Below are 55,386 nucleotides of genomic sequence, written 5' to 3'. Positions count from 1 at the left end.
CCGCCGCCGGGCAGGCTCTTGTAGCCGATGAGGCCGGGGTAGCGCAGGCTGCGCACGTCGAGGCCGTGGTGGCGGTGATACCACTCGCACCACTGCTCGCCGGCCAGCTTGCTGATGCCGTACACCGTGTTGGGGTTCATGATGGTGAGCTGCGGCGTGTGCTCGCGCGGGGTGTCGGGCCCAAACACGGCGATGGAGCTGGGCCAGTACACTTGCGGCACCTGGTACTGCACGGCCACGTTCAGCACGTTGAGCAGGCCGTCCATGTTCAGCTGCCAGCCAAACTGCGGGTTTTTCTCGGCCGTGGCCGAGAGCAGCGCCGCGAGGTGGTATATCTGCACCGGGCGGTACTGCGCCACCAGCGCCTCCAGACGGTTTTTGTCCAGCACATCGAGCAGCTCGAAGGGGCCGCCGGCCAGCGCCTCGGGGTCTTGGGGGGCGCGCACGTCGGCCGCTATCACGGCTTCGGGGGCGTAGCGCTGGCGCAGGGCGGCCGTGAGCTCCAGCCCAAGCTGGCCGCACGCGCCAATGACGAGGACGGTGCCGGGGGTTCGGGGAGTGCTGGGTTCGCTGGGCGAGGGTTGCATAAAAGGCAAAGTGAGAGGGTAGGAGGGGTGGGATAGCGCGTACTGCAAAGATACGGCCGACCTCGGGGGCGTGGTTTGGGCCGGCACGTAGCGCGGACTTTCAGTCCGCAAGTGGCGCGCCTTCACTCGCGGACTGAAAGTCCGCGCTACTGATATCTTTAAGGCCCATGCGCCTACTCTTCCTACTCACGCTCTTGACTTTGCTAAACAATCCCCAGCCCGCCAGCGCCCAAACCTCGCCCTACCGCAACCTCATCATGAAGGGCGGCGGCATCCGGGGCATTGCCTACGGCGGGGCCTTGCAGGAATTAGAAAGCCGGGGCGTGCTGGCGCACATCACGCGGGTGGGCGGCACCTCGGCGGGGGCCATTCAGGCGGCGCTGCTGGCGGTGGGCTACTCACCCGACGCCATTATCGATATCATCAACCGCACGCCCGTGCAGCGGCTGAATGACGGGCAATTTATCTTTATCGGGGGTGGTAGCCGGCTGCTGCGCCAGTACGGCTGGTACCGCGGCGACCAGCTTACCAAGTATATCTGCGAGCTCGTGGGCCGCCAGACCCAGCGCCCTAACCTCACGCTGGCCGAACTGCACCAGCTGGCCCTGGCGCAGCCCGGCCACTACCGTGACCTCTACACCACCGGCACCAACCTTACGCTGCAACGCACCCAGGTCTTCGGCTACGAAACTCACCCCACCATGCGCGTGGCCGATGCCGTGCGCATCAGCATGAGCATTCCGCTCTATTTCCGGGCCGTGCTGCTCGATGCGGATAATAAGGTCATTCAGGGCAAGCCCAAAGCCGGCCAGCCCACGCAGGTGCTCGTCGATGGCGGCCTGCTAGCCAACTACCCGCTGCACATCTTCGACCAGTCCCAGTTTCTGCCTGCCGGCCTGCCGCCCGGCACCACCGCCAACCCCGAAACCCTGGGTTTGCGCCTCGACCGCGCCGAGCAAATCGCCCTCGACACGCTGCCCACCGGCCGCCAGGCCCTGGCCCCGTATGACATCCACGATTTTTCGTCCTACATCGGCGCGCTCTACACCATCAGCCTCGAAAACCTCAACCCCGCCCTGCCCGGCGACTGGCCCCGCACCATCAGCATCAACACGATGGGCTTCCGACCGAAGGTCAAGCGTATTTCGGATGAGCAAAAGGCGCAGCTAATAGCCAGCGGCCGGGCGGGCGTGCAGGCGTTTTTTGAGAAGAATTAAAAGGGAAAATCGCCTGTCATTGCGAGCGCAGCGAAGCAATCGCACCAAAACGAGCTACTGTAATAGAATCGGCGTACTAGCTTCGTCTACTCATTCTTGTGCTGGTGCGATTGCTTCGCTGCGCTCGCAATGACAGCCGTTTCATTATCAATACTCTACCACCCATGTACGGAACCCTCCAAGCCGACCTTCAGCAGACGCTGCAAGAAATAAAAGACGCCGGCCTCTACAAAAAGGAGCGCGTCATTACCACGCCCCAGGGCGCGGAAATCCAGACCAACGAAGCGGGCGAGGTGCTCAACTTCTGCGCCAACAACTACCTGGGTCTCAGCTCGCACCCCGAGGTGCTGAAGGCCGCCAAGGAAACCCTCGACTCGCACGGCTACGGCATGAGCTCGGTGCGCTTCATCTGCGGCACCCAGGATATTCACAAGCAGCTCGAAGCCAAGCTGGCCGAGTTTCTGGGCACTGAGGACACCATTCTCTACGCGGCGGCCTTCGACGCCAACGGCGGCGTCTTCGAGCCGTTGTTTGATGAGCGCGACGCTATTATCTCGGATGCGCTCAACCACGCCAGCATCATCGACGGGGTGCGCCTGTGCAAGGCCAAGCGCTACCGCTACACCCACAACGACATGGCCGACCTGGAAAAGCAGCTCCAGGACGCCGTGAACGCGGGCATGCGCCACCGCATCATCGTCACCGACGGCTCGTTTTCGATGGACGGCACCATCGCGCAGCTCGACAAAATCTGCGACCTCGCCGACCAGTACGACGCCCTGGTGATGATAGACGAGTGCCACTCGATGGGCTTTTTGGGCAAAACCGGCCGCGGCACCCACGAGTACCGCGACGTAATGGGCCGCGTGGACATCATCACCGGCACGCTGGGCAAAGCCCTGGGCGGCGCGATGGGCGGCTTCACCAGCGGCCGCAAGGAGATTATCGAAATTCTGCGCCAGCGCTCGCGCCCCTACCTGTTTTCCAATACGTTAGCCCCGGCCATCGTGGGCGCATCGCTGCGCGTGCTGGAGCTGCTCACCGAAAGCACCGCCCTACGTGACCAGCTCGAAGAAAACACCAAGTACTTCCGCGAGCACATGACGGCCGCCGGCTTCGACATCACGCCCGGCGAGCACCCCATCGTGCCCGTTATGCTCTACGATGCCAAGCTGGCCCAGGAATTCGCGGCCAAAATGCTCGATGAGGGCATCTACGTGGTGGGCTTCTACTACCCCGTGGTGCCGCAGGGCAAGGCCCGCATCCGAGTGCAGCTCAGCGCCGCCCACACCCGCGCGCACCTCGACAAAGCCATTGCCGCCTTCAAAAAAGTAGGCCGCGAGCTGGGCACGCTCAAAGACGAAGCCGCCGAGGCCGAAGCGCCCAGCGGCCCGCAAGTGGTCGAGAATACGCCGTAGTTTCAGTGCTTGGTTGTTGGTGCCTAGTGCTTAGCTGATGGTAGGCTAAGCACTAGGCACCAACAACCAAGCACTGAAACTACGCCGCTTTAAAGCCCGTGGCCTGGCGGATGCTACGCTCGTTGCCGCTGGCAGGGTCGGCGTAGTGGTGGTCGCCTACCTCTACCGAGAGGCGCTTGCCTACCAGCTGCTTGGTGTCAAGGTCTTTGCCTTCTTCGGGCTTGATGCCCACAGCCGAGTAAAGCGACAAAATAATGGGATGGCCGGCCGGCGAATTGTAAAAACGCTGGGTTACGAAGCCGTCTTCATTTTCCATGTGGGCGGCAAAAAACGGCACTTGCTGGTGCTCGCTCACGCCTTCTTCGATGCTGGTGATGGTGACGAGGTGGCGGCCATCGGGTAGGAAGCCTTTGTCCTGGCCTTTGTCAACGGAAATTTTCATGGCGGGGAAATGCGGTGGAAAAGTTGGATTGGCTAATTGTGTTGGTGCTAACGCAGTTGGCCGCTCAAGGTTGCCGCTGCTGGCAAGATGGCTAAGCTGAAGCGGTAGCACTCCGGGCAAAACAGGGCTAGACAGAGGGGCTAAACCTGCGGCTATAGCGCGCGGCATTTGCTGGCAATGGGGGCAGTAGCGCGCGGCTGCACCGGGCGGCTCGGCCCCGCCCCGGTAGGCGCCGGTGGCCGGCTGCCCAGCCAGTGATAGCTACCTTGCGGGGGTAGCGTTGCCGGCCCCGGCTGGCGCAGCGGTGGCCGCCCGGCCCTGGCAAGGCGCAGGAAACCAACTAGTAATAGCACAGCATTATGGCCCGTATCTTTCTGGCAGGCGACGATGGTGACCCGCTGGGGCGCGATAGCGTAGGGGGGCGGCTGGCCCTCGAGCCCGGCCTGCTGCTGGTAGGCGCGGCACGCACCGGGCCCGCCCTGCTCGACCAGCTGCTGGCCACCCAGGCCGAGGTAGTGGTGCTGGCCCTGGCCGGGCCCCTGCCCGAGGGCTTGGCGGCGGTGCAGGGCCTGCGGGCCGCGCTTCCGGAAATGAAAATACTGGTGCTGGCCGCCAGCACCAGCGAGCGCGACATCAGCCAGCTTTTTGCGGCCGGAGTTCACGGCTACGTGCTGCAAGATGGGCTGGGCGAAGAACTGGTGGTGGCCATCCGGACGGTGGCGGCCGGCCGGCAGTTTTTGTGCAGCGGCCTGGGGCTGCTGCTGCTGCACAAGCTGCTGGCCAAAGCCACCGGCACCAGCCTTTCCGATGCCGCCGCGCCGGGGCCGCCCCAGCTCACGCGCCGCGAGGCAGAAATCCTGCGCCTGCTGTCCGAGGGCCTCACTACCGGCGAGATAGCCGACCAGCTCTTTACCAGCAAGCGCACCGTGGAAACGCACCGCCAAAACATCCTGGAAAAAACCCAGACCAAGAACACGGCCGCCCTCATCCGGCTGGCCATGACCCAGGGCCTGCTCGACTAGCTGCTGCGCCACCCGGGGTAGCGGCCTGGCTATGCTGCCGGGTGCGCAACTACGCACGGCGCAGCCGTGGCGCTACCAACAAACACGTAACCAGGCCTGGTAAAGTACTGAATTTGCCGCATTCAGGCCACCTATTTTCAAAAAAAGAGTATTAGCACCTGATAATATTAAGCGGCGGGTAATTACCTTTGCATGGAATCCTTACCGCTCTCTAAATCAGTAGCTATGACTGATTCTTTCCTGCTGTTGGTGTTTCCGATGCGTTCGCTCACCATTCACCTGGGAGGGCACCGCGACAGCATGGGCCTGAGCCTGCGCGGCGGCTGCACCACCGCCGCCGACGCCACCCACCTGGAGCAGGCCATGGAGCAGCTGCTGGCCAAGGGCGTGGCCCAGGCCTGGATAGACTGCCGGGGGCTGCACTCGCTAAACTACGTGGGCGAGCGGGCTCTGCTGCACGCCACCAGCAGCGCCAAAGCCACCAACACGGAGCTGTATTGGTGCGGGCTGCCCCAGGGCCTGGCAAGCCAGCTCACCGAAAACGGCCTCGACGCGGTGCTGCACCTGTGCCCGGCCGCCGAGTTTCAAGGGCCCCGGTTTTTGCTGTCGGGGGTATAGGCGGCCGCGTAGTGCCGGCGGGCCCGGCCGCGCTACCTTCGCGGCCCCATTGCCCGCTTGCTTATGCCGCGCCTCGTTCGCACCCCCGAAACTCAGCATCGCATTCACTTCCAGGACTGCGATATGCTGGGGCACCTCAACAATGCCCGCTACCTCGACTACTTCCTCAACGCCCGCGAGGACCACACCACCGCGCACTACGCCCTGAACCTGGGCGAGCTGGCCCGCGCCCAGCGCGCGGCCTGGGTTATTACCAAGCACCACCTCAGCTACCTGCGGCCCGCCCGGCACGGGGCGCTGGTGCTCATTCGCACCCAACTCATTCACTTCGACAACCAGAACCTGGTGGTGGAGATGCAGATGCGCTCGGAAGATGGCGGCCGGCTGCTGGCCTTGCTATGGTCGGAGATGGCCTTCGTGCAGCTGCCTGCCGGCACCCGCCTCGACCACGACGATGCCCTGATGGAAATGCTGGAGGAACTCGACGTGCCCGGCATCGACTACGACCCCGATGGCTTCGACGAGCGCGTGAAAGCCGTGCGCCAGGAGCTGAAAAAGCTGCGCCGCGAGTAGGGGGATGAGTGGATGAGTGGGTTTTGGATGAGTGGATGAGTGTGTGTTAAACTTTGTCCACTCATCCACTCATCCGCTCATCCCCTACTCACCACCCAGGCCATAATGGCGTCGAACACCAGTAGGAAGCTGCCCTGCACCCACACCGAGCGGCCGTAGCCCAGCAGCCGGGCGGGGCCAAAAGGATTGGGGCTGGGGCGGGCGGCCCGCGCTACCAGCCACCAGCCCACCAGCAGGTAGCCGATATCGAGCGCGGCATTGAGCTGGAAAATAAAGACCAGCACCTGCTGGTCGTGCAGGGCCTCGGCGGCGCTGAAGCCCACGGGCGGCGCGCCGGGGTGCGTGCGCAGGATGCCCACCGCCGCCAGCACGGCATTGACAAAGCCCCAGCAGCAGTTCATGAAGTGGAAGTGGTGCGCTACCTCGCGGCGGTCGGTGCGGGGCAGCCAGTAGCCGCTGCCCACCAGGTTGAGCAGGGCCCAGGCCCCGAGCAGCCCCAGGCCCCGGCCCAGCAGCAGCTCGCGGGCGCGGTAGGCGGCCAGCCACGCCGGCGCGGTTAGCAATATCGAATGCAGCATACCCGCAAGGTACGGGGCCGGGCCGCCTGCGGCCACCCCACCGGGCCGCCGCGCAAAATTTGTTCGCCCAAACCCCGCCGGGCTGCGTACTTTTGTGCCCGCTGCCCGGTAGCAAGTACCGATTGGGGAGTTAGCTCAGCTGGTTAGAGCGCTACCTTGACATGGTAGAGGTCATCGGTTCGATTCCGATACTGCCCACATAAACCCCTTTAGCGTCTTGCTGAAGGGGTTTTTTGGTTATGTACCCCGGGGTTCGCTTTGTGTGGTCGCAAGTAGGAGCACATTGCCACGGGGTTGCTCACTACTTCACTTCACCCCGCCGGCCCGGCCTGCGCCCGGTAGCTGCCCACGGCGGGCTTTCCCAACAAGCTCCTGATGCCGCAAAAAGTGGCGGAATTACGGAAACATTATTTCGCTCAACGATTCTCGTAATCGATTCATTCACAATCTGTGCGTTGCTTGCGCTCTTGCCCCCGCAGCGCCCTGGTTTACCACCTCAGCTCCTTTCGCAGCAGGAACTACCTGGCGCTATATTCCGCTTCTTCACCGCGGTTTACGCCTTGTAGCTACCCACCCTGATACCCGCTACCGACCTTACCCCGGCGCTTGCCGAGCAATTGCGAGCCCTCGAAACGGTGCCCGATTCCTACATCGTGGTTTCCCCCGAGCTGCTTATTCTTACCGCCAGCAACGCTTATCTGGCCGATACCCTCAAGCGGCGCGACGAGTTGGTCGGCCGCTACCTTTTCGACGCTTTTCCCGACAACCCAGCCGCCCCGGAGGCGAACGCCGTGCGCAACTGGCGCGCTTCTCTGGAGCTCGTCATAGCCACGGGCCAACCTCACCAGATGGCTCTGCAACACTACGACGTGCTCGACCCCGAGCGGCCGGGGCACTTCGTGGAGCGCCACTGGCTGCCGCGCAACACGCCCGTATTCGATGCGCAGGGCAAGCTGCACTATATCATCCACAGCTCCGTCAATGTTACCGAAGAGGTGCTGGCCCGCCAAGCCATGGCGCAAGCCCAGGACCGGGAGCGGCGGGCCCTGGTCCAGGTCGAGCAGGAGCGCCAGCGGCTTAGCCAGCTCGTATTGCAGGCCCCGGCGGCCATCTGCCTGCTCAAGGGGCCTGAGTTGGTGTATGAGCTTGTAAATCCGGGCTACCAGCGGCTGTTTGCGGGCCGCCAGCTGCTGGGCCGGCCGCTGCTGGCGGCGGTGCCCGAGTTTAAGGGCACCGCCGTGTGGGAGCACCTGGAGCAGGTGTACCGCACCGGCCAGACTTACCGCGACCAGGAAGTGCCCGTGTCCTGGGAGCGCACGGCCGGAAGCGACTCCGAGGAAAGCTACTTCAACCACACGTTTCAGGCGCGCTACAACGCGCACGGGCAGGTCGATGGGGTGTACGTGTTTGCTTTCGACGTGAGCGAGCAGGTGCGGGCGCGCCGGCAGGTACTAGCCCTCAACCAGCAGCTCACGCGCGTGAATGCCGACCTGGACACCTTCATTTACACGGCCTCGCATGACCTGCGCGCCCCGATTGCCAATATTGAGGGCTTGGTAAACGTGCTGCGCCAGGATTTGCCGCCCGAGTGGCTGCGCCAGTCCACTATTGCCACTGTCTTCACGCTGATTGACAACGCTATCGCGCGCTTTCAGCAAACTATCGGGCACCTGACCAACGTCATGCAGCTTCAGGCCAAAAGCGCGGAGCCCACCCCGGCGATAGAGCTGGCCACGCTGCTGGAAGATGTGCGCCTCGACCTGGCCCCCAGCCTCGCAGCGGCGTGCGCGGAGCTACGCATCGACCTGGCGGCGTGCGCGACCGTGCGCTTTCCGCCCAAAGACCTGCGCTCCATTCTGTTCAACCTACTCAGCAACGCCCTCAAGTACCGCGACCTCGTGCGCCCGCCCGTTATCGAGGTGCGCGCCCGATGCACCGCCGAGCAGGCCGTGCTCACGGTGCAGGATAACGGGCTGGGGCTGGCACCAAAGCAGCAAACGCGCCTGTTTGGGTTGTTTCAGCGCCTGCACACCCACATCGAAGGGTCGGGCGTGGGCCTGTACTCCATCAAACGCCTCATTGAGAACGCGGGCGGTACCATCACGGTGCAAAGTGAACTAGGAATAGGCTCCACTTTTACCGTGGCGCTGCCTCTCTAAAGGTGACTGCCCACCAAAAAGGCCCGTTCGGCGTAGCCCGCCGCCACGTTGAACGTGATGCCGCCCGCGCCCATGCCCACGCCCTGCGCGTTGAGGGCGGCAATGGCGGCGGCCAGCGTGGGGTAGCTGCCCGGCACGGTCTTGGTGCCCGTGAGCTGCGCCCAGGCGCTGGCCGGCAGCAGCAGGCCAAGTAGGGCCAGGGCGTGCCGCAGGCGCGCCGGGCCGGGCCGGGTTAGCACGTAGCGCTTAGTGACATACAGGTAGTAAAAGGGGGTAGGGAAGGAGGGCAGCGCGCCGCCCGGCTGAGAGAATTGCCCGCCGGTGGCAAACCTGCGCAGCTAGGCCTATACAAATAGGGCGGCGGGCAGACTTTAGGCAGTGCTATTTTTTTCTTGCCACTTAACGCGGGCATGGCGCTCCGGGCGGGTTGGGTGCCAGCGGCTTGTTGGCCGCGCCCGCGCCGCATGAGGAACGGATGAAGAAAAGGCAGCTAAAAGCCCCGCGTTGCCGTATGAGGCAGGTAGTTTTTAGCTCACCAGCCCGCTCACCGCTTATGAATCGCCACGTTTGCTTTCTAGTAGGTTGCTCGCTTGCGCTCGGGGCCTGCTCCCAAAACCAGGACGAGGAGGCCGCGCCCGACGCCACCCCCACGGCCCCCGTCGAAACCAGCGCCCCCAACACCGCCTACCCCCCGGCCTTCGCGGGCCAAACCCGCGCCAGCGGCTTCAGCACCCCGGCCAGCAGCTACCGGGCGGCGGCCGTCACGTCGGGCCTCACCAGCCCTTGGGGCATCGCCGCCCTGCCCGATGGCCGCCTACTCATCACCGAGAAAGCCGGCCAGCTGCGCCTCGTGACGGCGGCCGGGGCCGTGAGCGCCCCCATCACGGGCCTGCCGGCCGTGAACCCCGCCGGGCAGGGCGGGCTGCTGGGGCTGTGCCTCGACCCCGATTTTGCCAGCAACCGCCTGGTATACTGGTCGTTTTCGGAAGCGCGCCCCGGCGGCAACCTCACGGCCATCGGCAAGGGCCGGCTGGCCAATGACGAGCGCACCATCGAAAACGCGGCCGTTATCTACCGGGCCGAGCCCGCCTACGCGGGCACGCTGCACTACGGCGGCCGGGTGGTGTTCGACCGCACGGGCCACCTGCTCATCAGCACCGGCGAGCGCTCCGACCTGGCTACCCGCCCGCAGGCGCAGGCAGCCACCTCGGCGCTGGGCAAGGTCATTCGCCTCACCAAAGCCGGCCAGCCCGCCCCCGGCAACCCCACGTTTGCGGCGGCCGGGGCGTTGCCCGAGCTCTACTCCATCGGGCACCGCAACCCGCAGGGGCTGGCCGTGCACCCCACCACGGGCGAGGTGTGGCAAAGCGAGCACGGCCCGCGCGGGGGCGACGAGCTCAACCGCCTGCAAGCGGGGGCCAACTACGGCTGGCCCACCATCACCTACGGCATCGAATACAGCGGCCAGCCCATTGGGGGCAGCATTCAGCAGGCCGCCGGCCTCGAGCAGCCGGTGTATTACTGGGACCCCGTTATCTCGCCCAGTGGCATGACCTTCTACACCTCCGGCCGCATCGCGGGCTGGCAAAACAACCTGTTTCTGGCCTCGCTCAGCGGGCAGCACATCGCGCGCTTGGTGCTCAGCAACAACCGGGTAGTGGGCGAGGAGCGCCTGCTGGCCAGCGAAGGGCAGCGCTTCCGCGACATCACGCAGGGCGCCGACGGGGCCCTGTATGCCATCACCGACCAGGGTCGCCTCTACCGGATAGACAAGCCCTGAGCAACCCGCGCTTAAACCCAAAAAAGGCGCTTCTACCGAGCAGAAGCGCCTTTTTTGGGTTGGGCCGGTAGCGGCACAGCTGGCTACATTTTGGCTTTCGTATGGCCTTTGTGGTCCGACATCGAGCCCTTGGGCTTCATGCCTTTGTCGCGCTTCGACGCCTTCATCTTATCGCCGTCGGGCGAGCCGGTAGTGAACACTTCGCCGGCCGATACCGCGCCCCGGGGGTTGGCGGCGGGGGCGGGAATGCCGCTGGGCACGGCGCTCGGCGCGGCCGAGCCGGTGCCGCGCGGGGCGGTTTGGGTGGGGGTAGTCTGGGCCGAGGCGGCGGTAGTGGCGCACACGGCGGCGGCCAGCACGAATTGCGTGAATTTCATGGGGAAAGGAAAAAGAGTTGCGAAGCCATTTTACCCCGAAAGCCCCCGCAAGGTTGTGCAAGTGCCCGATAGGTGGCCTGCGGCGGCGGCGGCCGTAACTTGGCCGCGCCGGAGCGGCGGGTGCGGCGGGCCGCTCACAACCCCCCGCCGCGCCAGCCGTTTCCTTTAAGACCCCATTTTTCCATTGCCCATGAATCCCTTAGTTGACATCCGCCGCCTCGACCAAAGCCTGTGGCTCGACTTCATCAGCCGGAAAGTATTGCAAAACGGCGAGCTCAAGCGCCGCGTCGATGAAGACGCGCTGCGCGGCGTCACCTCCAACCCCGCCATTTTTGAGAAAGCCATCGGCGGCTCGTCCGACTACGACCAAACCATCAAGGAGCAGGCCCAGCAGGGCAAGAGCGCCGAAGACATCTACGAAGGCCTGGCCGTGGCCGACGTGCAGGCCGCCTGCGACCTCTTCAAAGGTCTTTACGACAGCCACGACAACAGCTCGGACGGCTACGTGAGCCTCGAAGTATCGCCCAAGCTCGCCAACGACACCGACGGCACCATCGCCGAGGCCCGCAAGCTGTGGAAAGCAGTAGACCGGCCCAACGTGATGATTAAGATTCCGGCCACCAAAGAGGGGCTGCCCGCCATTCGCACGGCTATTTCGGAAGGCATCAACGTCAACGTAACCCTCATTTTCGGCCTCGACCGCTACAAAGCCGTGGCCGAAGCCTTCATTGCCGGCCTTGAGGACCGCCTCAAAACCGGCCAGTCGCTGGAGCGCATCGACTCGGTAGCCAGCTTCTTTTTGAGCCGCATCGACGTACTGCTCGACCCGCAGCTGGAAAAGCTCGCGGCCGAAGGCGGCGAGAAAGGCCAGCTAGCCGAGTCGCTGGTGGGCGAAGTAGCCCTGAGCAGCGCTAAGCAGGCGTACCAACTCTACAAGGAAATCTTCGCTGGCCCGCGCTGGCAGGCCCTGGCCGACAAAGGCGCCAACACCCAGCGCCTGCTGTGGGCCAGTACCGGCAATAAAAACCCGAAATACGACGACCTGAAGTACGTCGAAAACCTCATCGGCCCAAAAACGGTGAACACCATTCCGGTCGAAACGATGGACATCTTCAAGGAGAAAGGCCAGCCCGCCGACCGCTTGGAGCAGGGCCTCGACAAAGCCCGCCAAGTGCTGGCCGACCTGCCCAAGCTCGGCATCGACCTCAACGCCGCTACCCAGCAGCTCGAAGACGAAGGCGTGCAGAAATTTATCGAGCCCTTCGGCAAGCTGATTGACTCGGTGGAGAAAAAACGCAAGCAAGCCGCCGAAGGTGCCGAGGAGCTGAAGTAGTCAGCTGCGTTGACGGTAAAAAACGTCCGTCATGCTGAGCTTGCCGAAGCATCTCTACCGCACCATTATGATAGTTCAACGGTGCGGTAGAGATGCTTCGGCAGGCTCAGCATGACGGATTTGCTTTTTGCGTACTTGCTTCTTACTCACCCATCCACTCATCCACTCATCCACAAACCCCACCCGCTTCCAGCACTGCCTCCAACACCTCGCGCGAGTTGCTGAGCCTTGGCACCTTGCGCTGGCCGCCCAGTGGGCCGCGCTGGCGCAGCCATGCCTCGAAGGTGCCGGCGGGCACGAAGTGCACGCGCGGCGCGGCCAGGGCCAGGTCGCGGTGGCGCTTGGCGTCGTAGTCCGAGTTGAGCTGGCGCAAAGTCTGGTCGAGCACCTGGGCGAAAAGCGCGGCCTGGGCGGGCGGCGGGCCGGCGCATTCCACGGCCCACTCGTGGCCGCCGCGCGAGGCAGCCTCGGCCGCAAAATAGACCGGCGCGGCCGTGAAATCGCGCACCAGCACGCCGGTGGCCTGGGCGGCGGCGGCCACGGCGGCTTCGGCGTTTTCGATTACCACCTCTTCGCCAAAGGCGTTGAGAAAGTGCTTGGTACGCCCTGTGATGCGAATGCGGTAGGGCCGCAGCGACGTAAAGCGCACCGTGTCGCCGACCAGGTAGCGCCACAGCCCCGCGCTGGTGCTGATGACCAGCGCGTAGCTCGGGCCGATTTCCACGGCTTCCAGCGGCACGGGGCGCGGGTCGGGGCTGTCGAACTGCGCGGCGGGCAAAAACTCGTAGTAAATGCCGTGGTCGAGCAGCAGCAGCAGGTCGGCGCTGTCGGGCTGGTCTTGCAGGGCAAAGTAGCCTTCCGAGGCGTTGTAAATCTCGAGGTAGCGCATGTGCGGGCCCGGCGCGAGCTGCCCAAACAGCTCCCGATAGGGCCCGAACGCCACCGCGCCGTGCAGAAACAAGCCCAGCTGCGGCCACACCTCCGTAATGGTAGCGGCCCCGGCCAAGGCCAGCACGCGGCGCAGCAGCACCAGCATCCAGGTGGGCACGCCGGCCAGCACGCGCACATCCTGCGTGAGCACGTGGCGGGCGATGCGCTCAATTTTTTCCTCCCACTCGTCCAGCAAGGCCAGCTCCAGGGGCGGGGTGCGCAGGTACTCGGCCCAGCCCGGCAGGCTTTGCATGATGAGGGCCGACACATCGCCGGCCCGCGCCGCGCCCCCGAAGGGGCTGGCCGCGTGGGTGCCTCCCAAACTCAACGTTTTGCCCTGCAAAAGGCGGTGCTGCGGGTAGAGGTGGGTGCTGAGCGCCAGCATGTCGCGCCCGGCGCGGTAGTGGTTGCCGCGTAGCGCCTCGCTAGTAAGCGGGATGTACTTGCTGCGGGCGTTGGTGGTGCCGCTGCTCTTGGCCTGCCAGGCCGGGGCGGGGCCGGGCCACAGCACGTCGGACTGGCCGCGCAGCACTTTTTCGAGCTCGGGATACAGCTGCTCGTAAGCGCTCACGGGCACGCGGGCCGCAAACTCGGCGGCGCTCAGGCCGGCCGCGTAGCCGTAGCGGCGGCCCCAGGCCGTGGGCTGCGCCCGGCCCAGCAGGTAGCGCAGTACGGCTGCTTGCAACTCGTGCGGCTGCTCGCGCACCCGCGCCAGCCGGGGCAGGCTCGTGAGCTGGGTAGCAGCGGCAATGGCAAGGTCGAGCACTTCGTTTAGTTAAGAGTTTTGGATTAGGAGTTTTGAGTTTGAGACGTTGGAAAACAACTGTCCTTGCGAGCGCAGCCAAGTACTCGCACCTGTTGTGCGTCGCCGTTCGGGTTCCGCGCGGGTGCGAGTGCCTCGCTGCGCTCGCAAGGACAACCGTGCCTGGCAACTCAGCACTCAAAACTAAAAACTCAGAACTCAATTAAACACCTTGCGCTTGAACTCGAAGTTCTTGCCCAGGTACACGCGGCGCACGGTTTCGTCGGCGGCCAGCTCTTCGGCGGTGCCGGCTTTCAGCAGCTTGCCTTCGAAGAGCAAGTAGGCGCGGTCCACGATTTCGAGGGTCGAGTTCACGTCGTGGTCGGTGATGAGCACGCCGATGTTCTGGTTTTTGAGCTTGGCCACGATGCCCTGAATTTCCTCGGTAGCGATGGGGTCTACGCCGGCAAAAGGCTCGTCGAGCAGCACGAATTTGGGGTTCACGGCCAGGGCGCGGGCTATTTCGGTGCGGCGGCGCTCGCCGCCGCTCAGCACGCGGCCCAGGTTTTTGCGCACGTGGCCCAGGCTGAACTCTTCGAGCAGTTCCTCTACCTTGTCGCGCTGGGCCTTCTTGGGCAGGTCCGTCATTTCGAGCACCGCCAGGATGTTTTCCTCCACGCTCAGGTCGCGAAACACGCTGGCTTCCTGGGCCAGGTAGCCCATGCCGCGCCGCGCCCGCTGGTAGATGGGCAGCCGGGTAATGTTTTCATCGTCAATGAAGATATTGCCCGAGTTGGCTTTCACCATGCCCACCATCATGTAGAAGCAGGTGGTTTTGCCGGCCCCGTTGGGCCCCAGCAGCCCCACGATTTCGCCCTGCGCCACGGACAAGGACATGTCGTTGACGACGGTGCGGGCTTTGTATTGCTTGATGAGGTGCTCGGCGCGAAGTATCATAGGCTATGGGCAAAGGTAAAACGTAGGTACGCAGCCATCCTCTTTCCGGACTTAACGCTGAGTTGCGCTAATAATATGTCCCGTCGCCCTTCTTGGTCGCTTTATGTGCTGGCCGCGCTCTTCGTGGGGGCAGGCCTGCTGCATTTTCTCAAACCCGCGCCCTACCTGCGCATCATGCCGCCCTGGCTGCCCGCACCCCGGCTGCTGGTAGCGCTGAGCGGCGCGGCCGAGGTGGCGGGCGGCCTGGGCTTGCTGCTGCCCGCCACCCGGCGCGCGGCCGCCTGGGGCCTGCTGGCGCTATTGCTGGCCGTGTTTCCGGCCAACATCTACATGCTTCAAATTCACGAGCAGCTGCACCTGCCGGCCTGGGCGCTGTGGGCGCGGCTACCCATGCAGCCGCTGCTGCTGTGGTGGGTGTGGCGGATAGGGGGCGTTAGATGTTGAGCGTTAGGTACTATGCTAGGACTTGCGCATTTCTTGTGATTCTTTATTTCACGCAGTGTTTCGCAGTGTCATTTGGAAAAATCCATGCGAAACACTGCGTTTTGACACTGCGAAACACTGCGCGATAAATCAGCCAAGAGGTTTGCGTAAGTCCTAATTGAGTACCCAACACCAAGCACGGGGAAACTTAACGGCGCTGCTGGCACTGGGCCGGCCGCCGTGTGCAATCGGAGGGCGTTCGGCATCGGCAGGATACGTCTTTCACCTAACCCCGCTGCCCCATGAGAAACCTGCTTCCCGCGCTGCTCCTGCCGCTGGCGCTGCTGGCCGATGCCCCGGCCGCCCTGGCCCAACAGGCCCCGCCCGCCAGCCGCCCCACCGCCGCCACCCGCACCGTGCGCGGGCGCGTCACCGACGCCGGGGGCCAGCCGCTGCCCGGCGTCACGGTGCTACTCAAGGGCACCGCTCTGGGCGTCAGTACCGACGCGGCCGGCCGCTACGCCCTGGCGGGCGTGCCCGCCCAACATGCTACGCTGGTGTTCAGCTTCATCGGCTACGTGGGGCGTGAGCTGCCCGCCCCGGCCCCCGGCGCGGCCCTGGATGTGGTGCTGCAAGCCGACCAGAAGTCGCTGAATGAGGTGGTGATAACCGGCTACGGCATCCAAAAACGCCAAAGCGTAACTGGCTCGGTAGCAACCAGCGCCGCCCCCGCCGCCAAGCAAACGCTGCAAGGCCGGGTAGCCGGCGTGCAGGTGAGCCGGGCCGGGCGCAAAGCGCGCCGCGCCAGCGGCCAGCTGGATGATAGGACCAGCCCCGATGGCGCGTACGACACGCAGGTGCAAATGGCTCCGCCCGTGGCCCCCGGCCTGCTGCCGTACCCCGCCCGGCCCGAGGCCGGCGCGGGCGATACCTACGCCGCTATCCAGGAAAACGCCTTCCGGGCCGTGGCCAAGGAGCCGCTCAGTACCTTCTCACTCGATGTCGATAACGCCAGCTACAGCAACGTGCGGCGCTTTCTCAACGAAGGCCAGCTGCCCCCGCGCGATGCCGTGCGCGTGGAGGAAATGCTAAACTACTTCCACTACCAGCTACCCGCGCCGCCCGCCGCCAGCCCCGACCCGGTGCGCATCAGCGCCGAGCTCAGCGAGTGCCCCTGGGCGCCCGGCCACCAGCTGGCCCGCATCGGCATTCAGGCCAAGAAAATTGAAACCGCCAAGCTGCCGCCCGCCAACCTCGTTTTCTTGGTCGATGTCTCCGGCTCGATGATGGGGGAGGACCGCCTGCCGCTGGTGCAGGCCGGCCTGCGGCTGCTCGTGAAGCAGCTGCGCCCCCAAGACCACGTGGCGCTGGTGGCCTACGCCGGCGCGGCCGGCCTGGTGCTGCCGCCCACGCCCGGCTCGCAGCCGCAAACCATCCTCGATGCCATCGACCGGCTCACGGCGGGCGGCTCCACGGCGGGCGGTGCGGGCCTGCGGCTGGCCTACGCGGTGGCGGGGCAGTTTTTCCAGAAAGAAGGCAATAACCGCGTGATTCTGGCCACCGACGGCGATTTTAACGTGGGCGAAAGCTCGGACGCGGCCATGGAGCAGCTCATTGTGCAGCAGCGCGAAACGGGCGTGTTCCTCACCGTGCTGGGCTGCGGCCGGGGCAACCTGCGCGACAGCCGCATGGAACTACTGGCCGACAAAGGCAACGGCAACTACGCCTACCTCGACAACCTCGACGAGGCCCGCCGCACGCTGGTGGCGCAGTTTGGCGGCACGCTCTTCACGGTGGCCAAGGATGTGAAATTGCAAATCGAGTTCAACCCCGCCCGCGTGGCCGACTACCGCCTCATTGGCTACGAAAACCGCCTGCTCGCCAATGAAGACTTCAACAACGACCGCAAAGACGCCGGCGAACTCGGCGCGGGCCACACCGTGATGGCCCTCTACGAGCTGGTGCCCGCCGGGGCCGACAAGCCGCTCATCGACCCGCTCAAATACCAATTGCCGAAGGCTAAAGCCGGCAGCCCCGCCGCCGAAGTGCTCACCGTGAAGCTGCGCTACAAAGAGCCGCAGGGCAGCACCAGCAAGCTGCTGGCGCAGCCGCTGGCCGGCGCGGCCGTAGCTATAACTCAGACGTCGGCCGACCAGCAGTTTGCCGCCGCCGTGGCCGAGTTTGGCCTGCTGCTGCGCCAGAGTGAGCAGCGCGGCACCGCCACCTACGCCACCGCCGCCCAGCTCGCCCAGGCCGGCCGCGGCCCCGATGCCGATGGCTACCGCGCCGAGCTGGTGCGCCTGGTGCAGCTGGCCGAAGGCCTGACGCCAGCCGCCAAAACCGTGGGCGTGCGCTAGGGGTTAGCAGGATGTTAGACATGAGACGTTAGACATGAGACATGAGAACTGCTCTACTTCGCTGAGTTCTCATGTCTCATGTCTCATGTCTAACGTCTGATGTCTAACATCCTGCTAATCCAACCCTATGTCCCAACCTTCTCTACAGCGCCGCCTGGGCCTGGTGCAAGCCACCGCCCTCAACATGATTGACATGGTGGGCATCGGGCCCTTCGTGACCCTGCCGCTCGTCATGGGCTTTATGGGGCCTAACTTTCTGCTGGCCTGGCTGGTGGGTGCTGGCCTGGCCCTGGTCGATGGCCTCATCTGGAGCGAGCTGGGCGCGGCCTACCCCGAGGCGGGCGGCTCGTACCGCTTCCTCAAGCTGGCCTACGGCGAGCAGACCTGGGGGCGCTTCATGTCGTTTCTCTACGTCTGGCAAACGCTCATTCAGTCGCCGCTGGTGCTGGCTTCCGGGGCCATTGGCTTTGCCCAATACTTTGGCTACCTCGTGCCGATGACTGAATGGTGGCAGCCCAAAATAGTGGCCGGCTCGGTAGTTTTATTGCTTATCGTGCTACTCTACCGCCGCATCGAGGACATTGGCAAGCTCGGCGTGGCGCTGTGGGTAGGTGTGCTGGGCCTCATGGCCTGGCTGATTTTCGGCGGCCTCACCCACGCCAACCACCCGGTAGCCGTGTTGCCGGTGGGCGGCGTGGGTGCGCTGCCGGGCCTGCTCCTTTCGGCCGCGATGGGGCAGGCGGCCGTCAAAACCATCTACTCCTACCTTGGCTACTACAACGTGTGCCACCTGGGCGCCGAAATCGTGAAGCCTGAGCGCGTCATTCCGCGCAGCATTTTCCTGAGCATTCTGGGCATCGCGGCGCTGTATTTGCTGCTCAATTGGAGCGTGGGCACTGTCATTCCGTGGCAGGAGGTGCAGGCCTGGCAGGCCGGCGCGGGCGACAAGTCGCAATTTATCGTGAGCGTGTTTATGGAGCGGCTCTACGGGCCGGCGGCGGCGCAGGCGGCCACGGGGCTGGTGCTGCTGGTGGCGTTCGCGTCGCTGTTTGCGGTGCTGCTGGGCTACTCGCGCATTCCCTACGCGGCGGCGGCCGACGGCGAGTTTTTGTCCGTGTTCGGTAAGCTGCACCCTACCAAGCAGTTCCCTTACGTGTCGTTGCTGCTGCTGGGCGGCGTGGGCTTCGTGTTCAGCCTACTTTTCCGGCTGGGCGAGGTTATTTCGGCCATCCTGGCCATGCGGATACTGGTGCAGTTTGTGGGCCAGGCGGTGGGGCTGGTGCTGCTGCGCCGCCGGCGCGGCACGGCGAGTTTGCCCTTCAAAATGCCGCTCTACCCGCTGCCCGTGGTGCTGGCGGTGGCCGTGTGGCTGGCCGTGTTCTGGGGCATCGCCCCGGCCGAGGTCAGCTGGGGCGGGTGGCACTTCAAGCTGTATTTTCAGCTGGCCGCCCTGGGCATGATGGCGCTGGGCACGGGCGCGTTTCTGCTCTGGAGCCGGCGGCTGGGCCGCTGGCCATTTGCGGGGCGCAATTAGCTTTCTAAAAAGCTTAAATCGGGGCTGTTGCGGCTACTGTGATGGAAGAAGACAAAGCTCACTTCGGCCTCACTCACTTCGTAAATAATGATGTAGTGCTTGCGAAAGACGGCCCGCCGCAGCTGACGGCCGGGTGCGGCAGGGTAAGGATAGGCCGGATAAGCAAACGGCAGGGGCGCTAGAATTTCGAGCGTAAAGTCCATGACCTCGCTCACAAACTGGCGGCCCCGACGGGGCGTATCACGGCCAACGTATTTCTCCGCAGCTTCTAATTCCCGCACAAACTCCTCGCCCAGCGTCACCGTGCGCCCGTTGCGAATCATAATCCCAGCCGCTTCCTAGCGTCTTCAACGGATAGGCGAGGGGCCGCTAGTGCCTGGCCCAGCTTGTCGGCAAAAGCTTCTGCCGTGAGTGGTGGCCCCGGCCAGCTCATCGGTAGTTCGGTATCCATCTTAATCAGTTTTTTATCGAGTAGCTCTGCCAAGGTCGCCATGACCGTGGCCTCGTCGGCCTCGTCGGGCACGTGTAAGACTATCGTTTTCATAGGTCTAATATACGACTCAAGCAGCGCGGCTATCCCAGCCGCTTTTCGTAGCAAAAGAACCGCAGCCCCGGCCGGAAGGCCAGCGTTATCTCGCCCGCAAAGCGGTAGCCGAGCTTCGGGAAAAGCCGCTGGGTAGCCGCGTTTTCTGAGTTGGTATCCACGCGCAGGGTGCGCAGGCCCAGCGCCCGCGCCTCGTGCTCGGCCTGCGCCAGCAGGGCTTGCGCGACGCCGCGGCCCTGGGCGCTGGGGGCCACGGCCAGCCGGTGCGTCACGAGGGCGGGCTCGGCGGCGTCCCAGTCGGCGTCGGCATATTCGGCATCCTGGTCCTGGGTGAGGGCGGCGATGCCGGCTAGCTCGCCGCCTAATTCGGCTACCCAGAGGTGGTTTTGGGCGATGTCCTTTTCAAAAACCGACTGGTTAGGGTACTCGCTGGTCCACTGGTAGTTGCCGGCGGCGTTCATCAGCGGCACTACCGCTTGCACCAGCGCCACGATGGCCGGTAAGTCGGCCACCGTGGCGCGGTAGATGGTAAGTTCAGCAGCCATTATCCACGCCGCAGCACCTCGGCCGCGTCCTTAGCGAAGTAGGTCAAAATGGCATCGGCCCCGGCGCGCTTGATGCTCATAAGCACTTCCATCATGGTTTTTTCGCCATCGACCCAGCCGTTGAGGGCGGCGGCGCGCACCATGGCGTACTCGCCCGATACGTTGTAGGCAGTAACGGGTAGGTGGGTGTGGTTTTTCACTTCCCGGATGATGTCGAGGTAGCTCAGGGCGGGCTTAATCATCACCATATCCGCGCCTTCGGTTTCGTCGAGGGCCAACTCGCGCAGGGCTTCGAGGCGGTTGGCGGGGTTCATCTGGTAGCTCTTTTTGTCGCCCTTTTTGGGGGCCGAGTCGAGCGCGTCGCGGAAGGGGCCGTAGAACGCCGAAGCGTACTTGGCAGTGTAGCTCATGATGCTGACGTGGCTGAAGCCGTTGCTATCCAGCACGTCGCGTATCCAGGCCACGCGGCCGTCCATCATGTCGCTGGGGCCGATGATGTCGGCCCCGGCGCGGGCCTGGGCCAGGGCCATCTGGCCGAGCACTTCGAGCGAGGCATCGTTGAGAATTTCGCCCGAATCCACGTCTACCACGCCGTCGTGGCCGTCGCTGCTGTAAGGGTCCATCGCCACATCGGTCATGATGGCCACCTCCGGGAACTGCCGCTTGATGTCGGCCACGGCCTTCAGGTACAAGCCGTTGAGGTTAGTTGACTCGCGGGCCAGCCGGTCTTTCAGGCCGTCGTTGATGCTGGGGAAGGGCGCGAAGGCGTTGATGCCAAGCTCCACGGCCGCGCCTACTTCGTCGATAACGCGGTCGGCCGAGTAGCGGTAGATGCCGGGCATCGACTTCACTTCCAGCTGCTGGTTCTGGCCTTCGATGATGAAGAGTGGGTAAATGAAATCGTGGGTCGTGAGGCGCGTTTCCTGCACCATGTCGCGGATAACCTGCGACTTGCGATTGCGGCGGGGGCGGTGCGTGGGGATGAGGGACATAGGGCGTAAGTAGGGTAGCGTAAGCCGCTGGATAACTACCAGATGACCTTTTGCATTTAAAAACTTGGAATCCTTATTAACCACCAACTACAGCGGCAAGTTATTTTTTGGGCCTGTCAGCCCGAGCTACGCGCCCTTTTTCGTACAGCCCTAGCAAGTAGGAAAAGAAACCTAGTAACAAAAACGTTACGCCTAGCGCTAATGCAAAGCCAATCACAATAGCACCGCCGAAAGTCGTAATCGAAGGAATGATAAGAATAGCGGTTAGTACTATAATCCCTCCTATTCCGGCCAGGAGAAGGCTTTTGCCAGGGCTAATAGCAGGTTCGCTGGCTGCAACGCCAGAAAGACTGGTAGCAATAGGTTGCCTGTTTTTTGCTGGCTTGGATAGGTAAGCATAGCGAACCAAAGGCAAAGCTTTAGCCTGCTTCGGCTGCCGGGTTGCTATTCGACGCGGAAAGCCTGGTGCTTGTTTGGCCGATATGCCAGGTGAGGTGTCAGTGATGGTAACGGCTGCCGCGCCAGCTGTTGGCGGAGTAACCGTAGCAACGCCAGCCGCAGCTGCTGCTGCTGAACCAGCATCTACAAAAGGCAAGGGCTGGCTGAGTCGACACGCTGACAGGCAGATAATCAGGAGGGCGCAAACAGCCGCTTTCATAGCTACGCAATGGATGGTACGTGACATGGCTGCCTAGCGGGAAAGCCAGACTGTACGTTTTAGAAAGCTATATATAACAAGAAGATGCGTGGCTTGCTCTTAGCGTTGTAAGCCGCTATTTTTTCTTCTTACCCCCGCTAAAAAGCGAGTACAGTAGAAACAGCACTACCAGCCCGGCCGCCACCAGCCCGAGCCCGCCCCAAAAGCTGACGCCCGGAATCAAACTCACCAGCGCCGCCAGGCCCGCCAGCACGGCCAGCACCACGCCAATAAAAAACAGCGCCACCCGGCCCAGGCCGTTTTCGGCCGCGCCCTCGGTAGGCCGCTGCCGCTGAAGCTTGTGAGCCAGCTGCTTGGCTATCGGTGCGGCAAGCCTGACCGTAGCCAGCGGCGCGAGCGTGGGCGCTTTTTGGGCCGGGCGCGGGGCTTTCTGAACCTGCGGCCGGGTTGCGGCCGGCGTAGCAGCAGCGGCTGCTGGCCCAGCAGGGGCGGGTAGGGTAGTAGTAACGGTAGCAGCCAACGCCGAATCGAAGGGCACGGTCGGCGCGGCAATAGCCAACGGCTCGGCAACTGGCGTGGCGGGCTGCGTAACTACCTGGGCGCTATGGCAGCCCGCCAGCAGCAGCGCCGGGGCCAGAACTAAAATTTTTCTCATGCAGCCTTATACTCAAAAAGCCCGGATAACGTCGGCAATCAGGGCGCAGGCATCGCGCAATTCGGCTTCCGTGATGACGAGCGGCGGCGCAAAGCGGATGATGTCGCCGTGGGTGGGCTTGGCCAGCAGGCCGCGCTCCATGAGGGCCACGCACACGTCCCAGGCGGTGCGGCCATCGGGCGTGGGGCTGATAACCACGGCGTTGAGCAGGCCCCGGCCGCGCACGGTTTCTACCAGCTCGGGCACTTCGGCTTGCAGCAGGCGCATTTCCTCGCGGAAAATCTTGCCCAGGCGCATTGCATTATCGGCCAGGTTTTCATCTACTAAGACATCGAGCGCAGCCTGCATCACGGCGCAGGCCAGCGGGTTGCCGCCGAACGTAGAGCCGTGCTGCCCGGGCTGAATGGTGAGCATAATCTCATCGTCGGCCAGCACCGCCGACACGGGTAGTACGCCGCCACTCAGGGCCTTGCCCAAGATGAGAATATCGCCGCGCACGTCTTCGTAGTCGGTGGCCAGTAGTTTGCCGGTGCGGCCCAGCCCGGTCTGAATTTCGTCGGTGATAAGCAGCACGTTGTGCGCTTTGCAGAGCTTGGCGGCCTGGCTCAAATAGCCTTCGCTGGGCACTACCACGCCCGCCTCGCCCTGGATGGGCTCGACCAGAAAGCCGCACACGTGCGGGTCTTTGAGGGCTTCGGCCAGCGCCTCTGCATCGTCATACGGCACTACCTGGTAGCCGGGCACGAAGGGGCCGAAGCCGCCCGTGCTGTCGCCGTCGGTGCTGAAGGAAATGATGCCCGTGGTGCGCCCGTGGAAGTTGTGTTCGGCCACGATGATGCGCGCCTGGTTGGGCGCGATGCCTTTTTCCTGGTAGCCCCACTTGCGGGCCAGCTTGAGGGCGGTTTCGACGGCCTCGGCTCCCGAGTTCATCAGCAATGCTTTCTGGTAGCCAAAAAGCTCGCAGAGCTGCTGCTCGGCCGCGCCCAGCCGGTCGTTGAAAAACGCTCGGCTGGTGAGCGTGAGCTGCTGCGCCTGCTCGGTCAGCGCCCCGATAATGCGCGGGTGACAATGCCCTTGGTTAACAGCCGAGTAGGCGGATAAGAAATCCAGGTAGCGCTTGCCTTCCACGTCCCACAGATGCACGCCTTTGCCGCGCGAAAGCACCACGGGCAGCGGGTGGTAGTTGTGGGCACCGTACTGGTCTTCGAGGGCCATGAGGCGCTCGGCGTGCGAAACGAAGTGGGTGGGGACAGACATAGGAAATGGGTAAGAAGCAGCGATTACTGTTGTAAATTTACGCCGTTGGGAAGCGCCCGTTGCCTTTCCGCGCGTTTCCCGCCTCGCTATGCTACGCCGCTCGCTGTTACCCGTTGCTGTTCTGAGCTTTAAGCTGGCTGCTGCCCAGGCCCAAGGCCTGCTGCTGCCCGCGCCCTTGCCGGGCTACAGGGCAGTGCCTTTATCGCTCGCGCTGCCGCCGCTGCCGGGTGGCGCGGTAGTAGCCCCGCCAGCGGCGGCCCCCATTCCTACGGTGCGGGCGGCGGCCTACGCGCCGCTTGCGCCCGTTGCCCGCCAGCGTGGGCCCGTGCTGCCCGATAATCAACTGGTGTACTACCGCCAGAACTCGCCGGTAGCCACCGGCGCATCGCTGGCGGGCGCAGTGGCAAGCTGGCTGCTGGGGGCCGACCCGCGCGTGCAGGCTTATCAGCAGTATCGGCAGTTTACGGGCCGCGACAATGTGTTGCCCGTGCCCCGGCAAGTTCGGCCCGACGACCTGCTGCGCTAACCGCTACCCATGCCTATGCCTACCGACCCACGCCTCACTGCCTTTGCCGCTCAGCCGCTTCAAACAGGTGACTTCTACTACACGCCCGAAGGCTATATGGTCTTCACCGAGCAATACCACCGCCGCCGGGGCTTTTGCTGCGGCAGTGGCTGCCGGCATTGCCCGTGGCGGGGTAGTAAAGTGGTAAATGAGTAGCTGAGTAAGGTTGAGCTTGCTGAGCTAAACTGCTTTCAGAGCCGTGCGGTGAACAGATGCGGCCCGTTTTGAGGCTGAGTAAGTGGGTTAGATTTACCCATTTACTCACTTACTCATTTACTATTTGGTAGTTGGCTAAAAAATGCCGATATTTGCGGCCCGTTTCGGAATAGCATCAAGTAACCTTTCTATATCATGGCCCGAGTTTGTGATTTGACCGGCAAGCGTACCCGCGTAGGTAACAACGTGTCGCACGCCAACAACAAGACCAAGCGCAAGTTCTACCCGAACCTGCAAAAGAAGCGCTTCTATATCCCCGAGCAAGACGCCTGGGTAACGCTGCGCGTAGCTGCCTCGACCATCCGCACCATCAACAAGAATGGCATCATGGCCACCTTGAAGAAGGCCAAGGAGCAAGGCTTCATCACCTACTAGTTCGCAGTTAGCGACTTAGTTTTTCGGGCCTGTATGAGCGCCGAAACCGGGCGGGCCACCACGGCTACCCGGTTGCGGCGCTGCTGCTGTAGCGAGCGGGATGCCCAGCGTCCGGCTGGGCGGTGCGCAGGAGTCAGGCCACCAAGGGGTTGCGGTTTCCCTAAAAAAATCGTACCTTTGCAAACCTAATTCAAAAATTAACTCCCCCCTCCCGTCGCGATGGCCAAGAAAGGAAACCGGGTGCAGGTTATCATGGAGTGCACCGAGCACAAAAACTCGGGTATGCCGGGCACCTCGCGCTACATCACCACCAAGAACCGCAAGAACACCCCCGAGCGTATCGAGCTGAAGAAATTCAACCCGGTACTGCGCAAAATGACTGTTCACAAGGAAATTAAATAACCTGAGTCATGGCTAAGAAAGTAGTAGCAACCCTGAAAACCGCCACGGGCAAAGACTGGGCTAAAGTCATTCGCGCCGTGAAATCAGAGAAAACCGGTGCCTACACCTTCCGTGAGGAAATGGTGCCCGTAGATAAAGTACAGGACGCGCTGGCTGGCAAATAAGCTGCCGCCGTGCCCCGATGATATAAAAAAGTCCCACCTTCGTGGGACTTTTTTCGTGTAAACCAGTTTGTTTCTCTGAACGGTCATGCTGAGCATTCTGCGCATTAAGCAGAGACGAAGCATCTCGCGTGGCGCAGTAAACCTATAATGTATTGAGTACTACCCCATGCGAGATGCTTCGCTGCGCTCAGCATGACACGCCAAGTATATGGGCCTCTTCGATTTTTTTAAGAAAGACAAGGAAAACAAGGAGCAGCAGCAGGCCCTCGACGAAGGCCTGCAAAAAACCAAAACCAGCTTCTTTGACCAGCTCAGCAAGGCCGTGGTGGGCAAAAGCACCGTGGACGAGGCCGTGCTCGACGACCTCGAAACCCTGCTCGTGCACGCCGATGTAGGTATCGACACCACGGTAAAAGTCATCGACCGCATCGAAAAGCGCGTGGCCCGCGACAAGTACGTGAGCACCGGCGAGCTCGACCGCATTCTGCGCGAAGAGATAGCCGACCTGCTCGACGCCAACGCGGGCACCACGGGCTCGCGCGCCATCCTCGACCGGCCCGATACGCCCGGCCACCCCTTCGTGATAATGGTAGTGGGCGTGAACGGCGTGGGCAAAACCACGACCATCGGCAAGCTGGCGCACCGCTTCCACAGCGCCGGTAAGAAGGTGGTGCTGGGTGCGGCTGATACCTTCCGGGCGGCGGCCGTAGACCAGCTCATCGTGTGGGGGCAGCGGGTGGGCGTGCCCGTCATTTCGCACGGCATGAACACCGACCCCGCCGCCGTGGCCTACGACGCCGTGCTGAAAGGCGTGGAAATGGGTGCCGACGTGGTCATCATCGACACCGCCGGCCGCCTGCACAACAAGGTGAACCTGATGAACGAGCTCAGCAAAATCAAGCGCGTGATGCAGAAGGTTATCCCCGAAGCGCCGCACGAGGTGCTGCTCGTGCTCGACGGCAGCACGGGCCAGAATGCTTTTATGCAAGCCAAGGAGTTTACCCGCGCCACCGAGGTGTCGGCGCTGGCCATCACCAAGCTCGACGGTACGGCCAAGGGCGGCGTGGTTATCGGTATCTCCGACCAGTTCAGCATCCCGGTGCGCTACATCGGGGTGGGCGAGAAGATGACGGACTTGCAGCTCTTCGACCGGCACACGTTCGTGAACTCGCTGTTTAAAAAGTAGGTTGGCCGGATGGAATAAGTTGCCGCCAGCCCGCGTTTATTTATCGCTTTGATTCTTTGATTTATGCGTAACATGATTCTGGCGGGTGCGAGCGTGGCGTTGTTTGGGCTGGCGGCCTGCGGCAGCTCGGCTACGACGACCCAGACGATTCCGTCGGTGTCGTTCAGCACTCAAATCAACATCACCAACCAGCAGTACCAGGCGCTGCGCTACGACAATGGCGTGGTGGTGCTGCCCATGTCGGGCATTGCGGGCGGCGGCGTGAAGGGCTTATTCGTGGTGCGGCTGAACGCGAGCACCTACCGCGCCTACGACCGCAACTGCCCCTACCAGCCCTACGATGCCTGCTCGCTGGTGAGCCTGGACCGCTCGCGGCTGTTTTTTCGGGATACTTGCTGCAATTCGCAGTTCGATTTGCAGGGTCAGGTAACGGGTGGCCCCGCCAACCGCATGCTGCGCTCGTACACTACTAACCTGAATGGTAGTTTGTTAACTATCTCAAATTAAAATTTAATAAGTTTTTTTGCAGCTGGCTTGCAAATTCAAAAAACGTGTTCCTATCTTTGTGGCCCGAAAGCGCCGGTTTCGGGACTAGAAAAGCTTCCTTAGCTCAGCCGGTTAGAGCATCTGACTGTTAATCAGAGGGTCCCTGGTTCGAGCCCAGGAGGGAGCGCCAAAGCTTAGAAAGCCCGCCCTTACCGGCGGGCTTTCTTCGTTTCAGGGCGCATGGGTTGCTAGCCAGAAGCCGGTAGCGCGCCGCGTAAGTACGAGGCGCAGGGCAAACCCCAATTGCCGAGCACCAGTAGTAGCCCCAACAGTGCGGCCTGCGGTTAAAAATATGCCGGCGCAGCCAGCCAAACGGGTATCTCTGCCGAAACCGGAGCCAGGCTATAGCTGCGGCTGACCCAATGCCCTGGCAGTAGCTAGCCACACCGAAGCGGGCACTACTGCCAGGGCGGCCCGTAATGCCCGCTCGCGAGCCAGTGCGTTAAGGTTCGATGACCACTTTTTGACGCCCAGCGGTGCCGCTGGCCACCAGGTAGTAGAGGCCGGCGGGTAGCCCGCGCACATCCAGCTGCGTTTCGGTTTGGCAAAGTTGCTGGCGCACCACGCGGCCCAGGTTATCGAGCAGCTGCAGCGTGGTGGGCGGCGCGGAGCCGGCCATCTGCACCCGCAGCCAGTCGCGGGCGGGCTGCGGAAACACCCGCATGCTGGCCTCGGCGGCCCCGGCCGGGGTGGTACCCGCCACGGCCACCACGGGCGAGTAGGTAGCGGTGCTATCACGGTCGAGCTGCCGCAGGCGGTAGTACACCAGCCCGGCTGGGGCCGCCGCGTCGCGGAAGGCGTAGCCCGTGTTGCGGCTGGCCGTGCCCGCGCCCACCACAAAGCCAAGGGTAGTAAAATCGGCCGCTTCCGCCGTCCGGCGCTGCACCTCGAAGCCCGCATTGTGCTGCTCCGACGCCGTGTGCCAGCTCAGCGCCACGGCCGCGCTCTGGCGCTGGCCCGCAAAATCGGTGAGCACCACCGGCAGCGGTGCGGTGCCGCTGCCGGCGGCCGGCAGCGCTACCTCAAAGTCCGAAGCCTGGCTTAGTACTACGCGCAGTTGCTGTAAGCCGGCATCGTAGGCGTAGCTGGCCACGCCCGCGCCGCGCACGGCGCTGGGCGCGCTGCCCAGCGCCAGCAGCAGCGTGGTGGCGCGGCTGGCGTAGCCGGCGTAGTGGCCGGGGCTGAGGCGCTGCCAGCTTATATCGGCCCGGCGTGCGGACGTCAGCACGGCCGCGGGGCCGACTTGCAGCGTGGTGCCCGCCTGCACAAAAAGCTGGGCGAACTTGCCGTTGGCGTCGGCCGAATAAAAATTGAGCAGCCCATCGGCCTGCACGGCCTGCGGCAGCCGGCCGCTGGCGTCGGCAGTCAGCACGGTATCGGCCTGCGCGAAGGCGACATCCACGAAGCCCTCGGCGGCGGTGGCCAGCGCGGCCGTGGTGGCCTGGCTGGTGGTGGCCACCTGCGGCGGCTGGGCAGCGTAGGGGTAGAGCGCGCTCAAAAACTGCGTTTGGGTTGTGCCGCTTTGCTGCACCAGCAGCGTGGTGTGGTTTTCGGCGGTGTTATAGGTAGTTTCGTGGGGGTTGGTAGCGGTGGCATAGGTGGCGGCCGTGCCGGTGCCCGCCACGTGGGCCAGCAGGCGCACGCCGTTTTTTTGCCAGGTGCCCTCGTGCCCAGCCAGATTGCCCGCGAAGGTGCCAGTGGCGGCCGTGCCGCCCGCCAGGCCGTAGCCGTGCAGCTGCCAGGTGTAGGTGCGGGGTGCGGCGGCGCTCACGGCATCGGCCAGCAGGTAGTAGGTGTTGCGCACAAACAGCGTCTTGCGCGTGAGGCGGGCCTGCTGGTAGCTCGTCGTTACCTCGCCGTAGCTGAGCTGCGGCGTTTGGAAGGTGCGCTCGATGGCGGCGGGGGCCGAGTTGGTAGCGCCGGGCGCGCCCAGGGCGGGGCCCGCGCCATCTACCAGCACTAGGTTGTGGCTGGTGGCCGCGCCCACCTCGGCCCGGCGGCCGTAGCTGAGGTAGCCGGGGTCGAGGGCCAGCAGCTGCCCCTGCGCGTGCAAAATGAAGCTGCTGGCGTCGCCCTGGTTGTGGCCGCCGCTGTTGCTTTGGGCTGTGCCGCCGCGGCCGTACACGTGCAGGTAGGTGGCGGCCGAGTCGGCGCCCGACCGAAAAATCAAGTTGCCGCTGCCCGGCAGCACCGTCAGGGCCGGGTGCGCGGGCGCGGTGGGGGCCACGGCGGCGGCCAGCCAGGCGGCGCGCATGTCCACGGTGGCGTCGCGCAGCTGCGCCAGGTCGGAGGCCATGCCCGTGCCCGTTATTTTACTGTAGTACATCGGCTTGGCATACTGCGGCTTGCCGGTGAGGGCCAGCTCGGGCATGCCCATGTCTACGTAGGAGTCTTCCAGCGCCGGCAGCCGCCCGTCGGGCAGCCGGATGGCCGTCAGCCACTCATATAGCCGGTCGTATTTGGGGTCGAAATAGGGGTTGCGGATGCTCCGCGTGCTGCCGCCGAAAGTGTAAGGCAGGCGGCCATCGGGCAGAAAATTACCCATCGCCCGGAAATACGGTAAGCAGTTGAGCAGCGCGTACTTGCAGTAGTACGGCCCCTCGGCGTAGCCCGCCACCTGCGTCGAGTCAGACTGCCGCTGGGCGTCGCGCCACAGCACGTTGTCGATGGTGTGCAGCCCCGCGCCGGCCCAGCGGGCGGGCTGTTGGTTGGCGTCGGTGCTGGTCGCGTCGTTCAGCACCACGGCGGCCATGCCCAGGGCGGCGGCCGTCATCAGGGTGTGGTTGTTTTTGACGGCGCTGTAAAACGTGATACCCATCAGCGGCGTGGTCGACTGCCGGTAGAGGTTGCCCGCAAAAACCTGGAGCCGGGCCTGGCCGGCCGCTAGCGCGGCCGCGCTTTCACCCGCGCCGCGCAGCAGGTCGTAGGCTATCAGGTAGTCAATCAGCTCCTTCGAGCGCCACTGCCACTCGGTGTAGGGCATGGTGCCAGTCCAGGTGGCGAAGGGCTCTACTTCGGTGTTCAGGCTTTCGAGCAGGCTGCGGGCGCTGGCGGCCAGGGCATCGTGCGTTTCGGCGGGCAGCGGGGCCAGGCCCGCGCCGGCCGGCTGCCGGTTTAGCAGCACTGCGAAGGCCGCGTTTTTGGCCCAGGTGGCCCGCGCCCGCCGCCCGCTGGCCGAGGTGTTGTCGGTGGGCGGCGGGCTTTGCACGTCGGCCCACAGGCTCTGGTAGATGGCGCGCCGGCCGGGCTCGGCCAGCGAGGCTTGCACCTGGGGCAGGGCCGGGGCTGCGAGCAAGGTGCGCGGATACGCCGGGCGGGCACTATCGGGCAGCCAGGCACCCGACTGGGCGCGGAGCTGCCCCGCGCCGCACAGCGCGAGCAGGATAACAACTAATTTATTCACAGGGTATAGGATAGCTACTTATAACAAACTCGGGCGGTGGGCTACGGCGCCGCTGCCCGCCACGACGCGGGCACTACCCGCGCGGCGGGCGGCGCGGCGGCGCGCGAGCGGGCTTGCCCTTGGGCGGGCGCGAGCGCCGGACGGGCCAGGCTGCCCAGGCCGAGTAGGCCCAGCAACAGCCCGGCGGCCAGCAGCCAGGCGGCCGTATCGGGCAGCTGGCGGGTGCAGGTAGTGGTGGTGTGCATAACTAGCGGTAGTAAGATGGATAAAAAAGCAGCCCGCGCAAAAGAGCGTTGGTAGTAAGCGCCGCCTGGCCGGTAGCAAGTAGCCGGGTAGTGCGCAACGGTTCAGCTTATTGGTTTATACTTCTAAGATATTACTTAGGTTTTTAAAAAGAATATAATTGGCGCAATTAGTAAATTAATTACAATTTATTATAGACAAAATAATGTTAATCATCGGTTAGTAACAATTAAATCATAGGCGGGTGGTGCTGAGTTATTATTGCACTTTATGAAGTTGAAATTGTTCGTGCACGGAAGTTCGTCTGCCCGCCGCCCGCAATGGCCGAACCCCAAAAGCACCCTTGGAGGCACCGGCTGAAAGGCAGCTTAAGAAGCGCCTCTGGGCAGGCCCAGCGGGTGGGGGCGACTTATAGCAGCTTGCGCAGCGTCCAGAGGCTCCAGAAAATAACCATGGCACCCACGCCCACGAACATCCAGCGGGTGGGTAGGCGGCCGGCCAGGCGGGCGGCAATGGGCGCGGCCGCCACGCCCCCGCCGATGAGGCCCAGCACGATTTGCCAGTGCTTGAAGCCCAGCACCGAAAAAAATGTGACCGCGCTGGCGAACGTCACGAAAAACTCTACCAGGCTCACCGTGCCGATGACGTAGCTCGGCGTGCGGCCGTTGGCAATGAGCGTGCTCGTGACCAGCGGCCCCCAGCCGCCCCCGCCAAACGAGTCGAGAAAGCCGCCCGCGCTGGCCAGCCAGCCGGCATTTTTCACCTTGCGGCGCTGCTGCGGCTGCTTTTTAAGAGCCTTGCTGATGATGCGCGCGCCCAGCACGAGCAGGTACACGGCCAGCACCGGCTTGAGGTAGGCCACGTGCGCCTCGCCCAGCCGCGCGAGCAGCAGCGCCCCGGCCACTGAGCCGGCCACGCCGGGCAGCACCAGCACCCTGAATAGCTTCTTGTTGACGTTGCCGAAGCGGTAGTGGTGGTAGCCCGACGCGCCGCTGGCAAACATCTCGGCCGTGTGAATGCTGGCGCTCACCGAGGCCGGGGGCAGCCCCAGCGTCATCAGGCTGATGGCCGACACGATGCCGTAGCCCATGCCCAGCATGCCATCTATCAGCTGGGCCACGAAGCCCACGGCCACGAACGTGTAGAACGTGCCCGCGCCGCGCACCCCTGCCCACGCCTGCTGCCAGGTGAAGTAGTACGACAAGATGGTGAGCATCAAAAATCCCGCGAAGGCCAGCAGCGCCCACGTGGCCACGCGCCGCCAGTAGGCGGTGGCCTCGGCTTCTTCGGCAGGGCCGAAGGCCGCCACGGCGTGCAGGCGGCGGGCGGCGGCCCCGGCCCGCACGCGGCCGAGCAGCCCGGCATCGGGGGTAGCCACCAGCACCAGGTCGTGCCCGGCCAGGTCGGCCGGCTCGAAGGCGCGCGCCAGCACCCGCACCTGCGGGTGGCGCTGGGCCAGGGCCACGAGCTCGGGCATCGGGGTAGGGGCCACCACCGTGACGCGGGCCGTGGGGTGGGCGGCCAGCACGGTGCCAAGCTGGGCCAGGGCCTCGGCCCCGCCGCCCACCAGCAGCACGCGCCGCTGCTCGAGGTCGAGAAACACCGGCACGGCGGCGGTAGCTACTGATGAAGCAGGGGTAGGGGCGTCGGTGGGCATGGGGCGGGCCGCGTCGCAGCCTAAAATACCTTGCAAGAAAGGCAGGATGGCCGGGCCAGCGGCCAGGCCCGCGCCCTAAACCGGCCAGCCGGTAAAATGTCAGGCCGCTGGTACCGTCATCTAGCCCGACCTTTGTAGCTTCGGGCGGTGGTCCGCTGGCTGCCGCCCGTCCGCCGCCCTGGTGCCGCTTCCGTTCAGTTCTTTCTGCTTAGTACCTCGCCCCTTATGAAACCCCTGCTTCTTCTTAGCCTGGCGCTGCTGCCTACCCTGGCCCTGGCCCAGCAAGCCCCGGCGGCCCCCGCCGCAGCGGCTCCCAAAGCGCCGGTAGTGCTGCCTCCTAAAAAGGCTAATGCCGCCCTCATCGCCCGCCGCGACAGCGGCCTGGTGGCCCTCACCGCCCTCATGCAGGGCCTCGTCGACCGGGGCTACGCCATCAAAGACGTCAACCGCGAGCAGCTGACCGTGCGCACCGAGCCCCGCGCCGTGTCGGAGGTAGGGGCCGTGGTGCTCGATGGGGCCGTGCGCGGCCGGCAGCTGGTGCTCACCGGCACCTACGCCCCCGAGCTAGCCAGCAAGCACTATAAGCTCATCGAATACCCCGGCGAAAAGCGCGAAGGCCGCGCCAGCGTGGCCTGGGACGAGCTCACCAAAACGGCCGGCCTGCTGGGCCGCAACGTGACCTACCGCGCGCAGTAGCCCGATAGCTTCGCGCCCCGCCCGCAAGGCGGCGCTAGTGTATTTTTGCGTGATTTTTACACGTATTTTTTGTGAAAAAGGCGCTTTATTTAATCGGCTCGCCCAACCAGACTACGCAGATGCACGGCATCGCGCAGCTGCTTGAGGATGAGTACGAGCCCTATTTCAGCCAGCTTTACTACGATGGCTGGATGCGGGGCTTCTACCAGTTTTTGCTGCGCACCGGCGGGCTGAAGCAAACCATCGTGCAGGGCCACATCAAGGAAAAGGGCGATAAGTACCTGGCCGCCCACAACCTGCGCAATGACTTCGAGAACCGCGTATTCGGCCACGAGTACGACCTCATCGTGTGCTGCTCCGACATCATCGTGCCCTGGAACCTGCTCAAGAAAACCAAGTCGGTGTTCGTGCAGGAGGGCATGACCGACCCGCTCAACCTGTGGGCGCGCCTGGTGAAGAAGTTTACCAACTTTCCCATCCTCACCATCAGCACCGCGCTGAACGGGATGAACAACATCTGCGACGTGTACTGCGTGGCCTCGCCGGGCTACGCCGAGCACTTCGAGAAAATCGGGGTCGACAAGGATAAGCTCATCGTGACGGGCATTCCGAATTTCGACAACATCGAGAAGCTGCGCAATAATAGCTTTCCGCACCGCGGCTACGTGCTGGTGGCCACCACCGACATGCGCGAAACCTACCGGCCCGATAACCGCAAAAAGTTTATCCGGCACGCTACCCGCATCGCGGCCGGGCGGCCCATGTTCTTCAAGTTTCACCCCAACGAAAACATGGCCCGCGCCACCGCCGAGGTCGAAAAATGGGCCCCGCCTGGCACGCGCATTTTCACCAGCGGCAACACCGAGGAAATGATAGCCAACTGCGTAGAGCTGATAACGCAGTATAGTACTGTAGCTTACGTGGGTTTGGCGCTTGGCATCCCCGTGCATTCCTACTTCGATGTCGACGACCTCAAGCGCAAGCTGCCCATTCAGAATGGCGGCACCAGCGCCCGCCGCATTGCCGACCTGTGCCGGCAATACGGGCAGTTTGCGGGCTCCGGCGCGGAGTTTTTGCGCCAGTACCGGCCGGCCGCCGAGGTGCCCGCCCCAGCCGAACTGGCCCCCGCCACGCACTAGCCACGCCGGGAACTCTAGGGCCGTTCATATTACATTTTGTGCCGCCAGCGTTACGTTTTGTACTCTAGCTTATGCTCACGCTAATTCAGGCCCGGCGCGGCTCCTCGCGCTTTCCCGATAAAGTAAGTCTCGACCTCTGCGGCAAGCCGCTATTGGTGCGCCAGGTAGAGCGGGTGCAACTGGCCACCCGGGCGGGCCGCGTGGCCGTCATCACCACCGATGAGCAAAGCGACGACCCGCTGGCCGCGCTGTGCGCGCAGCACGGTATTGAAGTATTTCGGGGCTCGGCGCTCGACTTGCTCGACCGCCACTACCAGGCGGCGCGGCACTTTGGCGAAACGGAGGCAGTAGTGAAAATCCCGAGTGATTGCCCGCTCATCGACCCGGCCATTATCGATAAGGTGCTGGGTTATTATGAGGAAACGCAGGGCCAGTACGACTTTGTCAGCAACCTGCACCCCGCTACCTACCCCGATGGCAACGACGTGGAGGTAATGACCTTCGCGGCGCTCGAAACGGCCTGGCGCGAGGCCCGCCGCCCCTTGGAGCGCGAGCACACTACCCCTTTTTTCTGGGAAAACCCCGAGCGCTTCCGATTGGCTAATATCACCTGGGAAACGGGGCTGGACTACTCGATGTCGCACCGCCTCACCATCGATTACCCGGCCGATTATGACTTCATAAAGGCCGTGTACGAAGCGCTTTATCCGGTTAATCCCGAGTTTGGTTTGGACGATATCCTGACTTTATTAAAACAAAGGCCGGACATTTACGCCTTGAATGCCGACCTGGCCGGCGTGAACTGGTACCGCAACCACTTGGACGAACTCAAAACGGTGGACGCGGGCAATACCAAGCAATTGTAAAACAAGTAACTGTCATGCTGAGCGGAGCGCAGCGAAGCCGAAGCATCTCTATCGCTTCATTGCTAGCGTTAGGAGCTAGTATTGAAGTAGAGATGCTTCGACTCCGCTGCGCTGCGCTCAGCATGACACCGCCCTTATGACCTCCGAAAAACAAAACGAGCTAAAAGAACTCGCCCTGCGCGTGCGCGAGCACATCGTGCGCCTCAGCACCGATGGCGGCTGCTTCACGGGCGCCTCGCTGAGTTGCGCCGACCTGCTGGTGTACCTCTACGCCGATTTTCTCAACGTGCACCCCGGCAACCTCACCGACTCGGAGCGCGACTACCTATTCCTGAGCAAGGGCCACGACGTGCCGGCGCTCTACGGGGTGTTTGCCGAGCTGGGCTTCATGCCCAAGGAGCGGCTGGATAATCACTTGAAAACCAGCGACAGCATCTACTGGCACCCCAACCGCAACGTGCCGGGCGTGGAGTTTCACTCGGGCTCGCTGGGCCACCTGCCGAGCGTAGCCATGGGCGTAGCTCTCGACGCCCGCCTGCGCGGCCAAAATCAGAAAGTCATCGTGATAACCGGCGACGGTGAGCTCAACGAGGGTACCTGCTGGGAAGCCGTGCTGGTAGCCAGCGCCCACAAGCTCAACAACCTGACCTTCGTGGTCGACCGCAACCACTTCCAGGCCAACATCGCCACCGAGGAGCTGATTCCGCTGGAGCCGCTGGCGCCCAAGTTTGAGGCTTTCGGTGCCGCCGTGCGCCGCATCGACGGCCACGATTTCGTGGCGCTGGAAGAGGCGTTTTCAGCCCTGCCGTTCAGCCAGGAAAAGCCCTCGGTTATCATCTGCGACACGGTGCGCGGCAAGGGCCTGCCCAGCATCGAGCGCCGCGCCGACCGCTGGTTCTGCAACTTCAGCAGCGACGAGGTGACGGAGCTGCTCAAAGAGCTGCACAGCCAGGAAGCTACCACGCTCACCAGCGAAACCCTCACTGTTAGATAACTAACTGTCATGCTGAGCGCAGCGAAGCCGAAGCATCTCTACCGCTTCGCTGCTAGCGTTAGGAGTTAGTTCACCGGCAGAGATGCTCCGACTCCGCTGCGCTGCGCTCAGCATGACAATTTTAACCGATATGAATTACGAGCAATTAATCCACGAAACGGCCCTCGCCGACGAGCGCCTCATCGTGATGACGGCCGAAAACCGCGCCCTCATCCGCAACCTGCCGGGGCCGCTCGGGCTGCGCTTCATCGACACCGGCATCACCGAGCAAACCATGATTGGCGCGGCGGCCGGCCTGGCCCTGCGCGGGCGCGTGCCGGTGGTGCACGCGCTGGCTACCTTCCTCACGCTGCGGGCGTTCGAGTTTATCCGCACCGACGTGGGCATTGCCAACTTGCCGGTGAAAATCAGCTCGTTCGTGCCCGGCTTTCTGTCGGATGGCAACGGGCCGACCCACCAGGCCATTGAGGATATCTCGCTGATGCGCGGCATCCCCGGCATGACGGTTTTCGCCGCCGCCGATGAGCAGGACATGTTGGCCATGCTGCCCGCCATCTGGGCCTCGCCCAGCCCGGCCTACGTGCGCGTCAACACCCGCCCCGCCACCTACCAGCACGCGCCGTTTGAAATCGGCAAGGCTGAAATCGTGAGCGAAGGCCACGACGTCACCATCCTCACCTACGGCATGCTGTTCGGGCAAGCCCTGGTAGCTAAGGACTTGCTGACCGAAGCCGGCTACTCGGTAGGCCTCGTGAACCTGCGCAGCCTCAAGCCCCTCGACTCGGCAGCCGTGCTGAACGTGGTGAAAACCGGCGGCCTCGTGGTGACGCTGGAAGACCACTTCCAGACCGGCGGCCTCTACTCCATCGTGGCCGAGCTGCTGCTGGAGAATGAGCTGACCGCCAAGGTGCTGCCGCTGGCCCTCAAGGAAAAGTGGTACAAGCCCGGCCGCCTTAGCGAGGTGCTGGAGTACGAAGGTTTCACCGGCCAGCACATTGCCCGCCGCATCGGCGAGAAGCTGGGTGATAAGCAGCACGTTTTCAACGAGAAAACGGAAGTGGTTGAAAACGAGTTTGCCGAGTAATATGGCTCCCCGTCTGTCATACTGAGCTTGCGAGGCATCCTATCACGTCCGGATTGTTGAACCCGACGATTCTATCGTGATGAGATGCTTCGCAAGCTCAGCATGACAGGCGTTTTTATTTCTGACATTCTGGCTAACCAGCTAATCCTTATGAATTTCCCCAAATCCGACGACCTCTACGCCCGGGCGCAGAAAATCATGACGCCCGTGACCCAAACCCTCGCCAAGGGGCCGGGCCAGTACACCAAAGGTGCGAGCCCCAAGTACGTGAAGCGCGGCAAAGGTGCCCACGTGTGGGACGTCGATGGCAACGAGTACATTGACTACCAGATGGGTATCGGCCCGCTGAGCCTGGGCTACGCCTACCCCCGCGTGGATGAAGCCATCAAGGCGCAGCTCGAAGACGGCATCACGTTTTCGATGATGCACGAGCTGGAAGTAGAGGTAGCCGAGCTGATTCACGAGATTATCCCCAACGCCGAGAGCATCCGCATCTCCAAAACCGGGGCTGACGTGTGCTCGGCGGCCGTGCGCGTGAGCCGCGCCTTCACCGGCCGCAAGGACGTGCTGTGCTGCGGCTACCACGGATGGCACGATTGGTACATCGGCACCACGAGCCGCGACAAGGGTATCCCGCAGGAAAGCAAGGACTTGGTAGCGGCCTTCGAGTACAACAACCTCGACTCGTTCAAGGCTGTGCTGACGCCCGACGTGGCCTGCGTTATCCTGGAACCATTCATTTTCGACGCGCCCAAGGACAACTTCCTGCACGAGGTAGCCCGCCTCTGCAAAGAGAACGGCACGCTGCTGATTTTCGACGAGATGTGGACGGGCTTCCGCATCGCTATTGGCGGCGCGCAGGAGTATTTCGGCATCACGCCCGACCTCGCGGTGTACTCGAAAGCTTGCGCCAACGGGATGCCTATCGCCCTACTCACCGGCCGCAAGGACGTGCTGCAACTGTTTGAGCAGGACGTATTCTTCTTCACCACCTTCGGCGGTGAAGCGCTCAGCCTGGCGGCTACCATCGCCACCATCAGCGAGATGCGCGAGAAAAACGTGCCCGCGTTTTTGGCCAGCCAGGGCAACAAGCTGAAGGAAGGCTACAACCAAATCGCTGCCGAGCTCGGCCTCAGCAGCTACACCAAGTGCTACGGCTACGACTGCCGCAGCATCGTGACCTTCGACGCCAGCGCTGGCAACCCGCTGGAAGTAAAGGCTTTCGTGCAGCAGGAGCTGTTCAAGCAGGGCATCCTGTGGGGCGGTTTCCACAACATGAGCTTCTCGCACACCGACGAGGACGTGGCTAAAACGTTGGACGCCTACCGCGCCGTGCTGCCGCTGCTCAAAGACGCTATCGAGAAGGGCGACGTGGCTAGCCGCCTGGAAGGCGAGCCGGTGGAAGCCGTATTCCGCAAGGTGACGAACGCCGCGCCGGTGAAGGCGAAGTAGGCTTAGCTCGCCTAACGCAGCGTCTCACCCCTAGCCCCTCTCCGAAAAGGAGAGGGGAACTAGCTTTTAGTTTTAGCTCTAGTTAATTTATTGCTTACGCAGGTAGCTGGCCCACAGTAGCTTCTAGAGCTAAGAACTAGAGGCTAGTCCCCCTCTCCTTTTCGGAGAGGGGCTAGGGGTGAGGCGCTGCGTTAGGTAAAATCCTACATGAATTTCTTCGACCTAACCAACAAAACCGCCATCGTAACCGGCGCGTGCGGCCTCATCGGCCAAAAGCACTGCGAGGCGCTGGCCCTGGCCGGTGCCCACGTGGTAGTAGCCGACCTGCACCTCAACAAGGCTCGCGAAGTGGCCGCCGCGCTGCCGGGCGCCATTCACCTGCCGCTGGCCGTGGACGTAACCTCGCCCGAGTCGCTGGCCGCCGCCCGTGATGAAATTATCAAGAATTTCGGGCACATCGACGTGCTGGTTAACAATGCGGCTATCAACGACATGTTCGAGAACCCGGCCCTGGCGGCCGACCTCAGCAAGTTTGAGAACTTCCCGGTGGCGACCTTCCGGCAGGTGCTGGAGGTGAACGTGACGGGGCTGTTTCTGGCCGCGCAGGTATTCGGCACGCCGATGGCCGAGCAAGGCCGTGGTTCCATCATCAACGTGGCGAGTACCTACGGCATCGTTGGGCCCGACCAGAGCATCTACCGCAACGAGGCCGGTGAGCAGACGTTCTATAAATCACCGTCTTATCCCACTACCAAGGGCGCGGTAGTCAATTTCACGCGCTACCTAGCGGCTTACTGGGGCGCCAAGGGCGTGCGCGTAAACACGCTCTCGCCGGGCGGCGTGGAGAACAGCCAGGATGCCTTTTTTGTGAAGCAGTACAGCGCCAAAACGCCCCTGGGGCGCATGGCCGCGCCTACCGATTACCAAGGCGCCGTGGTGTTTCTGGCCTCGGATGCTTCGGCTTACATGACGGGGGCCAACCTCGTGGTGGATGGCGGCTGGACGGCGATTTAGTTGCGCGGACTTTGTAGTCCGCGTACGGTTGGCTGCTTGCGTACGCACGCGGACTACAAAGTCCGCGCAACGGCGCTACCGCCGCCGGGTAGTAATTTAGATTTTATTTCCCGCACCAATCTTTTATGAAGCACGCTGACTTAGCTGCTAAAGCCCGCCGCATCAAACTCTTGCTCACCGACTGCGACGGCGTCCTCACCGATGGCGGCGTGTACTACGGCGAAAGCGGCGAGGTGCTCAAGCGCTTCAACATCCGCGATGGCATGGGCGTGGAGCGCCTGCGCGCCGTGGGCGTGGACACGGGCATCGTGACCGGCGAGCGCTCGCCCTCGGTGGTGAAGCGCGCCGAAAAGCTAAAAATCAATGAGTTGCACCTGGGTATCAAGGACAAAGCGCCGCTGCTGGCCGAGATTCTGACCCGCCTGAGCCTCACGGCCGAGGAAGTAGCCTTCATCGGCGACGATACCAACGACGTGGCTATTCTGGGCCTCGTGGGGTTGGCGGCCTGCCCCGGCGATGCCACGGTTTTTGCCCGCGAGGCGGCCGATTACCAGTGCCAGGCCTTCGGCGGGCAGGGCGCGTTTCGCGAATTAGCCGAGCTCATTATCAGCCACAAGGGCGGCGCGCCGGTACCCAATCGCGGCTCGGAGTAGCAGCGTTAGCTACTCGCTTCTATCTGCTGGCTGTTAGCTTGCCCTTGGCAATGCAAGTGCGGATGCATAAAACTGGCTGACAGATTAAAATAAAACTTCCCCGCGCGCGTCATTGCGCTAACTTTCGCTTCTTTTCTCACCCGTTCGATTCCCCTACGGAATAGGACATAGCTAGCAGCCAACAGCTGAAAGCTAATAGCTTACAACTTATGTCAGTCGTTCAAATCAAGAAAAACCGCGCCATTGGCCCCGGCCAGCCGTGTTACATCATTGCCGAAATCGGCATCAACCACAACGGCTCGCTCGACATTGCCAAGCAACTCATCGACGCGGCCGTGACCGCTGGCTGCGATGCGGTAAAATTTCAGAAGCGCACCCCCGAGCTGTGCGTGCCCAAAGACCAGTGGGAAAAAATGCGCGACACCCCCTGGGGCCGCATGAGCTACATCGACTACAAGCGCAAAACCGAGTTTGGCCTCGAAGAGTACACCGCCATCGACGACTACTGCAAAGCCCGCGGCATCGACTGGTTTGCCTCGTGCTGGGATGAGCCCTCGGTCGATTTCATGGAGCAATTCCAGCCCGTGCTCTACAAAATGGCCTCCGCTTCGCTCACCGACAAGCCCCTGCTCGACCGCGTGCGCGCTACCGGCCGCCCCCTCATGCTGAGCACCGGCATGAGCACCCAGCAGGAAATCACGGACGCCGTAGCCTACGTAGGCCTTGATAACCTGATGATTGCGCACAGCACGTCGGCCTACCCCTGCCCGCCCCAGGAGCTGAACCTGCGTATGATTTCAACACTGGAACAACAGTTCCCCGGCACGCCCATCGGCTACTCGGGCCACGAAACCGGCCTCAGCACCACCGTTACGGCGGTAGCCCTGGGCGCCACGTTCGTAGAGCGCCACTTCACCCTCGACCGCGCCATGTGGGGCTCGGACCACGCCGCCAGCGTAGAGCCCGGTGGCATGGCCAAGCTTGTGCGCGACATCCGCGACACCGAAGCCGGCCTCGGCGACGGCGTGAAAGTGGTGTACGAGAGTGAGAAAGAGCCCCTGCGTCGCCTGCGCCGCGAGGTAACGGCCGCCTAGTAGCGCGGACTTTCAGTCCGCGAATGTCATGCTGAGCGCAGCGAAGCATCTCGCGTGGCGCAGTAACCCTAACGTTAGGATTTACTGTGCCACGCGAGATGCTTCGCTGCGCTCAGCATGACATTCGTATTTTTAACCAGTAATAATCCTGTTCCTTTTGCGCCCAGGCGAACATTCGCCCCGCGCCAGCAGTTAGGGGCACAGCTACTACATTATCGAATACCCTATGCTCGATACGATAAGCACGTTTTACCATAGCCTCGACGCGGTGGGCCGTACCACGATGATAACCACGCCCATCCTGCTGCTGGCGGTGGCGGTGTTGCTGGTGCTGGAGCGCAAGTTTCCGTACCGCAAGGGGCTGCCGTTTTTCCGCGAAGGGCTGTTCGTAGACCTCTTTTGGTACACGCTGGTGCAGAGCTATTTCCTGCAAATCCTGATTTTCGGGTTCATCATCGCGCCGCTGGCCGCGCACTTTGGGGCGCGCTTTCACGTGGTGAGTAGCTGGCCGGTGGCGGCGCAGGTAGCGTTTTTCGTGATAACGCACGATTTTTATATCTACTGGTTTCACCGCTTTCAGCACAGCAGCGCCTTCTTCTGGCGCACCCACGAGGCGCACCACTCGGGCAAGCACGTGGACTGGCTGGCTGGCTCGCGCTCGCACATCGTCGAGATTATCATCAACCAAACCATCGAGTTTGCGCCCATTATTCTGCTGGGGGCCAACCCGATAGTAGTGCCCATCAAGGCGCTGATTGATGCCGTGTGGGGCATGTACATTCACGCCAACATCGATGTGAAATCGGGTAAGCTGCAATACGTTATCAACGGCCCCGAAATGCACCTCTGGCACCACGCCGACCACGAAGAGGTGTACTACGCCAACTTCTCGACCAAATTCGCTTTCTGGGATTGGATGTTTGGCACGGCCTTTTTGCCCGCCAACCGCAAGCCCGAGCGCTGGGGCCTGCCCTACGCTTTCCCCAAAGACTACTTCGCGCAGCACGCCTTTTCGGTGGTGCGCTTCGATGAGGCGGCGCTGGCCGAGAAATCGGCCGTGTTCCGCGCCTATCACGGCGTGCGCTGGCGCGTGCTGGGCTGGGTGGGCGAGCATGTGCCCGCCGCCAAGGTGCTGCAAGGCTGGCCGGTAGACCAGGGCCCCGCCGAAACCGTGCCCGCCCCGCGCCCCGGCGGCAACCCTGCACCTACTGCGCCCGTCGTTGCTACCGCCACTGCCGATTCTTCCCGCCCCGTTGCTACCCCCGTCGCTTGAGCCTGTCCTTCAATCCCGCCTGGCTGTACCTGCTGCTGGCTTCCGTGATGGAAGTGTGCTGGAACTACAGCCTCAAATACACCAAAATTGCGGATATCAAGGCCATTGATTGGTCGCAGTTCTTTTCGAGCACAGCGGGTATAATGGCCTTGATACCTGCCATTTGCTACGTGGGCTTTGGCGTGGGTAACGTCATTTTCTTCTCGAAGGCGCTCAACGTCATTCCCGCTTCCACGGCCTTCGCCATCTGGATGGGGCTGGCGCTGGTGGGTATCAAAATCGTGGACACGCTGGTGCTCAAAGAAGCTTTTCGCTGGGTACATGTGGTGTACATTGGCTTTATCCTGGTCGGGATAATCGGGCTGAAGCTTTCGGCCGCGCCGGAGAAGGCAACGGCGGGCGCGCCCGCAGCCGAAAAGCAGGCATAAGTAGGGTGCGGGGCTTGCCCCCGCCCGGCGTTGTGAAGCTAATTATTCCGAACAACGCCGAGCGGGGGCAAGCCCCGCACCCTATACTAAGCTGCGCTGCACCGTACTTTCGGGGCTATGCGTCGCCTCCTTCCCGCTCTCCTGCTGCTCGTTACCAAGGGTTTTTCCCAAAGCCTGCCCGTCATCCCGCAAAACCCACCCGGCCTGCGCTGGCAGGAGGTGCGCACGCCGCATTTTCGGGTGCTGTACCCGGCGGGGTTCGACACGGCGGCGCAACGCACGGCCCAGCGCCTGGAGGCCGTGCACGGCCCCGGCGGGGCCACGCTGGGCGTGCAGGCCAAGCCCATCGCGGTGGTCATGCAAAACCAAACGACCGTCAGCAACGGCTTCGTGACGTTTTTGCCGCGCCACGCCGAGTTCTTTACTACCCCCGAGCAAGGGCAGGGCCTGGGCACCGTAGACTGGCTCGATGGACTGGTGGTGCACGAGTTTCGGCACGTCAATCAGTTTGATAAGGCGCGGCAGGGCTTCGGGCGGGTGCTGGTGCCGCTGCTGGGCGAGAGCGGCCTGGGCGTGAGCGCGGTGGGCGTGCCGCAGTGGTTTTTTGAGGGCGACGCCGTGGGCACTGAAACGGCTTTCACGCGCAGCGGGCGCGGGCGCATCCCGTATTTCGGGCTGGGCCTGCGGGCCAACTTGCTGAGTGGGCGGCAGTACTCGTACCAGAAAGCTGTGAATGGCTCGCTGCGCGACTTGGTGCCCGACTGGTACGTGCTGGGGTATTTTATGACCTCCTACGCCAAAACCCACTACGGCCCCGATGTGTGGAGCCGGGCCTTGGACAAGTACTACCGCTTCCCGTTCTACCCGTTTTCGTTCTCCAACGGCCTGCGCCGCACTACCGGCTTGCGGGTCGAAGACCTCTACCAGCGCACCATGCGCGAGCTGGACTCGACCTGGCGCGCCGAGCAGGCGGCCCGCCCCGCGCCCACGCCGGTGCGCGAGCTGGCCGGGCAGGCCGAAACGCGGGTTTTCACGCAGTACCAATACCCGCAATATGTCAATGACAGCACGATACTGGCCCTGAAAAGCGGCCTGGGCCACATTCCACAGCTGGTGCTGCTGGGCCGCCACGGCCGCGAAAAGCGCGTGTTCACGCTGGGGCCGGTAAATATTCCGGAGATGCTGTCGGTGGGCGGTGGCAAGGCCGTGTGGCCCGAGTTTCGGCAGAGCCCGCGCTGGGGGCAGAAGATGTTTTCGGAGCTGAAAGTGCTGGATTTGAAAACGGGCCGGGTGAGCCGGCTGGCTACCGGCACGCGCTACGCCGCCGCCGCGCTCTCGCCCGATGGCACGCGCCTAGTGGCCGTGCGTACCGATGCCAGCTACCACCACGCGCTGGTGGTGCTCGATGCCACGACGGGCGCGGTGCTACAAACTGTGCCTAACCCGCCCAACGACCTGTATCAGCAGCCGCGCTGGCTGCCTGATGGCCGCGTGGTAGCTGTGGCGCTGAGCGCGGCCGGTAAGACGCTGCAAGCCATCGACCCTGCTACTGGGTTGGCTACTAATCTCTTGCCGGTGGCCAACGTCAACCTCACCACGCCGCAGCCCTGGGGCGAGTACGTGCTGTACAACTCGCCGCAAGCGGGGGTGGATAACGTGTACGCGGTGAGCGTAAAAACCAACCAAACCTACAAGGTAACCAACCGCCCCTTCGGCGCCTACCACGCCGCCATCAGCCCCGATGGCCGCCACCTCGCCTTCCACGACTACCGCGCCACCGGCGCGCGGGTGGTCGAAATGCCGCTTGACCCCGCCACTTGGACGGCCCTGCCCGCGCCCGCCCGCGCCGACGCGCCCGCCGACCCCTACGCCGCTAAGCTGGCCGCCGGCGAGCCCGCCGCCCCGCAGATAAAGGCGCTGCTGGCCTCGCCCGATTCGGCGGGGCCGCGCTACGGGGTGCGGCGCTACCGGCCGCTGGCGCACGCCTTTCGGGTGTTTAGCTACGGGGTGGTGCAAAGCCCGGCCGGCAACGCGGTGAGCGTGGGCGTGCGCTCGCAGGACTTTTTGAGCACGACCCAGGCTTTCGCGGGCCTCAGCTACGACCAGACCGAGCGCACGCTGGCCGGCACCGGCGCGCTCAGCTACCAGGGCTTGCCGGTGGTGCTCGACGTGGAGGGCAGCTACGGCGGGCGCAACGCGGCCCGCTATTTCGACCGCGCCCTGCCGCTAGATAGCCTGCGCCGCACCCGCTGGCAGGTGGCGCGCCTGCTGGTGGGCGGCCGGCTGCCGCTGGTGCTCACCCGCTCCAAGTACCTGCAAAGCCTGACGCTCAGCGCTTACTACCTGCACGAGCGCGTGTACAACTACACTGCCACGCTGCGCAACCTCAGCGAAGTAGCCCCCAATGCGCCCCTGCACGCCGTGCAAACCAGCCTGGCCTACGCCAGCCAGCTGCGCCAGAGCGCCCGCGACGTGGCCCCGCGCGGCGGGGCTACGCTGCTGGCTACCTACCGCACCACGCCCTTCGGCACGGCCTTGCAGGCCCGCCAGGTGGGCGTGCAGGCGGGCGGCTACCTGCCCGGCCTGGCCCGGCACCACGCCCTGCGGCTGCGCGGCGGCTACCAGCACCAGCAGCAAAGCCAGTACACCTTCACCTCGGCCATCTCGTACCCGCGCGCCGAGACTACTTACCTCAGCTTCGACAACCTCACGGTGGGCAGCGTCGATTACAGCCTGCCGCTGGCCTTCACGCACTGGCAGGTGGGGCGCGTTCTCTACGTGCAGCGCCTGCGCGCCACCGCCTTCGCCGACCTGGCCCAGGGCAATTCGCTGGTAACGGTGCGGGTAAACAATCAGCCGATTCAGCGCCGTGTGACCCAGGATTTGCAGAACTACGGCGTCGACCTGCTGGCCTTGTTCAACGTCTTTCACCTGCGCACGCCCCTGGAGGCGGGGGTGCGGGTTGCGTATAGCAGCTACTTGCAGCAGGTGGTAGTGCAGCCGCTAGCCTTCAGCATCCGGCTCTAAATCCGCGTACTTTGTGGCAAAGCCCTTTTCTATGCCTACCAGCGCCCAGGCTCCGGCCGTGCCCCGCCTCACGTACCTGCGCATCAAAAACTATCGCGCCCTGCGCGACGTGGAATTTCGCGACCTCACGCCGCTCACGGTGCTCATCGGCCCCAATGGCAGCGGGAAATCGACGGTGCTGGATGCGCTGGATTTTCTGGCCGAGGCGGTGCGGGGGAATCTGGTAGCAGCTTGGGAAAAGCGGGATAGGTTTCGGGGAATGCGGACGCGAGGGGAGGAGGGAAGTATTGAATTTCAGATAGAATTTAGTCTTGCAGACGATACTATCATCTATAATATATCCATAATTGAAAAGGAAAATGGCGTAGAGGTTAAGGACGAAAAATTGATAAATGGGACTAGTGGCCAAAGAATATTTTATCGAAGAGGTAAGGTTTACAATAGAGATAATTCCCCTGTTGAATATTTAACTGATTTTAATCCTGGCTGGGGTTCATTGCAAGAGCAAGATGATGTTTATCTAGCGTATGGTAGCGTATTTCTGTCAGAATATGCTGGTATGATGGATAAAGTATTATCAGATTTATTAAGATACTACCGCCTCTTACACCTCACCGACGACCACCTCAAAGGCTACTCCGACGCCGGCCCGCGCGAGAAGCTTTCGCCCAACGGTGACAACCTGCCCAACGTGTTTTACTACCTGCACCTCAAGCACCCCGAGGTGCTGGAGCGCCTGGCCGACAAGCTGCGGGCCTGGGTGCCGGGCCTGGCCGACGTCATTCCCGAAATAACCTCCGACGAGCGGCTGCTGCTGCGCTTCAAGGATGCCCCGTTTGAGAAGCCGCTGCCGGCGCAGTACATGTCGGGCGGCACCATGCGGCTGGCGGCCCTGCTCACGCTGCTCTACGAGCCCAATGCCACTGGCCTGCTCGGCATCGAGGAGCCTGAAAACGAGCTGCACCCGCAGCTGCTGGGCCGGCTGGCCGAGGAACTGATAAAAGCCACCGAAACCCGGCAGCTACTGGTAGCCACCCACTCGCCCGCCATCCTCAACGCGCTGGAGCCGGCGCAAGTCTGGATACTGCACCGCGGGTCCGACGGCTACACGCAGGCCACCCGCGTGGCCGACCTGCCCGGCATCCCCGAAATGGTAGAGGAAGGCTCACCCCTGGGCTACCTGTGGACCCGCAACTTCTTTGAGGTGGGCGACCCGCTGGCCGCGCCCAACGCTACGGAGGGCCACTGAGATGGAAATTGATTTCCTGCTGGAAGAAGAATCGGCTGCCGCCGCACTGCGCGTGCTGCTGCCCCGGCTGCTACCGGGCTGCGTGTGCCGGCTCAAGCCCTTCGAGGGCTGCCACGATTTGCTGGGCCAGCTGCCGCGCCTTTTGCCCGCCTACCGGCGGCGCATGGCCCAGGCCGGGCAAGAAAACCTGCGCCTCGTGGTGCTGCTCGATGCCGACACCATCGGCCCGCGCCGGCTGGCGCAGCTAGAGCAGCAGGCTGCCGCGGCGGGCTTGCTCACCTACGCGGCCGCGCCGGCCGGGGCCCCGTTTCAGGTGCTCAACTGCCTAACCGTGGAAGAGCTAGAAGCCTGGTTTCTGGGCGATGAGGCGGCCGTGTGCGCGGCGTACCCGGCGCTCAAAGCTGCTTACTTCGGCCGGGTAGGGGCCAACCCTGACGCGCTGCCCAAACCCAGCGAAACCCTGTGGCACGTGCTGAAACAAGGGCGCTACTACCCCAGCGGCAAGGCTAAAACCGAGTGGGCGACTACCATCGCCCCGCACCTCGACCCGGCCCGCAACGCCTCGCCCAGCTTCCAGTATTTCTGCCTGGGCCTGGCTGCCTTGCGGGGAGTTGTTTAGCGCTGTCCGACTTAGGCATTCCACCAAAAAGAAAGGAGCAGGCCGATTGCACGGCCCGCTCCATATCCATTGCCAATTGCTCATTACAACCAGCTACGCGAACACCGGCGCTACCTGCAAAAAGTGCTCAATCTCGCGGATGACCTCGCCGGGGGCGGTGAGGTGGGCGCTGTGGCCGGGCGTGTCGATAACGGCCAGTTGGCTATCGGCCAGGTTTTCGAGCAGGTAGGTGCCCACGGCCACGGGCGCTATCACATCGTGGGCGCACTGTAGTATCAGGGCCGGGGTGGTGAGGAAGGGCAGGTCGGCGCGGTGGTCGGAGAGGAACGTGACGCGGGCGAAGTGCTGCGCGATGGCCGGGTTGGTGTGGAAGAAGCTGTTGGTCAGCTCCATCACGATTTCGGGGCGGTTGGCGTCGGTCATCACCGGGGCCATGCTCTCCGACCAGCCGTAGTAGTTGGCTTCCATGGCGGCGAGCAGCTCCTGAATGTCTTTTTGCTCGAAGCCGCCCACGTAGCCGGCGTCGTTGACGAAGCGCGGCGAGGGCGCCAGCAGCACCAGCCGCCCAAAGCGCTTGGGCTCCTTGATGGCGGCCAGCACCCCAATCATGGAGGCCACCGAGTGGCCCACGAAGATTACCTCGTGCAAGTCCAGCTCGCGCAGCACGGCCAGCAGGTCGTCGGCGTGGGCATTGAGCGAGGCGTACTTGGTGTATTCGTAGGAAGCCGTATCCGACTTGCCCGCGCCTACCAGGTCGAGCAGCACCAGCTGGTAGCGGTCGGCAAAAGCGGGGGCCAGCCGGTGCCAGCTGGTTTGGTCGGAGCCCAGGCCGTGCAAAAAAACCATGGCCGGGGCCGGGCTGGCCGCACCCGAAATGGTAACGTTGCTGCGAATGAGGGCAGAAGTAGTGGTAGCAGTCATAAGAGTAGTGGAACTTAATGCAGTGAAAAAGTATACGAAGTGCCCAACGCGGGCGGATTTAGCCGCCGAGCTTTTTTGCGCTCAGCAAAGAAGAAATTGCAGTCTGCAATAGAATTTTACTTGGAAATAACTTCTTGTCCGTTATTATTTATATAATTTTCCTGTTGGGGTTAAATATACGGCCCCCGGCCAAAAAGCCCGCCGACCGCGCTGGGCTGGCGGGCTTTTTGGCCGGGGGCGCTGGCCCCTAAATAATGGCCTTGGCCTCGACCTCCTTTTCCTTGAGCGGGGCCTTCACCTTGCCGATGATGTAGCGCATGCCCTTATCTTGGGTGAAGTAGTTCCAGGCCCAGGTAATGAACACGGCAAAGCGGTTGCGGAAGCTCACCAGCGCCAGCACGTGCACGAAGCTCCAGGCCAGCCAGCCCAGCCAGCCGGTAAGGTGAATCTGCCGGCCAAAGAGCTGAACGTCAGCCAGCGCGCGGTGGCGGCCCACGGTGGCCATCGTGCCCTTGTCGTAGTACTCGAAGGGCAGCATGGGCAGGCCCGACACCGCGCGCTTGATGTTTTCGCCCAGGTGCCGGCCCTGCTGAATGGCCGGCTGCGCCACCTGCGGGTGCCCCTCGGGGTATTTTTCGGTGGCCATCTGGGCAATGTCGCCGATGGCAAACACGTTGTCGTAGCCCGCCACGCGGCTGCTCTCGTTCACCTTGTAGCGGTTCGATTTCAAGAGCACCTCCGGGTTGAGGCCCGGAATGGGCGCGCCCGTGACGCCCGCCGCCCAAATGAGCGTGCGCGTAATGAGCTGTTTACCATTGTTTAGCGTCACGGTGTAGCCGTCGTAAGACTTTACCCGGCAGTCGAGCAGCACCTCCACGCCCAGGTCCTGCAAATACTCCAGCGCCTTTTGCGATACCTCGGCCGACATGCCCTTGAGCAGCACCGGCCCGCTCTGCACCACGTAGATGTCCATCTGCTTGAGGTCGAGCTCGCGGTAGTCGCGCGGAAACACGTGCGCCCGCAGCTCGGCCAGCGCGCCGGCCATTTCCACGCCCGTGGGGCCGCCGCCCACTATCACAAAGTCGAGCATGGCATTAAGCTGCTCCTGGTCGCCCATTTGCAGCGCCTGCTCAAAGTGCGAGAGCAGCGTGTTGCGCAGCTCAATGGCATCGGGCACGTTCTTGAGCGTAATAGCATTCTTGGCCATCAGCTCGTCGCCAAAAAAATTGCTGGTCGTGCCGGTGGCCAGCACCAGGTAGTCGTAGCGTATCAGCCCGATGCTGGTTTCCACTACCTGCGCCTTCGCGTCGATGCAGTTGACTTCGGCCAGCCGAAAATAAAAATTTTCCTGGTCGCTGAGAATCTTGCGAAACGGCGATACGATGCTGTCCGGGTTCAGGCCCGCCGTGCCTACCTGGTAGAGCAACGGCCAGAAGCCGTGGTAGTTCTGCTTGTCGATGAGCACTACCTGCACCGGCGCGTCGGCCAGGGTTTTGGCCAGCTGCAAGCCGCCAAAGCCGCCGCCCACTATCACCACGCGCGGCATGCCCAGGTCTTCGATTTTAGTAAGTCCGTCCATAAAAGTGAAAATGCGGCAACGCGCGCCGCCCGCTCCCAGCAGCTTACGGCCGCCCGCCAAAACCGGCCGAACGTGAAACTAGGCTGAGGTGAGGCTGAACGCTAGCAACCTGGCGGGGCTGAATGCAGTAAAAAAGATGCAACTTTTTCTTGTTTGTCTTATGAAATCCATTCTCCTGGCCCTGGGCCTGGCGCTGCTGGGGGGCCTTTCGGCCTGCGCCCCGGCCGTAAACGTGGAGCAGCGCGCCAACGTTAACTACAGCCGCTACCGCACCTTCGACTTTGCCGATACCGAAGTGAAAACCGACGGCACCCGCAACCCACTGCTCAACAGCCCCATCGCGCAAGACCGCATCAAGCAGGCCATTGCCGGCGAGCTGGCCCAGCGTGGCTTGCGCCAGGTGCAGGCCAACCCCGACCTGCTGGTAACTACCCACACCTACGTGGAGAAAGCCGAGCGCACCGTGTACGACAACTACGGCGGCCCCGGCTACGCCTACCCCTACGCCGTGGGCTACCGCGGGGCCTTCCTGCCCATCAACTACGGGGCCTGGTACACGCCGGCCTACTACAGCGCCCCGCGCACGGTGCAGTACAACGAGGGCACGCTGATTATCGACTTCATCGACCGCCGCAGCAACAACCTGATTTGGCGCGGCTCGCTCGCCGACCCGGTCGATGACCCCGCCCGCCTCGGCAGCGAATTCAGCAAAAACGCCAAGGAAATTCTCGATAAATTTCCGGTGCCCGAGAAAAAAAGCTAGTAGGCATCGCCCACCACTAGCCGGCACTACACACAAGCTTTTCCCGCCCGAGATTACTGAACTCCGGGCGGGAAAAGCTTTTTTGTTGAAGGTTATTGCTTAAAAACCAGCTGCTTGAGGATGCAGGCCGGCTATTGGCACCCAGCGTTAGGTTGCTTTTTTCTCATAGAAAAATTCGCGCGCCCCCGGCGCGGCCTGCCGCTGCGCGGCGGCCCGCGCCCGCAGCTCCACGCGCCGGATTTTGCCGCTGATGGTCTTGGGCAGCTCGTCTACAAACTCCAGGATGCGCGGCATTTTGTAGGGCGCGAGGTGGGCGCGGCCGTAGGCGAATAGCTCGGTAGCCAGCGCGGCCGTGGCGGCGGTGCCCGGCCGCAGCAGCACGAAGGCCTTGATTTCGTGGCCTTTGATGGGGTGCGGCGAGCCCACCACGGCGGCCTCTACCACGGCCGGGTGCTCAAGCAGCACGCTCTCAACCTCGAACGGCCCGATGCGGTAGTCGCTGGATTTTATCACGTCGTCGTCGCGGCCCACAAACCAGAGGTAGCCGTCGGCATCGCGGTAGGCCTTGTCGCCGGTGTAGTAGAGGCCGTGGCGAAACACGCTGGCCGCCCGCTCGGGCTCGCCGAAGTAGCCCGTGAACAAGCCGTTGGGCCGGCCCGTGTCGGTGCGCACGGTGAGGTGGCCCTCGGCCAGGTCGGGCAGCGCGCGGCCTTCGTCGTCGGCCACCACGACGTCGTACATAAACGACGGGCGGCCCATGCTGCCCAGGCGCACGGTGTCGCCGGGCAGGTTGTACACCATCGCCGTGCTTTCCGACTGCCCGTAGCCGTCGCGGATAAGCTGGCCCGCGCCCCGCTGCCACGCCTCAATTACTTCGGGGTTAAGCGGCTCGCCCGCGCTCGCGCACTCGCGGAAGCTGAATTTATACGCCGCCAGGTCTTCCAGCACGAGCAGCCGCAGCACCGTGGGCGGCGCGCAAAACGTGGTGACGCGCTCGCGCACCAGCGCCGCCAGCAGCGGCCCGGCCGCAAAGCGCCCGCTGCCCTGGTACACCACCAGCGTGCAGCCCACGCCGAGCGGCGCAAAAAAGCTGCTCCAGGCAAACTTGGCCCAGCCCGACTGCGAGATGTTGCAGTGCCGGTCGTCGGGCCGCAAACCTAGCCAGGCGGCGGTGCTGAGGTGCCCCACCGGGTACGAAAAGTGCGTGTGCGTTACCACCTTGGGCAGGCCCGTGGTGCCCGAGGTGAAGAATAGAAACAACGGGTCGTCGGCCTGCGTGGGGGCCGCTTCGGCCTGGTCGGGAAAGGACGTTGTGTGCTCGAACCCCACCCAGCCGGCCCGCTGCGCGGCCGGCCCGCCCACCAGCATTTTGAGGCCGATGCGCTGGCCCAAGGCTTGCTCGGCGGCGTCGATTTTGGCCGCGTTTTCGAGGTCGGCAATGACTACGGCGGGCAGCAGGCGACTGAAGCGGTATTCCAAGTCCTTCACCGTGAGGATGCTGGCCGCCGGAATCAGTACCTGCCCGCCCTTGATGCCGGCCACGTAGGTATCCCAGAGCTCGGCGCACACGGGCACCATCAGCAGCACGGCCGCCTGGGGGCGCACGCCGGCCGCGCGCCAGTAGCCGAGCAGGCGGTTGGCGCGGGCGGCCAGCTCGGCGTAGCTGATGGTTTGGTGGCCCGTGTCGTCGGCCAGCACCAGGGCCGGCTTGTCGGGGTGGGTGGCCACGTGCAGGCCTTCCAGTATCTCGGTGGCCCAGTTAAAAAGCGCCGGCTTGGGCACGGGCAGCTCGGCGAGCTCGTGGTAGGTGCCGGCCTCGGCAAGGCGCTGAAAGCGCCGGAAATAGGCTTGCATGGGGAGAGTAAGTTGGGTGGGAATAATTGATAAGCAGCAGCATACCGCCGGGGGCATCGGCACGGGGCGGAACGAATCGCGCCCGGCCGGAAGTTAGGAAGGACACGCTTTTTGGCTACCTTGCTTCTATGAACGCACTACCACTGGTTTCGCTGCTACTGGGCAGCCTCGCGCTGGGGGCCGCCGTGCCCGCGCCCCGCGCCGCCGTGCCGGCCACCGAAAAGGTAACGGTAGTGCTGTCGGCCCTGGCCTCGACCAGCTCCGCGGTGAAGCTCAATTTCTACAATCACCCCGATAAGTTTCTGAAAGCGGGGCAGATGGCCATTCGGATGGTAGTGCGGCCCGACGGTAAAAACACCCTTACGATACCCGTCGACCTGGCTCCCGGCGAGTGGGCCGTGGCCGTGTCGCAAGACCTCAACAACAACGACAAGCTCGATAAAAACCTGCTGGGCATCCCCACCGAGCCCTTCGCTTTCTCCAACAACGTGAAGCCGCGCCTCGCGGCCCCCAGCTTTCAGCAATGCAAGTTCACGGTGGCCGGGCCGGGGCAGGTGGTCAGCATCACCGACTGGAACGACTTTTAGGCGCTTCGCCCGGCCTGGCCCAAGCCCAATTGCATTAAAAGCATAAAAATTGAAAAAAGCGGGTATTTCACTTAAAAAGCCGTGGGCCGCAGAAGGCACGCGGCTTTTTGACGTTTTATCCTAAAAAATAGTTGGAAAAGAATGCGCCCGCCGCCAGTCAATTGTACTGTAGCTGGTTTGGGTAGGCGTTTTCGAGGTAAGCTCGTTTGTAGTTTTACTTTTTCCATTGTTTATTAACTAATTGGCCTAGTAGATTTGCAGCGCCTTTAAGCAACACACACTACCCTTCCGCTATTTATGAAACGCTCTTCACGCTCCTGGTTCGTAGCTGCCCGCCCCCTAGTGGCGGGGGCCTGCGCGCTGGTGAGCGTGTTGAGCGGGCCGGCGGGCTGGGCCCGCGAAGGCGCTACCTGCCTGGCGGCGGCCGAGCACGCCACGCCAGCGGCCGGCACCCGGCTGCGCATCGGGGCGGGCACCACGTATGCGGGCACCATCACCATTACGAGCGACAGCGTAACCATCGACAACTACGGCACGCTGGCTGGCACCATTGTGGTGAGCAGCGGCGTGCGGGGCACGGTGCTCAATAACTTAGGCAGCGTAACCTCGGAAACGATTTACCTCAACGCACCCACTACCATCAACAACGGCAGCGCCACGGTGCCCACCGCCAGCTGGACCGGCTACATCGGCGATACCTTCGGGGCGGCCCCGACTATCAACAACTTCGCGCTTTTTTCAAGCGAAATCTTCACCCTGCCCGGCGGCGCTATCCGCAACCGGGCCGGCGCTACCTGGCAAGGTTACATCCACAACAGCGCGGCGGCGCTGGCCATCACCAACGAGGGCACCTGGCAGGCGCCGCTCACCTCCACGGGCAGCCTGCGCGTGCACAATACCGGCCACTGGCTGAGCCGCCTCGACGCCTGCGGCCCGGCTGCCATCAGCAACAAGGGCACTTGGAAGTAGTGCTTGGTGCTTAGTGACTAGTGCTTGGTTTTCAAGTCTAAATGTTACGCGCTGCGAAACGGGTGCCCACCCCGCGCCAGGCGCTCGGCTAGCTCCACGGCGTAGCGGGCGCGGGTTTCGGGGCGCTTGGCATCGGCTACTTTGCGGGCGATGGCGCGGCGCATGGCTCCGGTTTGGGCGTGGAAAGCGGTTTCGGCTTCGGGCCAGGCGGCGAGGGCTTCGGCTAGCTCATCGGGTAGGTCTACGTGGTCGGGGGTGGGGTCGGGCGCGAGGCCCACGGCTATTGCCTGCCCCACGGCCAGGCCCAGCCGCTGGCACAAGTCTTTGCGAAGCAGGAGGTAGCGCCCGCCGCCTTCCTGCGGCAGCAACCCCAGGCGCTCGGCGTGGCCGTTGAGGGTAGCGATAACGCGCCGGGTGGCCCGGCCGCCCACGGCCAGCCATGCCGCCTCGGGCACCACCAGTATCTGGGTGGGCATGAAGCTGGGGCCGCCGGCTTCGAGCACGGCCCGGAAGGTGGTAAGTGGGATGGGGGAGCTAGGTACCAATGTATTATGTATGCGGTTAGTTAATGTCCGTCATGCTGAGCGCAGCGCAGCGGAGTCGAAGCATCTCTTTAGCAGAGTAACTTATAGCGCTAGCAACGAAGCGGTAGAGATGCTTCGGCTCCACT

The 55,386-nt window shown here is 63.3% G+C and carries 56 protein-coding genes and 2 tRNA genes (1 of these 58 only partly in view); 37 read left to right on the top strand and 21 right to left on the bottom strand.

Annotation, left to right across the window (positions count from 1 at the left end; genetic code table 11):
• On the bottom strand, positions 1–587 hold the 5' portion of the coding sequence (locus VFO93_RS10820; RefSeq protein WP_325134385.1) for an NAD-dependent epimerase/dehydratase family protein. It extends 406 nt beyond the left edge of the window; 587 of the gene's 993 nt are visible here — the first part of the coding sequence; the start codon lies at positions 585–587; its stop codon lies off the left edge, out of view.
• A gap of 167 nt (positions 588–754) precedes the next feature.
• Here VFO93_RS10820 and VFO93_RS10815 point away from each other — a divergent pair, with 167 nt between their 5' ends.
• Positions 755–1,804 carry a patatin-like phospholipase family protein gene (locus VFO93_RS10815; RefSeq protein ID WP_325134384.1) on the top strand — a complete coding sequence of 350 codons (1,050 nt, stop codon included), beginning with the start codon at positions 755–757 and terminating at the stop codon, positions 1,802–1,804.
• 164 nt (positions 1,805–1,968) lie between these two features.
• Positions 1,969–3,222 carry a glycine C-acetyltransferase gene (gene kbl, locus VFO93_RS10810; RefSeq protein WP_325134383.1) on the top strand — a complete coding sequence of 418 codons (1,254 nt, stop codon included), beginning with the start codon at positions 1,969–1,971 and terminating at the stop codon, positions 3,220–3,222.
• Between the two features lie 79 nt (positions 3,223–3,301).
• On the opposite strand, the gene VFO93_RS10805 is transcribed toward kbl, so the two are convergent.
• Entirely contained in the window at positions 3,302–3,664 is a 363-nt protein-coding gene (locus tag VFO93_RS10805) for a hypothetical protein (RefSeq protein WP_325134382.1), read from the bottom strand.
• 359 nt (positions 3,665–4,023) lie between these two features.
• On the opposite strand from VFO93_RS10805, the gene VFO93_RS10800 reads away from it, so the two are divergent.
• From VFO93_RS10800 to VFO93_RS10790, 3 genes are all read left to right on the top strand, one after another.
• Positions 4,024–4,686 (top strand): response regulator transcription factor, encoded by a 663-nt coding sequence (locus tag VFO93_RS10800; protein ID WP_325134381.1) that lies wholly within the window; start codon positions 4,024–4,026, stop codon positions 4,684–4,686.
• 225 nt (positions 4,687–4,911) lie between these two features.
• Entirely contained in the window at positions 4,912–5,304 is a 393-nt protein-coding gene (locus VFO93_RS10795) for an STAS domain-containing protein (protein WP_325134380.1), read from the top strand.
• Positions 5,305–5,367: 63 nt separating this feature from the next.
• On the top strand, positions 5,368–5,877 hold the full coding sequence (locus tag VFO93_RS10790; RefSeq protein WP_325134379.1) for an acyl-CoA thioesterase: 510 nt from the start codon (positions 5,368–5,370) through the stop codon (positions 5,875–5,877).
• 77 nt (positions 5,878–5,954) lie between these two features.
• On the opposite strand, the gene VFO93_RS10785 is transcribed toward VFO93_RS10790, so the two are convergent.
• Positions 5,955–6,455: a DUF6992 family protein gene (locus VFO93_RS10785; RefSeq protein WP_325134378.1), complete on the bottom strand. Its 501-nt coding sequence runs from the start codon at positions 6,453–6,455 to the stop codon at positions 5,955–5,957.
• A 124-nt stretch (positions 6,456–6,579) separates the two neighbouring features.
• On the opposite strand from VFO93_RS10785, the gene VFO93_RS10780 reads away from it, so the two are divergent.
• Both VFO93_RS10780 and VFO93_RS10775 read left to right on the top strand, forming a co-directional pair.
• Positions 6,580–6,653: transfer RNA gene (locus tag VFO93_RS10780), tRNA-Val, on the top strand.
• 419 nt (positions 6,654–7,072) lie between these two features.
• The gene (locus tag VFO93_RS10775; RefSeq protein ID WP_325134377.1) at positions 7,073–8,614 is read left to right on the top strand and encodes a sensor histidine kinase; all 1,542 of its coding nucleotides are present in this window, start codon (positions 7,073–7,075) and stop codon (positions 8,612–8,614) included.
• On the opposite strand, the gene VFO93_RS10770 is transcribed toward VFO93_RS10775, so the two are convergent.
• The gene (locus VFO93_RS10770; protein WP_325134376.1) at positions 8,611–8,853 is read right to left on the bottom strand and encodes a hypothetical protein; all 243 of its coding nucleotides are present in this window, start codon (positions 8,851–8,853) and stop codon (positions 8,611–8,613) included. The genes VFO93_RS10775 and VFO93_RS10770 overlap by 4 nt on opposite strands.
• Before the next feature lie 314 nt (positions 8,854–9,167).
• On the opposite strand from VFO93_RS10770, the gene VFO93_RS10765 reads away from it, so the two are divergent.
• The gene (locus tag VFO93_RS10765; protein WP_325134375.1) at positions 9,168–10,394 is read left to right on the top strand and encodes a PQQ-dependent sugar dehydrogenase; all 1,227 of its coding nucleotides are present in this window, start codon (positions 9,168–9,170) and stop codon (positions 10,392–10,394) included.
• A gap of 83 nt (positions 10,395–10,477) precedes the next feature.
• Here VFO93_RS10765 and VFO93_RS10760 read toward each other — a convergent pair whose 3' ends face one another.
• Entirely contained in the window at positions 10,478–10,771 is a 294-nt protein-coding gene (locus VFO93_RS10760) for a hypothetical protein (protein WP_325134374.1), read from the bottom strand.
• A gap of 190 nt (positions 10,772–10,961) precedes the next feature.
• Between VFO93_RS10760 and tal the strand changes: the two genes are divergently transcribed.
• Positions 10,962–12,104 carry a transaldolase gene (gene tal, locus VFO93_RS10755; protein ID WP_325134373.1) on the top strand — a complete coding sequence of 381 codons (1,143 nt, stop codon included), beginning with the start codon at positions 10,962–10,964 and terminating at the stop codon, positions 12,102–12,104.
• Between the two features lie 166 nt (positions 12,105–12,270).
• Here the strand turns inward: tal and VFO93_RS10750 are convergent, their stop codons facing one another.
• Both VFO93_RS10750 and lptB read right to left on the bottom strand, forming a co-directional pair.
• Positions 12,271–13,800, bottom strand: coding sequence for a GH3 auxin-responsive promoter family protein (locus VFO93_RS10750; protein ID WP_325134372.1), 1,530 nt, complete (start codon positions 13,798–13,800; stop codon positions 12,271–12,273).
• Between the two features lie 195 nt (positions 13,801–13,995).
• Positions 13,996–14,733 carry an LPS export ABC transporter ATP-binding protein gene (gene lptB / locus VFO93_RS10745; RefSeq protein WP_325134371.1) on the bottom strand — a complete coding sequence of 246 codons (738 nt, stop codon included), beginning with the start codon at positions 14,731–14,733 and terminating at the stop codon, positions 13,996–13,998.
• 75 nt (positions 14,734–14,808) lie between these two features.
• Between lptB and VFO93_RS10740 the strand changes: the two genes are divergently transcribed.
• The 3 genes from VFO93_RS10740 to VFO93_RS10730 all read left to right on the top strand — a co-directional run bounded on the left by VFO93_RS10740 (position 14,809) and on the right by VFO93_RS10730 (position 19,047).
• Positions 14,809–15,177 (top strand): DoxX family protein, encoded by a 369-nt coding sequence (locus tag VFO93_RS10740; RefSeq protein WP_325134370.1) that lies wholly within the window; start codon positions 14,809–14,811, stop codon positions 15,175–15,177.
• A gap of 281 nt (positions 15,178–15,458) precedes the next feature.
• Positions 15,459–17,513 carry a vWA domain-containing protein gene (locus VFO93_RS10735; protein WP_325134369.1) on the top strand — a complete coding sequence of 685 codons (2,055 nt, stop codon included), beginning with the start codon at positions 15,459–15,461 and terminating at the stop codon, positions 17,511–17,513.
• Positions 17,514–17,640: 127 nt separating this feature from the next.
• Positions 17,641–19,047, top strand: coding sequence for an APC family permease (locus VFO93_RS10730; protein ID WP_325134368.1), 1,407 nt, complete (start codon positions 17,641–17,643; stop codon positions 19,045–19,047).
• On the opposite strand, the gene VFO93_RS10725 is transcribed toward VFO93_RS10730, so the two are convergent.
• The 7 genes from VFO93_RS10725 to rocD all read right to left on the bottom strand — a co-directional run bounded on the left by VFO93_RS10725 (position 19,044) and on the right by rocD (position 23,698).
• Complete coding sequence (locus VFO93_RS10725) at positions 19,044–19,370, bottom strand: type II toxin-antitoxin system RelE/ParE family toxin (RefSeq protein ID WP_325134367.1); 327 nt, start codon at positions 19,368–19,370, stop codon at positions 19,044–19,046. The two genes, VFO93_RS10730 and VFO93_RS10725, sit on opposite strands and share 4 nt — an antisense overlap.
• Positions 19,367–19,591 carry a hypothetical protein gene (locus VFO93_RS10720; RefSeq protein WP_325134366.1) on the bottom strand — a complete coding sequence of 75 codons (225 nt, stop codon included), beginning with the start codon at positions 19,589–19,591 and terminating at the stop codon, positions 19,367–19,369. The genes VFO93_RS10725 and VFO93_RS10720 overlap by 4 nt, the downstream gene beginning before the upstream one ends.
• A 29-nt stretch (positions 19,592–19,620) precedes the next feature.
• A complete protein-coding gene (locus tag VFO93_RS10715; RefSeq protein ID WP_325134365.1) occupies positions 19,621–20,136 on the bottom strand; it encodes a GNAT family N-acetyltransferase in 516 nt (171 codons plus the stop codon).
• Positions 20,136–21,128 carry a porphobilinogen synthase gene (gene hemB / locus VFO93_RS10710; protein WP_325134364.1) on the bottom strand — a complete coding sequence of 331 codons (993 nt, stop codon included), beginning with the start codon at positions 21,126–21,128 and terminating at the stop codon, positions 20,136–20,138. Before hemB ends, VFO93_RS10715 begins: the two co-directional genes overlap by 1 nt.
• Before the next feature lie 100 nt (positions 21,129–21,228).
• Complete coding sequence (locus VFO93_RS10705; RefSeq protein WP_325134363.1) at positions 21,229–21,813, bottom strand: hypothetical protein; 585 nt, start codon at positions 21,811–21,813, stop codon at positions 21,229–21,231.
• Between the two features lie 88 nt (positions 21,814–21,901).
• The gene (locus tag VFO93_RS10700) at positions 21,902–22,441 is read right to left on the bottom strand and encodes a hypothetical protein (RefSeq protein ID WP_325134362.1); all 540 of its coding nucleotides are present in this window, start codon (positions 22,439–22,441) and stop codon (positions 21,902–21,904) included.
• 12 nt (positions 22,442–22,453) lie between these two features.
• Entirely contained in the window at positions 22,454–23,698 is a 1,245-nt protein-coding gene (rocD, locus tag VFO93_RS10695; RefSeq protein ID WP_325134361.1) for an ornithine--oxo-acid transaminase, read from the bottom strand.
• Between the two features lie 88 nt (positions 23,699–23,786).
• Here rocD and VFO93_RS10690 point away from each other — a divergent pair, with 88 nt between their 5' ends.
• The 8 genes from VFO93_RS10690 (at position 23,787) to VFO93_RS10655 (ending at position 27,282) form a co-directional block, all read left to right on the top strand.
• Positions 23,787–24,224, top strand: coding sequence for a hypothetical protein (locus VFO93_RS10690; protein WP_325134360.1), 438 nt, complete (start codon positions 23,787–23,789; stop codon positions 24,222–24,224).
• A gap of 9 nt (positions 24,225–24,233) precedes the next feature.
• On the top strand, positions 24,234–24,419 hold the full coding sequence (locus VFO93_RS10685; RefSeq protein ID WP_325134359.1) for a DUF5522 domain-containing protein: 186 nt from the start codon (positions 24,234–24,236) through the stop codon (positions 24,417–24,419).
• Between the two features lie 195 nt (positions 24,420–24,614).
• On the top strand, positions 24,615–24,854 hold the full coding sequence (gene rpmB, locus VFO93_RS10680; RefSeq protein ID WP_144847815.1) for a 50S ribosomal protein L28: 240 nt from the start codon (positions 24,615–24,617) through the stop codon (positions 24,852–24,854).
• Positions 24,855–25,073: 219 nt separating this feature from the next.
• Entirely contained in the window at positions 25,074–25,256 is a 183-nt protein-coding gene (rpmG, locus tag VFO93_RS10675) for a 50S ribosomal protein L33 (protein WP_208133098.1), read from the top strand.
• A gap of 8 nt (positions 25,257–25,264) precedes the next feature.
• Positions 25,265–25,420: a DUF4295 domain-containing protein gene (locus tag VFO93_RS10670; protein ID WP_325134358.1), complete on the top strand. Its 156-nt coding sequence runs from the start codon at positions 25,265–25,267 to the stop codon at positions 25,418–25,420.
• Between the two features lie 208 nt (positions 25,421–25,628).
• The gene (gene ftsY, locus VFO93_RS10665) at positions 25,629–26,606 is read left to right on the top strand and encodes a signal recognition particle-docking protein FtsY (RefSeq protein WP_325134357.1); all 978 of its coding nucleotides are present in this window, start codon (positions 25,629–25,631) and stop codon (positions 26,604–26,606) included.
• Between the two features lie 63 nt (positions 26,607–26,669).
• Positions 26,670–27,113, top strand: coding sequence for a hypothetical protein (locus VFO93_RS10660; protein WP_325134356.1), 444 nt, complete (start codon positions 26,670–26,672; stop codon positions 27,111–27,113).
• Positions 27,114–27,205: 92 nt separating this feature from the next.
• Positions 27,206–27,282, top strand: a tRNA-Asn gene (locus VFO93_RS10655).
• A gap of 312 nt (positions 27,283–27,594) precedes the next feature.
• Here VFO93_RS10655 and VFO93_RS10650 read toward each other — a convergent pair.
• The 3 genes from VFO93_RS10650 to VFO93_RS10640 all read right to left on the bottom strand — a co-directional run bounded on the left by VFO93_RS10650 (position 27,595) and on the right by VFO93_RS10640 (position 32,491).
• The gene (locus VFO93_RS10650; RefSeq protein WP_325134355.1) at positions 27,595–30,555 is read right to left on the bottom strand and encodes a heparinase II/III domain-containing protein; all 2,961 of its coding nucleotides are present in this window, start codon (positions 30,553–30,555) and stop codon (positions 27,595–27,597) included.
• 41 nt (positions 30,556–30,596) lie between these two features.
• A complete protein-coding gene (locus VFO93_RS10645) occupies positions 30,597–30,800 on the bottom strand; it encodes a hypothetical protein (protein ID WP_325134354.1) in 204 nt (67 codons plus the stop codon).
• A gap of 407 nt (positions 30,801–31,207) precedes the next feature.
• Positions 31,208–32,491, bottom strand: coding sequence for a TSUP family transporter (locus VFO93_RS10640; protein ID WP_325134353.1), 1,284 nt, complete (start codon positions 32,489–32,491; stop codon positions 31,208–31,210).
• A gap of 189 nt (positions 32,492–32,680) precedes the next feature.
• On the opposite strand from VFO93_RS10640, the gene VFO93_RS10635 reads away from it, so the two are divergent.
• The 14 genes from VFO93_RS10635 to VFO93_RS10570 all read left to right on the top strand — a co-directional run bounded on the left by VFO93_RS10635 (position 32,681) and on the right by VFO93_RS10570 (position 48,043).
• Complete coding sequence (locus VFO93_RS10635; RefSeq protein ID WP_325134352.1) at positions 32,681–33,151, top strand: hypothetical protein; 471 nt, start codon at positions 32,681–32,683, stop codon at positions 33,149–33,151.
• Positions 33,152–33,222: 71 nt separating this feature from the next.
• Positions 33,223–34,290, top strand: coding sequence for a hypothetical protein (locus VFO93_RS10630; protein WP_325134351.1), 1,068 nt, complete (start codon positions 33,223–33,225; stop codon positions 34,288–34,290).
• A 71-nt stretch (positions 34,291–34,361) separates the two neighbouring features.
• Positions 34,362–35,156, top strand: coding sequence for a glycosyltransferase family protein (locus VFO93_RS10625; protein ID WP_325134350.1), 795 nt, complete (start codon positions 34,362–34,364; stop codon positions 35,154–35,156).
• A gap of 136 nt (positions 35,157–35,292) precedes the next feature.
• Positions 35,293–36,150, top strand: a complete 858-nt coding sequence (locus VFO93_RS10620; RefSeq protein WP_325134349.1) for a transketolase — start codon at positions 35,293–35,295, stop codon at positions 36,148–36,150.
• Between the two features lie 130 nt (positions 36,151–36,280).
• Complete coding sequence (locus tag VFO93_RS10615) at positions 36,281–37,234, top strand: transketolase family protein (RefSeq protein ID WP_325134348.1); 954 nt, start codon at positions 36,281–36,283, stop codon at positions 37,232–37,234.
• 150 nt (positions 37,235–37,384) lie between these two features.
• Positions 37,385–38,686 (top strand): aminotransferase class III-fold pyridoxal phosphate-dependent enzyme, encoded by a 1,302-nt coding sequence (locus tag VFO93_RS10610; protein ID WP_325134347.1) that lies wholly within the window; start codon positions 37,385–37,387, stop codon positions 38,684–38,686.
• 207 nt (positions 38,687–38,893) lie between these two features.
• Positions 38,894–39,700, top strand: coding sequence for an SDR family oxidoreductase (locus tag VFO93_RS10605; protein ID WP_325134346.1), 807 nt, complete (start codon positions 38,894–38,896; stop codon positions 39,698–39,700).
• Between the two features lie 125 nt (positions 39,701–39,825).
• Positions 39,826–40,353, top strand: a complete 528-nt coding sequence (locus tag VFO93_RS10600; protein WP_325134345.1) for an HAD-IIIA family hydrolase — start codon at positions 39,826–39,828, stop codon at positions 40,351–40,353.
• Positions 40,354–40,562: 209 nt separating this feature from the next.
• Positions 40,563–41,447, top strand: a complete 885-nt coding sequence (locus VFO93_RS10595; protein WP_325134344.1) for an N-acetylneuraminate synthase family protein — start codon at positions 40,563–40,565, stop codon at positions 41,445–41,447.
• Between the two features lie 226 nt (positions 41,448–41,673).
• Positions 41,674–42,720, top strand: coding sequence for a sterol desaturase family protein (locus VFO93_RS10590; protein WP_325134343.1), 1,047 nt, complete (start codon positions 41,674–41,676; stop codon positions 42,718–42,720).
• Entirely contained in the window at positions 42,717–43,148 is a 432-nt protein-coding gene (locus VFO93_RS10585) for a DMT family transporter (RefSeq protein WP_325134342.1), read from the top strand. The genes VFO93_RS10590 and VFO93_RS10585 overlap by 4 nt, the downstream gene beginning before the upstream one ends.
• Positions 43,149–43,265: 117 nt before the next feature.
• Entirely contained in the window at positions 43,266–46,175 is a 2,910-nt protein-coding gene (locus VFO93_RS10580) for a hypothetical protein (protein WP_325134341.1), read from the top strand.
• A 31-nt stretch (positions 46,176–46,206) separates the two neighbouring features.
• On the top strand, positions 46,207–47,424 hold the full coding sequence (locus VFO93_RS10575) for an AAA family ATPase (RefSeq protein ID WP_325134340.1): 1,218 nt from the start codon (positions 46,207–46,209) through the stop codon (positions 47,422–47,424).
• 1 nt (position 47,425) lies between these two features.
• Positions 47,426–48,043 carry a DUF4276 family protein gene (locus VFO93_RS10570; protein WP_325134339.1) on the top strand — a complete coding sequence of 206 codons (618 nt, stop codon included), beginning with the start codon at positions 47,426–47,428 and terminating at the stop codon, positions 48,041–48,043.
• A 93-nt stretch (positions 48,044–48,136) separates the two neighbouring features.
• On the opposite strand, the gene VFO93_RS10565 is transcribed toward VFO93_RS10570, so the two are convergent.
• Together VFO93_RS10565 and VFO93_RS10560 are read right to left on the bottom strand one after the other, a co-directional pair.
• Positions 48,137–48,964 carry an alpha/beta hydrolase gene (locus tag VFO93_RS10565; RefSeq protein WP_325134338.1) on the bottom strand — a complete coding sequence of 276 codons (828 nt, stop codon included), beginning with the start codon at positions 48,962–48,964 and terminating at the stop codon, positions 48,137–48,139.
• Between the two features lie 247 nt (positions 48,965–49,211).
• The gene (locus tag VFO93_RS10560; RefSeq protein WP_325134337.1) at positions 49,212–50,543 is read right to left on the bottom strand and encodes an NAD(P)/FAD-dependent oxidoreductase; all 1,332 of its coding nucleotides are present in this window, start codon (positions 50,541–50,543) and stop codon (positions 49,212–49,214) included.
• A gap of 160 nt (positions 50,544–50,703) precedes the next feature.
• Here VFO93_RS10560 and VFO93_RS10555 point away from each other — a divergent pair, with 160 nt between their 5' ends.
• A complete protein-coding gene (locus VFO93_RS10555; RefSeq protein ID WP_325134336.1) occupies positions 50,704–51,306 on the top strand; it encodes a DUF4136 domain-containing protein in 603 nt (200 codons plus the stop codon).
• Between the two features lie 147 nt (positions 51,307–51,453).
• On the opposite strand, the gene VFO93_RS10550 is transcribed toward VFO93_RS10555, so the two are convergent.
• On the bottom strand, positions 51,454–53,160 hold the full coding sequence (locus VFO93_RS10550) for an acyl-CoA synthetase (RefSeq protein ID WP_325134335.1): 1,707 nt from the start codon (positions 53,158–53,160) through the stop codon (positions 51,454–51,456).
• Between the two features lie 128 nt (positions 53,161–53,288).
• Between VFO93_RS10550 and VFO93_RS10545 the strand changes: the two genes are divergently transcribed.
• Both VFO93_RS10545 and VFO93_RS10540 read left to right on the top strand, forming a co-directional pair.
• Positions 53,289–53,747, top strand: a complete 459-nt coding sequence (locus VFO93_RS10545; RefSeq protein WP_325134334.1) for a DUF2141 domain-containing protein — start codon at positions 53,289–53,291, stop codon at positions 53,745–53,747.
• Positions 53,748–54,044: 297 nt separating this feature from the next.
• A complete protein-coding gene (locus VFO93_RS10540) occupies positions 54,045–54,716 on the top strand; it encodes a hypothetical protein (protein ID WP_325134333.1) in 672 nt (223 codons plus the stop codon).
• A gap of 44 nt (positions 54,717–54,760) precedes the next feature.
• Here the strand turns inward: VFO93_RS10540 and VFO93_RS10535 are convergent, their stop codons facing one another.
• Positions 54,761–55,261, bottom strand: coding sequence for a YdeI/OmpD-associated family protein (locus tag VFO93_RS10535; RefSeq protein WP_325134332.1), 501 nt, complete (start codon positions 55,259–55,261; stop codon positions 54,761–54,763).
• Between the last annotated feature and the right edge of the window lie 125 nt (positions 55,262–55,386).

It is taken from the genome of Hymenobacter sp. (assembly GCF_035709525.1).
Classification (GTDB): Bacteria; Bacteroidota; Bacteroidia; order Cytophagales; family Hymenobacteraceae; genus Hymenobacter.
This window is presented reverse-complemented; position numbering and strand designations above follow the sequence as displayed.

Bases quoted from the DNA above. Each gene is read 5' to 3' on its own strand.
- VFO93_RS10625 (WP_325134350.1), top strand. From the start codon at position 34,362: ATGCTCACGCTAATTCAGGCCCGGCGCGGCTCCTCGCGCTTTCCCGAT.
- VFO93_RS10635 (WP_325134352.1), top strand. From the start codon at position 32,681: ATGAAACCCCTGCTTCTTCTTAGCCTGGCGCTGCTGCCTACCCTGGCC.
- VFO93_RS10785 (WP_325134378.1), bottom strand. From the start codon at position 6,455: ATGCTGCATTCGATATTGCTAACCGCGCCGGCGTGGCTGGCCGCCTAC.
- VFO93_RS10560 (WP_325134337.1), bottom strand. From the start codon at position 50,543: ATGGACGGACTTACTAAAATCGAAGACCTGGGCATGCCGCGCGTGGTG.
- VFO93_RS10670 (WP_325134358.1), top strand. From the start codon at position 25,265: ATGGCTAAGAAAGTAGTAGCAACCCTGAAAACCGCCACGGGCAAAGAC.
- VFO93_RS10735 (WP_325134369.1), top strand. From the start codon at position 15,459: ATGAGAAACCTGCTTCCCGCGCTGCTCCTGCCGCTGGCGCTGCTGGCC.
- hemB (WP_325134364.1), bottom strand. From the start codon at position 21,128: ATGTCCCTCATCCCCACGCACCGCCCCCGCCGCAATCGCAAGTCGCAG.
- VFO93_RS10590 (WP_325134343.1), top strand. From the start codon at position 41,674: ATGCTCGATACGATAAGCACGTTTTACCATAGCCTCGACGCGGTGGGC.
- VFO93_RS10705 (WP_325134363.1), bottom strand. From the start codon at position 21,813: ATGTCACGTACCATCCATTGCGTAGCTATGAAAGCGGCTGTTTGCGCC.
- VFO93_RS10805 (WP_325134382.1), bottom strand. From the start codon at position 3,664: ATGAAAATTTCCGTTGACAAAGGCCAGGACAAAGGCTTCCTACCCGAT.
- VFO93_RS10815 (WP_325134384.1), top strand. From the start codon at position 755: ATGCGCCTACTCTTCCTACTCACGCTCTTGACTTTGCTAAACAATCCC.
- VFO93_RS10550 (WP_325134335.1), bottom strand. From the start codon at position 53,160: ATGCAAGCCTATTTCCGGCGCTTTCAGCGCCTTGCCGAGGCCGGCACC.
- VFO93_RS10765 (WP_325134375.1), top strand. From the start codon at position 9,168: ATGAATCGCCACGTTTGCTTTCTAGTAGGTTGCTCGCTTGCGCTCGGG.
- VFO93_RS10570 (WP_325134339.1), top strand. From the start codon at position 47,426: ATGGAAATTGATTTCCTGCTGGAAGAAGAATCGGCTGCCGCCGCACTG.
- VFO93_RS10730 (WP_325134368.1), top strand. From the start codon at position 17,641: ATGTCCCAACCTTCTCTACAGCGCCGCCTGGGCCTGGTGCAAGCCACC.
- VFO93_RS10620 (WP_325134349.1), top strand. From the start codon at position 35,293: ATGACCTCCGAAAAACAAAACGAGCTAAAAGAACTCGCCCTGCGCGTG.
- VFO93_RS10595 (WP_325134344.1), top strand. From the start codon at position 40,563: ATGTCAGTCGTTCAAATCAAGAAAAACCGCGCCATTGGCCCCGGCCAG.
- rocD (WP_325134361.1), bottom strand. From the start codon at position 23,698: ATGTCTGTCCCCACCCACTTCGTTTCGCACGCCGAGCGCCTCATGGCC.
- VFO93_RS10610 (WP_325134347.1), top strand. From the start codon at position 37,385: ATGAATTTCCCCAAATCCGACGACCTCTACGCCCGGGCGCAGAAAATC.
- VFO93_RS10555 (WP_325134336.1), top strand. From the start codon at position 50,704: ATGAAATCCATTCTCCTGGCCCTGGGCCTGGCGCTGCTGGGGGGCCTT.
- VFO93_RS10645 (WP_325134354.1), bottom strand. From the start codon at position 30,800: ATGCACACCACCACTACCTGCACCCGCCAGCTGCCCGATACGGCCGCC.
- VFO93_RS10565 (WP_325134338.1), bottom strand. From the start codon at position 48,964: ATGACTGCTACCACTACTTCTGCCCTCATTCGCAGCAACGTTACCATT.
- VFO93_RS10725 (WP_325134367.1), bottom strand. From the start codon at position 19,370: ATGATTCGCAACGGGCGCACGGTGACGCTGGGCGAGGAGTTTGTGCGG.
- VFO93_RS10615 (WP_325134348.1), top strand. From the start codon at position 36,281: ATGAATTACGAGCAATTAATCCACGAAACGGCCCTCGCCGACGAGCGC.
- VFO93_RS10580 (WP_325134341.1), top strand. From the start codon at position 43,266: ATGCGTCGCCTCCTTCCCGCTCTCCTGCTGCTCGTTACCAAGGGTTTT.
- VFO93_RS10575 (WP_325134340.1), top strand. From the start codon at position 46,207: ATGCCTACCAGCGCCCAGGCTCCGGCCGTGCCCCGCCTCACGTACCTG.
- VFO93_RS10760 (WP_325134374.1), bottom strand. From the start codon at position 10,771: ATGAAATTCACGCAATTCGTGCTGGCCGCCGCCGTGTGCGCCACTACC.
- VFO93_RS10605 (WP_325134346.1), top strand. From the start codon at position 38,894: ATGAATTTCTTCGACCTAACCAACAAAACCGCCATCGTAACCGGCGCG.
- VFO93_RS10790 (WP_325134379.1), top strand. From the start codon at position 5,368: ATGCCGCGCCTCGTTCGCACCCCCGAAACTCAGCATCGCATTCACTTC.
- VFO93_RS10720 (WP_325134366.1), bottom strand. From the start codon at position 19,591: ATGAAAACGATAGTCTTACACGTGCCCGACGAGGCCGACGAGGCCACG.
- VFO93_RS10600 (WP_325134345.1), top strand. From the start codon at position 39,826: ATGAAGCACGCTGACTTAGCTGCTAAAGCCCGCCGCATCAAACTCTTG.
- VFO93_RS10540 (WP_325134333.1), top strand. From the start codon at position 54,045: ATGAAACGCTCTTCACGCTCCTGGTTCGTAGCTGCCCGCCCCCTAGTG.
- VFO93_RS10660 (WP_325134356.1), top strand. From the start codon at position 26,670: ATGCGTAACATGATTCTGGCGGGTGCGAGCGTGGCGTTGTTTGGGCTG.
- VFO93_RS10700 (WP_325134362.1), bottom strand. From the start codon at position 22,441: ATGAGAAAAATTTTAGTTCTGGCCCCGGCGCTGCTGCTGGCGGGCTGC.
- ftsY (WP_325134357.1), top strand. From the start codon at position 25,629: ATGGGCCTCTTCGATTTTTTTAAGAAAGACAAGGAAAACAAGGAGCAG.
- rpmB (WP_144847815.1), top strand. From the start codon at position 24,615: ATGGCCCGAGTTTGTGATTTGACCGGCAAGCGTACCCGCGTAGGTAAC.
- VFO93_RS10715 (WP_325134365.1), bottom strand. From the start codon at position 20,136: ATGGCTGCTGAACTTACCATCTACCGCGCCACGGTGGCCGACTTACCG.
- VFO93_RS10740 (WP_325134370.1), top strand. From the start codon at position 14,809: ATGTCCCGTCGCCCTTCTTGGTCGCTTTATGTGCTGGCCGCGCTCTTC.
- VFO93_RS10690 (WP_325134360.1), top strand. From the start codon at position 23,787: ATGCTACGCCGCTCGCTGTTACCCGTTGCTGTTCTGAGCTTTAAGCTG.
- kbl (WP_325134383.1), top strand. From the start codon at position 1,969: ATGTACGGAACCCTCCAAGCCGACCTTCAGCAGACGCTGCAAGAAATA.
- VFO93_RS10685 (WP_325134359.1), top strand. From the start codon at position 24,234: ATGCCTATGCCTACCGACCCACGCCTCACTGCCTTTGCCGCTCAGCCG.
- lptB (WP_325134371.1), bottom strand. From the start codon at position 14,733: ATGATACTTCGCGCCGAGCACCTCATCAAGCAATACAAAGCCCGCACC.
- tal (WP_325134373.1), top strand. From the start codon at position 10,962: ATGAATCCCTTAGTTGACATCCGCCGCCTCGACCAAAGCCTGTGGCTC.
- VFO93_RS10545 (WP_325134334.1), top strand. From the start codon at position 53,289: ATGAACGCACTACCACTGGTTTCGCTGCTACTGGGCAGCCTCGCGCTG.
- VFO93_RS10795 (WP_325134380.1), top strand. From the start codon at position 4,912: ATGACTGATTCTTTCCTGCTGTTGGTGTTTCCGATGCGTTCGCTCACC.
- VFO93_RS10800 (WP_325134381.1), top strand. From the start codon at position 4,024: ATGGCCCGTATCTTTCTGGCAGGCGACGATGGTGACCCGCTGGGGCGC.
- rpmG (WP_208133098.1), top strand. From the start codon at position 25,074: ATGGCCAAGAAAGGAAACCGGGTGCAGGTTATCATGGAGTGCACCGAG.